Annotated in this window: 54 protein-coding genes and 1 riboswitch (2 of these 55 only partly in view); of the genes, 23 read left to right on the forward strand and 31 right to left on the reverse strand. The window is 72.0% G+C overall.

What is annotated here, in order from left to right:
* Window positions 1–447, reverse strand: the start of a protein-coding gene (locus CLT68_RS04090; protein WP_099856765.1) for an FUSC family protein. It extends 789 nt beyond the left edge of the window; the window shows 447 of its 1,236 coding nt (coding positions 1–447); its start codon is at window positions 445–447; its stop codon lies off the left edge, out of view.
* A gap of 106 nt (window positions 448–553) precedes the next feature.
* Between CLT68_RS04090 and CLT68_RS04095 the strand changes: the two genes are divergently transcribed.
* A complete protein-coding gene (locus tag CLT68_RS04095; protein ID WP_486482066.1) occupies window positions 554–1,210 on the forward strand; it encodes an HD domain-containing protein in 657 nt (218 codons plus the stop codon).
* Here CLT68_RS04095 and CLT68_RS04100 read toward each other — a convergent pair.
* Window positions 1,182–1,466 carry a DUF4031 domain-containing protein gene (locus CLT68_RS04100; protein WP_099848946.1) on the reverse strand — a complete coding sequence of 95 codons (285 nt, stop codon included), beginning with the start codon at window positions 1,464–1,466 and terminating at the stop codon, window positions 1,182–1,184. The genes CLT68_RS04095 and CLT68_RS04100 overlap by 29 nt on opposite strands.
* Window positions 1,467–1,534: 68 nt before the next feature.
* Here CLT68_RS04100 and CLT68_RS04105 point away from each other — a divergent pair, with 68 nt between their 5' ends.
* Window positions 1,535–2,935: an FAD-linked oxidase C-terminal domain-containing protein gene (locus CLT68_RS04105; protein WP_099848948.1), complete on the forward strand. Its 1,401-nt coding sequence runs from the start codon at window positions 1,535–1,537 to the stop codon at window positions 2,933–2,935.
* A gap of 12 nt (window positions 2,936–2,947) precedes the next feature.
* On the opposite strand, the gene CLT68_RS04110 is transcribed toward CLT68_RS04105, so the two are convergent.
* The gene (locus tag CLT68_RS04110) at window positions 2,948–3,484 is read right to left on the reverse strand and encodes a hypothetical protein (RefSeq protein WP_088950416.1); all 537 of its coding nucleotides are present in this window, start codon (window positions 3,482–3,484) and stop codon (window positions 2,948–2,950) included.
* An 88-nt stretch (window positions 3,485–3,572) separates the two neighbouring features.
* Entirely contained in the window at window positions 3,573–5,390 is a 1,818-nt protein-coding gene (locus CLT68_RS04115; protein WP_099856767.1) for a glycerol-3-phosphate dehydrogenase/oxidase, read from the reverse strand.
* 161 nt (window positions 5,391–5,551) lie between these two features.
* On the opposite strand from CLT68_RS04115, the gene CLT68_RS04120 reads away from it, so the two are divergent.
* From CLT68_RS04120 to CLT68_RS04130, 3 genes are all read left to right on the forward strand, one after another.
* Entirely contained in the window at window positions 5,552–8,134 is a 2,583-nt protein-coding gene (locus CLT68_RS04120; RefSeq protein WP_099848949.1) for a S8 family serine peptidase, read from the forward strand.
* A gap of 68 nt (window positions 8,135–8,202) precedes the next feature.
* Complete coding sequence (locus CLT68_RS04125) at window positions 8,203–9,138, forward strand: GNAT family N-acetyltransferase (protein WP_099848951.1); 936 nt, start codon at window positions 8,203–8,205, stop codon at window positions 9,136–9,138.
* Between the two features lie 78 nt (window positions 9,139–9,216).
* Entirely contained in the window at window positions 9,217–9,465 is a 249-nt protein-coding gene (locus tag CLT68_RS04130) for a hypothetical protein (protein ID WP_088950419.1), read from the forward strand.
* A gap of 56 nt (window positions 9,466–9,521) precedes the next feature.
* Here the strand turns inward: CLT68_RS04130 and groL are convergent, their stop codons facing one another.
* From groL to CLT68_RS04145, 3 genes are all read right to left on the reverse strand, one after another.
* On the reverse strand, window positions 9,522–11,144 hold the full coding sequence (gene groL, locus CLT68_RS04135) for a chaperonin GroEL (protein ID WP_030490078.1): 1,623 nt from the start codon (window positions 11,142–11,144) through the stop codon (window positions 9,522–9,524).
* Window positions 11,145–11,416: 272 nt separating this feature from the next.
* Entirely contained in the window at window positions 11,417–12,553 is a 1,137-nt protein-coding gene (locus tag CLT68_RS04140) for a hypothetical protein (protein WP_143743124.1), read from the reverse strand.
* A 97-nt stretch (window positions 12,554–12,650) separates the two neighbouring features.
* Window positions 12,651–12,854 (reverse strand): cold-shock protein, encoded by a 204-nt coding sequence (locus CLT68_RS04145; protein ID WP_088950422.1) that lies wholly within the window; start codon window positions 12,852–12,854, stop codon window positions 12,651–12,653.
* 338 nt (window positions 12,855–13,192) lie between these two features.
* Between CLT68_RS04145 and CLT68_RS04150 the strand changes: the two genes are divergently transcribed.
* On the forward strand, window positions 13,193–13,723 hold the full coding sequence (locus tag CLT68_RS04150; protein WP_099848955.1) for a GNAT family N-acetyltransferase: 531 nt from the start codon (window positions 13,193–13,195) through the stop codon (window positions 13,721–13,723).
* Window positions 13,724–13,888: 165 nt separating this feature from the next.
* On the opposite strand, the gene paaN is transcribed toward CLT68_RS04150, so the two are convergent.
* A complete protein-coding gene (gene paaN / locus CLT68_RS04155; RefSeq protein WP_199176983.1) occupies window positions 13,889–15,562 on the reverse strand; it encodes a phenylacetic acid degradation protein PaaN in 1,674 nt (557 codons plus the stop codon).
* A 179-nt stretch (window positions 15,563–15,741) separates the two neighbouring features.
* On the opposite strand from paaN, the gene CLT68_RS04160 reads away from it, so the two are divergent.
* Entirely contained in the window at window positions 15,742–16,737 is a 996-nt protein-coding gene (locus tag CLT68_RS04160; RefSeq protein ID WP_486482067.1) for a hypothetical protein, read from the forward strand.
* A gap of 41 nt (window positions 16,738–16,778) precedes the next feature.
* Window positions 16,779–17,207 carry a hypothetical protein gene (locus tag CLT68_RS33635; protein WP_486482068.1) on the forward strand — a complete coding sequence of 143 codons (429 nt, stop codon included), beginning with the start codon at window positions 16,779–16,781 and terminating at the stop codon, window positions 17,205–17,207.
* 9 nt (window positions 17,208–17,216) lie between these two features.
* On the opposite strand, the gene CLT68_RS04165 is transcribed toward CLT68_RS33635, so the two are convergent.
* The 3 genes from CLT68_RS04165 to CLT68_RS04175 all read right to left on the reverse strand — a co-directional run bounded on the left by CLT68_RS04165 (window position 17,217) and on the right by CLT68_RS04175 (window position 21,028).
* A complete protein-coding gene (locus CLT68_RS04165) occupies window positions 17,217–18,236 on the reverse strand; it encodes a GNAT family N-acetyltransferase (protein ID WP_099848959.1) in 1,020 nt (339 codons plus the stop codon).
* A 323-nt stretch (window positions 18,237–18,559) separates the two neighbouring features.
* Window positions 18,560–19,846, reverse strand: coding sequence for a threonine synthase (gene thrC, locus CLT68_RS04170; protein WP_088950426.1), 1,287 nt, complete (start codon window positions 19,844–19,846; stop codon window positions 18,560–18,562).
* A 10-nt stretch (window positions 19,847–19,856) separates the two neighbouring features.
* Window positions 19,857–19,992, reverse strand: a riboswitch (SAM riboswitch).
* Window positions 19,993–20,059: 67 nt separating this feature from the next.
* Window positions 20,060–21,028: a DMT family transporter gene (locus tag CLT68_RS04175; protein ID WP_143743125.1), complete on the reverse strand. Its 969-nt coding sequence runs from the start codon at window positions 21,026–21,028 to the stop codon at window positions 20,060–20,062.
* Between the two features lie 91 nt (window positions 21,029–21,119).
* Here CLT68_RS04175 and CLT68_RS04180 point away from each other — a divergent pair, with 91 nt between their 5' ends.
* Window positions 21,120–21,425, forward strand: coding sequence for an ArsR/SmtB family transcription factor (locus tag CLT68_RS04180; protein ID WP_099848963.1), 306 nt, complete (start codon window positions 21,120–21,122; stop codon window positions 21,423–21,425).
* Window positions 21,426–21,502: 77 nt separating this feature from the next.
* On the opposite strand, the gene CLT68_RS04185 is transcribed toward CLT68_RS04180, so the two are convergent.
* Window positions 21,503–21,964 carry a DoxX family protein gene (locus CLT68_RS04185; protein WP_099848965.1) on the reverse strand — a complete coding sequence of 154 codons (462 nt, stop codon included), beginning with the start codon at window positions 21,962–21,964 and terminating at the stop codon, window positions 21,503–21,505.
* A gap of 453 nt (window positions 21,965–22,417) precedes the next feature.
* On the opposite strand from CLT68_RS04185, the gene CLT68_RS04190 reads away from it, so the two are divergent.
* Complete coding sequence (locus tag CLT68_RS04190) at window positions 22,418–23,116, forward strand: DUF4232 domain-containing protein (RefSeq protein WP_199176984.1); 699 nt, start codon at window positions 22,418–22,420, stop codon at window positions 23,114–23,116.
* A gap of 10 nt (window positions 23,117–23,126) precedes the next feature.
* Here the strand turns inward: CLT68_RS04190 and CLT68_RS04195 are convergent, their stop codons facing one another.
* Complete coding sequence (locus CLT68_RS04195) at window positions 23,127–24,023, reverse strand: ABC transporter permease subunit (RefSeq protein ID WP_099848969.1); 897 nt, start codon at window positions 24,021–24,023, stop codon at window positions 23,127–23,129.
* Window positions 24,023–26,887 carry an alpha/beta fold hydrolase gene (locus CLT68_RS04200; RefSeq protein ID WP_099848971.1) on the reverse strand — a complete coding sequence of 955 codons (2,865 nt, stop codon included), beginning with the start codon at window positions 26,885–26,887 and terminating at the stop codon, window positions 24,023–24,025. Before CLT68_RS04200 ends, CLT68_RS04195 begins: the two co-directional genes overlap by 1 nt.
* 373 nt (window positions 26,888–27,260) lie before the next feature.
* On the opposite strand from CLT68_RS04200, the gene CLT68_RS04205 reads away from it, so the two are divergent.
* From CLT68_RS04205 to CLT68_RS32790, 8 genes are read left to right on the forward strand one after another with little or no spacing between them, the layout of a single operon-like run.
* Window positions 27,261–28,433 (forward strand): hypothetical protein, encoded by a 1,173-nt coding sequence (locus tag CLT68_RS04205; protein ID WP_099848973.1) that lies wholly within the window; start codon window positions 27,261–27,263, stop codon window positions 28,431–28,433.
* On the forward strand, window positions 28,420–30,987 hold the full coding sequence (locus CLT68_RS04210; RefSeq protein ID WP_099848975.1) for a nitrate- and nitrite sensing domain-containing protein: 2,568 nt from the start codon (window positions 28,420–28,422) through the stop codon (window positions 30,985–30,987). The genes CLT68_RS04205 and CLT68_RS04210 overlap by 14 nt, the downstream gene beginning before the upstream one ends.
* Window positions 30,984–31,457 (forward strand): roadblock/LC7 domain-containing protein, encoded by a 474-nt coding sequence (locus tag CLT68_RS04215; protein WP_088950435.1) that lies wholly within the window; start codon window positions 30,984–30,986, stop codon window positions 31,455–31,457. Before CLT68_RS04210 ends, CLT68_RS04215 begins: the two co-directional genes overlap by 4 nt.
* Window positions 31,454–31,939, forward strand: a complete 486-nt coding sequence (locus tag CLT68_RS04220) for a DUF742 domain-containing protein (RefSeq protein WP_088950436.1) — start codon at window positions 31,454–31,456, stop codon at window positions 31,937–31,939. The genes CLT68_RS04215 and CLT68_RS04220 overlap by 4 nt, the downstream gene beginning before the upstream one ends.
* Window positions 31,917–32,678 carry a GTP-binding protein gene (locus CLT68_RS04225; RefSeq protein WP_172862120.1) on the forward strand — a complete coding sequence of 254 codons (762 nt, stop codon included), beginning with the start codon at window positions 31,917–31,919 and terminating at the stop codon, window positions 32,676–32,678. The genes CLT68_RS04220 and CLT68_RS04225 overlap by 23 nt, the downstream gene beginning before the upstream one ends.
* 38 nt (window positions 32,679–32,716) lie before the next feature.
* Window positions 32,717–33,244 (forward strand): hypothetical protein, encoded by a 528-nt coding sequence (locus CLT68_RS04230; protein WP_099848977.1) that lies wholly within the window; start codon window positions 32,717–32,719, stop codon window positions 33,242–33,244.
* Between the two features lie 36 nt (window positions 33,245–33,280).
* Entirely contained in the window at window positions 33,281–35,494 is a 2,214-nt protein-coding gene (locus tag CLT68_RS04235) for an AAA family ATPase (RefSeq protein WP_099848979.1), read from the forward strand.
* An 18-nt stretch (window positions 35,495–35,512) separates the two neighbouring features.
* Window positions 35,513–35,683, forward strand: a complete 171-nt coding sequence (locus tag CLT68_RS32790; protein WP_158240857.1) for a hypothetical protein — start codon at window positions 35,513–35,515, stop codon at window positions 35,681–35,683.
* Between the two features lie 69 nt (window positions 35,684–35,752).
* Here the strand turns inward: CLT68_RS32790 and CLT68_RS04240 are convergent, their stop codons facing one another.
* The 9 genes from CLT68_RS04240 to CLT68_RS04280 all read right to left on the reverse strand — a co-directional run bounded on the left by CLT68_RS04240 (window position 35,753) and on the right by CLT68_RS04280 (window position 42,615).
* A complete protein-coding gene (locus CLT68_RS04240; protein ID WP_088950440.1) occupies window positions 35,753–36,262 on the reverse strand; it encodes a GNAT family N-acetyltransferase in 510 nt (169 codons plus the stop codon).
* A 149-nt stretch (window positions 36,263–36,411) separates the two neighbouring features.
* Entirely contained in the window at window positions 36,412–37,299 is an 888-nt protein-coding gene (locus tag CLT68_RS04245; protein WP_099848981.1) for a hypothetical protein, read from the reverse strand.
* Window positions 37,268–37,921 (reverse strand): DUF3618 domain-containing protein, encoded by a 654-nt coding sequence (locus tag CLT68_RS04250; protein ID WP_099848983.1) that lies wholly within the window; start codon window positions 37,919–37,921, stop codon window positions 37,268–37,270. Before CLT68_RS04250 ends, CLT68_RS04245 begins: the two co-directional genes overlap by 32 nt.
* A 22-nt stretch (window positions 37,922–37,943) precedes the next feature.
* Entirely contained in the window at window positions 37,944–38,339 is a 396-nt protein-coding gene (locus CLT68_RS04255; RefSeq protein ID WP_099848984.1) for a phage holin family protein, read from the reverse strand.
* Window positions 38,336–38,980: a hypothetical protein gene (locus CLT68_RS04260; RefSeq protein ID WP_099848986.1), complete on the reverse strand. Its 645-nt coding sequence runs from the start codon at window positions 38,978–38,980 to the stop codon at window positions 38,336–38,338. Before CLT68_RS04260 ends, CLT68_RS04255 begins: the two co-directional genes overlap by 4 nt.
* Window positions 38,981–39,160: 180 nt before the next feature.
* Complete coding sequence (locus CLT68_RS04265; protein WP_099848988.1) at window positions 39,161–39,574, reverse strand: DUF3263 domain-containing protein; 414 nt, start codon at window positions 39,572–39,574, stop codon at window positions 39,161–39,163.
* 110 nt (window positions 39,575–39,684) lie between these two features.
* Entirely contained in the window at window positions 39,685–40,701 is a 1,017-nt protein-coding gene (locus CLT68_RS04270) for an ABC transporter permease subunit (protein WP_099856769.1), read from the reverse strand.
* Window positions 40,698–41,708: an ABC transporter ATP-binding protein gene (locus CLT68_RS04275; protein ID WP_099848990.1), complete on the reverse strand. Its 1,011-nt coding sequence runs from the start codon at window positions 41,706–41,708 to the stop codon at window positions 40,698–40,700. Before CLT68_RS04275 ends, CLT68_RS04270 begins: the two co-directional genes overlap by 4 nt.
* 121 nt (window positions 41,709–41,829) lie before the next feature.
* Entirely contained in the window at window positions 41,830–42,615 is a 786-nt protein-coding gene (locus CLT68_RS04280; RefSeq protein WP_088950447.1) for a DeoR/GlpR family DNA-binding transcription regulator, read from the reverse strand.
* 200 nt (window positions 42,616–42,815) lie between these two features.
* Here CLT68_RS04280 and CLT68_RS04285 point away from each other — a divergent pair, with 200 nt between their 5' ends.
* Genes CLT68_RS04285 through nagA form a run of 3 tightly spaced genes read left to right on the forward strand, consistent with a single transcriptional unit; the run spans window position 42,816 to window position 45,798 of the window.
* Window positions 42,816–43,745, forward strand: coding sequence for a sugar isomerase (locus tag CLT68_RS04285; protein WP_099848992.1), 930 nt, complete (start codon window positions 42,816–42,818; stop codon window positions 43,743–43,745).
* A complete protein-coding gene (locus CLT68_RS04290) occupies window positions 43,742–44,692 on the forward strand; it encodes an ROK family protein (protein WP_099848994.1) in 951 nt (316 codons plus the stop codon). The genes CLT68_RS04285 and CLT68_RS04290 overlap by 4 nt, the downstream gene beginning before the upstream one ends.
* Window positions 44,689–45,798, forward strand: coding sequence for an N-acetylglucosamine-6-phosphate deacetylase (gene nagA / locus CLT68_RS04295; protein WP_099848996.1), 1,110 nt, complete (start codon window positions 44,689–44,691; stop codon window positions 45,796–45,798). Before CLT68_RS04290 ends, nagA begins: the two co-directional genes overlap by 4 nt.
* Window positions 45,799–46,240: 442 nt before the next feature.
* On the opposite strand, the gene CLT68_RS04300 is transcribed toward nagA, so the two are convergent.
* Window positions 46,241–47,452 (reverse strand): DUF4032 domain-containing protein, encoded by a 1,212-nt coding sequence (locus tag CLT68_RS04300; protein WP_370453056.1) that lies wholly within the window; start codon window positions 47,450–47,452, stop codon window positions 46,241–46,243.
* 102 nt (window positions 47,453–47,554) lie between these two features.
* Here CLT68_RS04300 and CLT68_RS04305 point away from each other — a divergent pair, with 102 nt between their 5' ends.
* Window positions 47,555–48,301, forward strand: coding sequence for a phosphatase PAP2 family protein (locus CLT68_RS04305; RefSeq protein ID WP_099848998.1), 747 nt, complete (start codon window positions 47,555–47,557; stop codon window positions 48,299–48,301).
* Window positions 48,302–48,312: 11 nt separating this feature from the next.
* Complete coding sequence (locus CLT68_RS04310; RefSeq protein WP_099849000.1) at window positions 48,313–49,551, forward strand: APC family permease; 1,239 nt, start codon at window positions 48,313–48,315, stop codon at window positions 49,549–49,551.
* A 27-nt stretch (window positions 49,552–49,578) separates the two neighbouring features.
* Here the strand turns inward: CLT68_RS04310 and CLT68_RS04315 are convergent, their stop codons facing one another.
* The 7 genes from CLT68_RS04315 to CLT68_RS04340 form a co-directional block, all read right to left on the reverse strand.
* On the reverse strand, window positions 49,579–50,364 hold the full coding sequence (locus CLT68_RS04315; RefSeq protein WP_088950453.1) for an ABC transporter permease: 786 nt from the start codon (window positions 50,362–50,364) through the stop codon (window positions 49,579–49,581).
* Complete coding sequence (locus CLT68_RS04320) at window positions 50,361–51,350, reverse strand: ATP-binding cassette domain-containing protein (RefSeq protein WP_099849002.1); 990 nt, start codon at window positions 51,348–51,350, stop codon at window positions 50,361–50,363. The genes CLT68_RS04315 and CLT68_RS04320 overlap by 4 nt, the downstream gene beginning before the upstream one ends.
* A gap of 30 nt (window positions 51,351–51,380) precedes the next feature.
* Window positions 51,381–54,251, reverse strand: coding sequence for a BTAD domain-containing putative transcriptional regulator (locus CLT68_RS04325; RefSeq protein ID WP_099849004.1), 2,871 nt, complete (start codon window positions 54,249–54,251; stop codon window positions 51,381–51,383).
* A gap of 467 nt (window positions 54,252–54,718) precedes the next feature.
* Window positions 54,719–55,867, reverse strand: coding sequence for a DUF416 family protein (locus CLT68_RS04330; protein ID WP_158240858.1), 1,149 nt, complete (start codon window positions 55,865–55,867; stop codon window positions 54,719–54,721).
* Window positions 55,851–56,393 (reverse strand): tetratricopeptide repeat protein, encoded by a 543-nt coding sequence (locus CLT68_RS04335; RefSeq protein WP_099849008.1) that lies wholly within the window; start codon window positions 56,391–56,393, stop codon window positions 55,851–55,853. Before CLT68_RS04335 ends, CLT68_RS04330 begins: the two co-directional genes overlap by 17 nt.
* Window positions 56,394–56,630: 237 nt before the next feature.
* Window positions 56,631–56,867, reverse strand: a complete 237-nt coding sequence (locus CLT68_RS32520) for a hypothetical protein (RefSeq protein ID WP_143743126.1) — start codon at window positions 56,865–56,867, stop codon at window positions 56,631–56,633.
* A gap of 61 nt (window positions 56,868–56,928) precedes the next feature.
* Window positions 56,929–57,142, reverse strand: partial view of a potassium channel family protein gene (locus tag CLT68_RS04340; protein ID WP_486482069.1) — the final stretch only. 1,757 nt of this gene lie beyond the right edge of the window; 214 of the gene's 1,971 nt are visible here — the last part of the coding sequence; its start codon lies beyond the right edge, outside the window; it ends in the stop codon at window positions 56,929–56,931.

A 57,142-nucleotide genomic window follows, 5' to 3' on the forward strand; every position in this document is an offset into this window, starting at 1 on the left:
CGCCGTGGCCGCCGCCTGGATGACGATGGCGACGCTCGCCCCGGCGAAGATCGTGAGCAGGATCGCCACCGTGACCACCAGGCCGAGCTGCCACGCCCCGGTGCCGAGAAAGTAGATCAACAGGTCACCGACGGCCACCCCGACGCCCACCCCGACGATCAACTCCACGGTCCGGCGGAACCGCTGGCCGACCGACGCGGCCAGGGTGCCGACAGCGGAGATCGGCGCGAAAACCGGTTGCGGGTTGCCGAGCAGCCGGTGCGAGACGAAGTACGCCAGCCCGGCAGCCAGCCCGGCCTGCACGGCGAGCCCGCCGGCCATCCGCACCCGGTGCAGCCGGTCGTGCAGGGTGGCCCGGCCGCGATGGCGCAGCTCCTCGGTGGCCTCGGCGATCCGGGCACCGTCGATGTCCACCAGCCCCTTGCGCAGCGCGGTACGTCGCACCATTGGAGGTCGCTTGTCCCGGGCCACGGCCATGGGCGCGACTACCCGTGGTGGGCCCGCTGAATCCTCCCTTCTCGCGCGTCGTGGGCGGATGCGGCAGACTCGGGCGGTGGTTGATCTGCTGGATCGCTGGCGAATCGCGGCCCGGGGCGCCGGTGCGGGTTCGGGCCTGACGTCGACCGGTGCCGGGGAGCAGTTGCTCGCCCGGTGGCGGGAGCCGCACCGGCACCATCACACGGTGGCCCACCTGACGGCGGTGCTCGACGTGGTGGACGAGCACGCCGACCTGGCCGGCCGGCCCGACGTGGTCCGGTTGGCGGCCTGGTTCCACGATGCCGTCTACGACCCCCGGGCCGTCGGCGACGCCAACGAACGCGACAGTGCCGCGCTGGCCGAGAGCGTGCTCGCCGGGCTCGGAGTGCCGGCGCCCACGGCGGCGGAGGTGCGCCGGCTGGTACTGCTCACCGCCGGGCACACCGTGGCACCGGGCGACCTGGACGGCGCCCTGCTGTGCGACGCGGACCTCGCCGTGCTGGCCGCCCCGCCGGCCGATTACGACAGGTACGCGGCAGCCATCCGGCGGGAGTACGCGCACGTGCCGGAGCCGGCCTTCCGGGCCGGGCGGGCTGCGGTGTTGACCGGCCTGCTGGCGCTGCCCGCGCTGTTCCGGCTGCCGCCGCTGGCGGCCCGATGGGAGGAGCCTGCCCGGGACAACGTGCGCCGCGAGCTGGCCGCGCTCAGCGAGGGGTCGACGGGCGCGGGCTGACCAGGTGTTTCGGGCGACGCAGTCCTGCGGAGCGGAGCAACCGGGCCAGCTCCCGGCTCGGCACCACCTGGGCACCGAGCCACACCGCCGCCGCGAACCGGTCGGCCGGAATGTCGTAGTGGTCCCGGTCGAAGCCGCGTCGGGGCGCGCCGAGTGTCTCGGCGAAGGCGTGCAGCTCGGCGTACGAGACGTCGCTGATCAGGTGCGACCAGAGCCGACCGCGCCACGGCCAGGCAGGCCGGTCCAGGTAGAGCATGGTGCCCAAGCTATCCCGCTCAGTTGATCATGTTGATGATCGCCCGATGGCGACCTAGCCTCGGCTGCATGGCCCCCACCAATCTCCTCGACGACCTGCGCGACGCGCTCGGTGGCGACGCCGTGCTCACCGACCCGGACCTGCTGCGGATGCACCAGCGGGACGAGGCCGACCTGTGCGCCGCCGGCACCCCGCTCGTGGTGACCCGTCCGCGCAGCACCGAACAGGTGGTCGCCGTGGTCCGGGCAGCGGCGCGGCACGGCGTACCCGTGGTGCCGCAGGGTGCGCGGACCGGGTTGGCCGGCGCGGCGAACGCGGTGGACGGCGCGGTGGTGTTGAGCACCGTGGCGATGGACGAGATCCGGGAGATCGACCCGGTGAGCCGGATCGCTGTGGTCCAACCCGGGGTGGTCAACGCGGCGCTGGCCGGGGCGGTGGCGAAGCAGGGCCTCTGGTATCCGCCGGATCCCGGCTCCTGGGAGTCGTCGACGATCGGCGGCAACGTGGCCACCAACGCCGGTGGCATGTGCTGTGTGAAGTACGGCGTGACCACCGAGTACGTCCTCGGCCTGGAGGTGGTGCTCGCCTCCGGTGAGGTGCTGCGCACCGGCCGGCGTACGGCCAAGGGGGTGGCCGGGTACGACCTGACCCGGCTCTTCGTCGGCTCGGAGGGCACCCTCGGGGTGATCACCGAGGTGACGGTGGCGTTGCGGCCCGCGCCGGCCGAGTCGCTGACCCTGGTGGCGGTCTTTCCGTCCACTGCGGCGGCCGGCGCTGCGGTGGCCGAGATCGCGGCCCGCGGGCTCACGCCCAGCCTGTTGGAACTGCTCGACCAGACCCACCTGCGGGCGATCGAGGCGTACCAGCCGATGGGGCTGCGGACCGACGCGCAGGCCCTGCTGCTGGCCTCCGTGGACACCGGCACCCGTGCCGCCGACGACCTGGCCGCCCTGGCCGCTGTGTGCGAGACGGCCGGCGCCGACGAGGTCTACGCGGCCACCGACGCGGTGGAGGCGGCGGCGCTGCTCCAGGCCCGCCGGCTGGCCCACCCCGCCATGGAGAAGTTCGCCGCCGACGCCTACCCGGGTGGCAACGGCGGCCTGGTGATCGACGACGTGGCGGTGCCGCGCGGTTCGCTCGCCGCGCTGCTGGACGGGGTGGCCCGCATCGCGGCGGAGTGCGAGGTGCCAATCGGTGTGGTGGGGCACGCCGGGGACGGCAACATGCACCCGAACATCGTGGTCGACCGGGCCGATCCGGCGAGTGTGGAGCGGGGCCGGCGGGCGTTCGACGAGATCATGCGGCTCGGCCTGGACCTCGGCGGCACGTGCACCGGCGAGCACGGGGTGGGGCTGCTCAAGCGGGACTGGCTGGCCCGGGAGATCGGGCCGGTCGGCGTCCGGGTGCACCAGGCGATCAAGTCGGCGCTCGACCCGGCTGGTCTGCTCAACCCGGGCAAGGTGCTCTGACCTGGCTGAAGGTCAGCCCTTGACCTCGGCCGGGGTCGCCTGGGTGAGCAGCAGCAGGATCTCCCCGGCGACCGGCGTGCGCTCCTCACCAGGGCAGTCCTGCGAGGTGATCAGCCCGGTCGAGGTGAGCAGGCTGGACGTCAACGCGTCGATGCAGGTGGTCCGGTACCTCCGGGCCTGATCGGTCTCGGCGGCCAACTTGGGGTTGGCGAGCAGCACCTGGAGCCGTTCGGTCAGCTCCGGCGCGAGGGTGCCCCGGGAGGTGACCCCGTCACCGGCGCAGTCGAGGCACTGCCACGCGCCGTTGCGCTCGACGCTCAGGGTGCGCATCGGCCCGTCTTCGCCGAGCCGTTGGAGCAGGCTGACCTGACCGGCGGCGACGGTGGTCGGGATCTCCAGCTGCGATCCGCCCCCCGCCACCGGGGCGGATGGCTGCGCCAGAGTCGTACCCGGCTTGTCCCGGTCGAACAGCGAGCACCCGGTCAGGGCACCGACGAGCGCGACGGCGAGGAGGGGTAGGAGCAGACGAGGGTGCGCGCGGGGTAGCACGCGCGGAAACCTACCCCACCGTAGGTAGCGACCGAAACCACCATCCGGGTCGGTATCGATGGTTACCCATTGGTAACGTCGCAATTCGTCATCGAGCGGACGGACGCAGCTCTACCTGATCGTCGTCGCCGCCACGGTCGGCGGCGTAACCCCGCACGTCCGGAGCGCCGAGCCGGGCGGCGTCCGCCGCGGCGTCGTCCGGCATCAACTGGGACTGCCGCTCCGCCTCCACTCGGGCGCGGTAGTGCTCCACCTCGCGGGCCCGGGTCGCCTCGTCCCAGCCGAGCACCGCGCCCATCAGCTCGGCGGTGTGCTCCGCGGACTCCAGCCCTCGGTGGCTGGTCTCGAACGAGATACGGGTCCGCCGGGTCAGCACGTCCTCCAGGTGCAGCGCACCCTCGGCCCGCGCCGCGTACGCGACCTCCGCCGCCAGATACTCCGGAGCACCCGCCAGCGGAGACGCGAGCAACGGGTCGGCGTCGACCAGGGCCAGCAGGTCCAGGGTGAGGGTGCCGTACCGCTCCAGCAGGTGCTCCACCACACCCACCGGCACGCCGTGCCGGCGGGCCAGGTCGGCCCGGTCCCTCCACATCGCCGGGTAGCCGTCGGCACCCAGCAGAGGCAGATCGGCGGTACGCGACGAGCGCGCGCCGCCGAGCCTGCGGGCCGCCCGGTCGACCACGTCGGAGGCCATCACCCGGTACGTCGTGTACTTGCCACCGGCGACCAGCAGCAGCCCGAGCATGGGCTCGAAGACCGCGTGTTCGCGGGAGAGCTTCGACGTCGAGTCGGCCTCGCCGGCCAGCAACGGCCGCAGCCCCGCGTACACCCCCTCGATGTCGGCGGTGGTCAACGGCCGGTCCAGCACGGTGTTGACCTGCTGCAACAGGTAGTCGATGTCGCGGGCCGAGGCGGCCGGGTGGGACCGGTCCAGCCGCCAGTCGGTGTCCGTCGTGCCGATGATCCAGTGCCCGCCCCACGGGATGACGAAGAGCACCGAACTCGCCGTGCGCAGGATGAGCCCCGCCTCGCCGGTGATCGCCGAGCGGGGCACCACCAGGTGCACCCCCTTCGAGGCGCGCACCCGGACGCCGGGCCGCAGGCCCACGTCGTTGAGCATCCGCGACATGTCGTCGCTCCAGACACCGGTGGCGGCGATGACGGTACGGGCGTGCACCTCGAACTCCGCGTCCGGCGAACCGGCCGGCGCCTCCAGGTCACGGACGCGGACACCGGTCACCTCACGCGCCTGCCGGATCAGCCCGACGGCGCGGGCGCTGCTCACGACCGTGGCACCGAGGCTGGCGGCGGTGCGGGCGAGGGTCACCACCAGGCGGGCGTCGTCGACCTGCCCGTCGTAGTAGCGGATCGCCCCGGCCAGCGTGTCGGGCCGCAGACTCGGGAAGACCCGCCGGGCCCCCTCGCGAGTCAGGTGCCGGTGCAGTGGCATGCCCCGGCCACCGCCGAAGATCCCGGCAAAGGCGTCGTAGGCGGCCACCCCCGCGCCGTAGTAGGAGCGGCGGAAGATGCGGGCCGGCAGGTCCCGCAGCCCTCGCCCGGCGGGCAGTGGCACCAGGATCGGCACCGGACGCACCAGGTGCGGCGCGAGCCGGGTGGCGAGCAGGCCGCGCTCGGTGAGCGCCTCGTGCACCAGGTGGAACTCCAACTGCTCCAGGTAGCGCAGGCCACCGTGGATGAGTTTGCTCGACCGGCTGGAGGTGCCCGCCGCGAGGTCACGCGCCTCGACGAGGGCCACCTTGAGGCCCCGGGACGCCGCGTCCAGAGCGGCACCGGCACCGGTCACCCCGCCCCCGATGACCAGGACGTCGAAGCGCTCGGCGCGCAGTCGACGCAGGTCGGACACACGGCGGACCGGCGAGAGCTGGCCGGCGACGGATCGGGAGATGTTGGGGTCACGCACAGGTCCACGGTAACCGCCATGCCACCGTGCCGGCATTCGCCGCCCGCCCGGCTGACGGAAACTGTCCAGCACCGGCACGGTTCTCCGGTCGAGCCGCAACACGACGGTCGGGTGGAAACCGCTCGCCGTGGTCGTAAGGTTCTCGGATGCAAGGTCACCCCGCGCAACCCGGATTCAGCGACCGCAGCTCCCCGTGGTCGGTGGTCGCAGCCGTGCTGGTCGGCTGCTGGACGGTCGCGGTCACCGCGGCCACCCAGACCGGCGGCTGGGTCACCGATCAGGTGCTGCTGGGCTTTGGGCTGGACCGCGTCGGCTGGCTCTGGCCGGTGCTCGGCCTGACCACAGTCGTGCTGGTGGGCACACCTGCCCTGCTGCTGGCCGTGCTGCCCCGGTCGGCTGCGGTCCGGGCCACCGGGAGGGCCTGGCTGATCGGGGGTCTCGCCCTCGGAGTGCTCACGCTGCTGCGGGTCGTGCCGCCGGTGCACCACGAGGCGTACCTCGCCGGGCTGGCCGGCGTCGCGTTGCTCAGCGCGCTCGCCGCGCTCTGGTCGGCGCGACGATCGTCCGGCCCGGATGTCGACACCGCGCCCGCCGCCGCACAGTGGGCCGGCGAGCGCACGGAGCAACGCGACGCCAGCGGTGGTGCGGCGCTGAACGACGATGCCGCCGCCCGAACCGAGGCCGTCGCAGGCCCGGGGTCGAGCGCCGACGCCGCCGAGAGTCAGAACCCGGTCGGACGTCAGCGTGGATGGCATCGGACCGGGCCGGTGCCGCTGCTCGCGATCGCCGCCGGGTTGGCGCTGCTGCTGCCGTGGGCCTGGCTGGGCGCGCTCGGCGGACTCCTGGAAACCGCGCTCGCGCTGTTGGCGGCAGCCGCGCTGGGGGTGCTGGCCGCGACACTGTTGGACGCCACCTTCTGGTCCCGGTTCGCTGTTGGCCGGCCGCCGCGGCCGGCCCGGCTCGTCCTGCTGGGAGGTCTGGTCGCCGGGGTGGCGCTGCTGCTGCTCGCGGCCGGCACCGGCCAGTCCGGCGCGCAGTTGCCGGCGCTGCTGACCCTTCCCCCGGTGGGTTTCGCACTGGCCGCGCTGTGGGCCGCGGCCTGGCGACCCAGCACCGGCCCGGCCGCCGCCGCACGCGCCGGCCGGACGGCGACCGGCTGGCTCGTGGGCCTGGCCGCACTCGGCCCGCTGGCCTTCACCGACCCGGAAGAGATCACCCTGCTGCTGGTCGGCACCCGGGACATCCCGTTCTGGGTGGCGGCCGCCGCCGGCGCCGGGCTCGCCGTCGCGGTCCTGGTCGCCATCGGGTACGCGGTGCTGCTCGCCCGGCCGACGGCACGTACCCCGAGTCGCCGGACGGCCGCGGTGGCAGCCGTGGTGCTGCTGGTGGCGTTCGGCGTGGTCGACCTGGGTCCGGGCCAACCGGGCCTGTACGGCGAGCGACTGTTCGTGGTGCTGCGGGCGCAGGCCGACCTGAGTGGACTGCCGGCCGGCGCTGCGGGTCGGGCCGGGAGGGACGCCCGTGCGACGGAGGTCTACCGACGGCTGGTGACGACCGCCGAGCAGAGCCAGGCCGACCTGCTCCGGGGGTTGCGTCGACTGCGACTCGACCCGGTGTCGTACTACCTGGTCAATGCGGTGGAGGTCGACGGCGGTCCGGCGGTGCGGGCGTGGCTCGCCCGCCGACCTGAGGTGGCCCGGGTGCTGGTCAGCCAACGTCTGCGGCCACTGCCGGCCCCGGCGGGGCAGAGCCGCGGCACCGCGCCCAGGCCCACCGGCCCGGAGTGGAACATCCGCCAGATCGGCGCGGACCGGGTGTGGTCCCAGCTCGGGGTGACGGGCACGGGCATCGTGGTGGGCAGCTCGGATTCGGGGGTGGACGGCGGCCATCCGGCGCTGCGCGCCGGGTTCCGGGGCGGAGACGATTCCTGGTACGACCCGTGGGACGACACCCGCAGCCCGACCGACCAGGGTGGGCACGGCACCCACACGGTGGGCAGTGCGGTGGGGCGCGACGGCATCGGGGTGGCGCCTGACGCGCAGTGGGTGGGCTGCGTCAACCTGGACCGCAACCTCGGCAGCCCTGCGCACTACCTGGACTGCCTCCAGTTCATGCTGGCGCCCTTCCCGACCGGCGGCGACCCGTTGACCGACGGCCGTCCGGAGCGCGCCCCGCAGGTGCTCACCAACTCCTGGGGTTGCCCGCCCATCGAGGGTTGCGATCCCGGCGTACTGCGGCCGGCCACCGCCGCGCTGGACGCCGCCGGGATCTTCGTGGTCGCCGCCGCCGGCAACACCGGGCCGTGGTGCGCGTCGATCGACGACCCACCGGCGCCGTACGTGGACGTGCTGACCGTGGGTGCGGTGGACGCGCAGCGCCGGGTCGCCGAGTTCTCCTCGCGCGGGCCGGTGCCGGGTGCGAGCAAGCCGGACGTGCTGGCACCGGGTGTGGGTGTGGTGTCGGCCATGCCGGGCGGCACGTACGCCGCGCTGGACGGCACGTCGATGGCGACCCCGCAGGTGGCCGGGGTGGTCGCGCTGATGTGGTCGGCGAACCCGGCGCTGGTCGGCGACGTGGCCCGGACCCGGCAGATCCTGCGGGACACCGCCACGGCGGCGACGCCCACCTACCGCTCCGACAACCCGTCCGACACCTGTGGTGCCCCGTCGAACGTCACGGGTGCCGGTGAGGTGGACGCGTACGCCGCCGTGCGCGCCGCCCAGCAATAGGCAGGTTTCCTTCCGGATCCGACGGGCGGGAGCGCGGGCCGCCACACGGTGTTCTAGGGTCGGCGACCATGGACGCCGAGATCACCGTCACCGAGCTGACCCGCGACCTGGCCGACACCGTGGTGCGGCTCTGCGAGCAGGCTCTCGACCTGCCCGAGGACGCCACCGAGGCCGCCGCCATCGTGGACGTGCTCTGGCCCCGGGCCGCCGCCGACCGGCCGGTGGCCGTGCTGGGGGCGTACCGGGGTGCGGACCTGGTCGGGGTGCTGTTCTGCTCGGTGTCGTCGGCCGAGCCGGGCATCGGGCACGTCGACCTGGTCGCGGTCCGTGCGGATCAGCGCCGCCAGGGCGTCGGCCGGGCGCTGCTGCGGCGGGCCGAGCAGGTGCTGGCCGAGCGCGGAGCGACCGAGGTGCTGCTGGCCGGGAACCCGCCGTACTACGCGTGGCCGGGCATCGACGTCCGCTACACGCCGGCGGTCTGCGCCGCCCTCGCGCTCGGCTACCAGCAGGACCGGACCGCCTGGAACATGACCGCCGACCTGTCGTACGACGGGTCACCGGCACTGCGGTCCACCGAGGCGGCGGAGCGGCGGCTGGCCGATCAGGGCGTCACGGTGCGCCGGGCGGAGCCGGCGGATCTCCCGGCGTTGACCGCGTTCGCCCGGTCCACCTTCGGCGGCACGTGGGACGGCGAGTTGGCCGGGTCGGTGGGTCGTGACGGCGCCGGCTGCCACCTGGCGGAGCGGGGCGGCGAGGTGCTCGGCTTCGCCGCGTACGGGTCATCCCGGCAGAGCTGGTTCGGGCCGATGGGCACCGCGCCGGCGGCCGAGGGGTCGGGCATCGGTGGTGTACTGCTGCGGCGCTGCCTGCGCGACCAGCAGGCGGCGGGGCTGACCCGGGCGGAGATCGGCTGGGTGGGGCCCGTGCCGTTCTACTCGGGCAGCGCGGGTGCCCGGATCGAGCGGGTCTTCTTCCTGTACCGGCGGACCCTGCCGGTGGCATAACCAGGGCAAAGGGGACATTGATCCATTCGCCCACGTCGGTCATCGACGCCCCCTACCGTTTCGGTAGAGGAGGCAGCCATGACCACGGATGACGACCAGACCGAGGACGGCCCGCCGATCACCTGGAAACCGGTCGGCGAACTCCCCGGCCAACTGCCGTTCGACCGGCTCGACTACGGCGACGCCGAGCAACTGGCCGAGATGACCACCGACGACGGGTCGGCGGTCGTCGAGGAGTCACGGGAGATGGTGGACGAGCCGATCAAACTGCTTCCGCCGTACGACCGGGCACAGAAGCGGCGCAACCAGCGCCCACTGCCGACCTGACGACGAACGGGGCGGACCGCATCAGCGGCCCGCCCCGTTCCGTGTCGGAACTGGACTCAGAAGTCCATGTCCCCGCCACCCGGGCCAGCCGGGGCAGCCGGGGTCTTCTCCGGCTTGTCCGCGACAACGGCCTCGGTGGTGAGGAACAGCGCCGCGATGGAAGCGGCGTTCTGCAGCGCCGAGCGCGTCACCTTGGCCGGGTCGATGATGCCCGCGGCCAGCAGGTCGACGTACTCGCCGTTGGCGGCGTTGAGGCCGTGACCCGCTTCGAGGTTACGGACCTTCTCCACCACGACGCCGCCCTCAAGGCCGGCGTTGACGGCGATCTGCCGCAGCGGGGCGTCCAGCGCGACCTTGACGATGTTCGCACCGGTCGCCTCGTCGCCGACCAGGTCGAGCTTGTCGAAGGCGGTCTTGCCGGCCTGGACCAGCGCGACGCCACCACCCGGGACGATGCCCTCCTCGACGGCGGCCTTCGCGTTGCGAACGGCGTCCTCGATGCGGTGCTTGCGCTCCTTGAGCTCGACCTCGGTGGCCGCGCCGACCTTGATGACCGCAACGCCGCCGGCCAGCTTGGCCAGCCGCTCCTGCAGCTTCTCGCGGTCGTAGTCCGAGTCGCTCTTGTCGATCTCGGCCCGGATCTGGTTGACCCGGCCCTGGATCTGCTCGGCGTCACCGGCACCGTCGACGATGGTGGTCTCGTCCTTGGTCACCACGACCTTGCGGGCGCGGCCCAGCATGTCGAGGCTGGCGGCGTCGAGCTTGAGGCCGACCTCCTCGCTGATGACCTGGCCACCGGCGAGGATGGCGATGTCGGTCAGCATGGCCTTGCGGCGGTCACCGAAGCCCGGCGCCTTGACGGCGACCGACTTGAAGGTGCCACGGACCTTGTTGACCACCAGGGTGGCGAGGGCCTCGCCCTCCAGGTCCTCGGCGATGATCAGCAGCGGCTTGCCCGACTGCATGACCTTCTCCAGGATCGGGAGCAGGTCCTTCACCGACGAGATCTTGCTGTTGGCGATCAGGATGTACGGGTCGTCGAAGACGGCCTCCATACGCTCCGGGTCGGTCATGAAGTAGGCCGAAATGTAGCCCTTGTCGAAGCGCATACCCTCGGTGAGCTCCAGCTCCAGCCCGAAGGTGTTGCTCTCCTCGACGGTGATGACGCCTTCCTTGCCGACCTTGTCCATCGCCTCGGCGATGATCTCGCCGACGGTGCTGTCGCCAGCGGAGATGGAGGCGGTGGAGGCGATCTGCTCCTTGGTCTCGACGTCCTTGGCGAGCTTGGACAGCTCCTCCGAGACGCTCGCGACCGCGGCCTCGATGCCCCGCTTCAGGGCCATCGGGTTGGCGCCAGCGGCCACGTTGCGCAGGCCCTCGCGAACCAGGGCCTGGGCCAGGACGGTCGCCGTCGTCGTGCCGTCACCGGCAACGTCGTCGGTCTTCTTGGCGACCTCCTTGACCAGCTCAGCGCCGATCTTCTCGTACGGGTCCTCGAGCTCGATCTCCTTGGCGATGCTCACACCATCGTTGGTGATGGTGGGGGCACCCCACTTCTTCTCGAGCACGACGTTGCGGCCCTTCGGGCCGAGGGTCACCTTTACGGCGTCGGCGAGCTGGTTCATGCCCCGCTCGAGGCCGCGGCGAGCCTCTTCGTCGAAAGCGATCATCTTGGCCATACGGCGTTGTCCTCCTGGACACTCACGGGCCACCCGAGATGTGTGCCCCGGATGGGCCGCCTGGTGTGCGCACCTAGGGACGTCGCCACCTGGCGACGACGACGTCCTTCGGCCGGGCCGGATAGCCCGCGACGACCGGCCATGTGCTGCCCCGGTGTCTCCACACCGGCACAACCTGGCCCCACCGTCCCGACCGTTGGCACTCACGGTATGCGAGTGCCAATGACTTGTTTAGCACTCTCCCCTGCCGAGTGCAAGCACGATGGGGCCGCTCAGCCGAGTTCCGCGGCCAGTCCGGGAGTGTTCACCGGCGCCTCATGAGCGCGCTGCTCGGCGTACGTGACCAGCAGACCGATCATCTGGGCGAGGTGGGCCGGCAGGGCCAGCACCGCGGTGATCCCGATCACCACCACCGCCCCGACCGCGCTGCCCGGGGATGCGAAGGGATCCGTACCGAACGCCGAGGTGCCGACGCCTTCCAGGGCGCCGGGGATCACGGTGCCGACGATCACCGCCAGGGCGACCAGGGCCACCCGACCGAGCAGCAGGCCGAGCCGGTCGTGGAACATCCGGAACGACCGGCCGATCGGGTTGTGGCGTTCGAAGAGGTAGACCGGGCCGGCCATGCTCAGCGCGAACGCCAGGTAGATGCCCGGCAGGACGCAGAAGCAGACACCGATGCCGACGAGCAGGCTGACCAGCAGGGTCCACCCCCACAGCCCGAGTGCCCGACGGATGCCGTAGCGCAGCGCGGAATCCAGGCTGCCCGGCTGCCCGGCCGCCTGCTGGGTGATCACCCAACTGCCGGCGGCCCACCCGACGGCCTGCAACAGCCCGACCAGCACGCTGCCGCCGATCAGCACGACCAGGAGGCCAACCAGCTCGGCGGCGAAGTTGTCCGGCAGTGCGGCGGTCGTGCTCGTCCCGGCCTCGGCGGCCCAGTTCGCCGACGGGTCCAGCCCGAGCGAGATCACCGAGAGCACCGCCGCGGGCAGCACCTGGGTGAGCAGCATGATGGGCACCAGTTGCCGCCAGCCTCGGCGCAGCGCTCCCCCGCACCGGCTGAACCAGCCGGCGAGGCCGGCACCAGGTGGAGTGACGAGGGGGTCGTTCGGGTCGTACCCGTAACCCGGCGGGTACCAGTTGACCGGCGGCCCCGGATGCCACGGCTGCGGACCGTAGGGCCCCGCTCCAGGCGGGTAGCCCCCGGTGGGCGGGAACACCCACCCCTGTGGCGGTTGACCGGCCGGGCCCCAGGCACCCTGCGCAGGATCCCAACCAGCCGGCGGGACACCCGGCACGGAGCCAGGCGGCTGACCGGCCGGGCCCCAGGCACCCTGCGTCGGGTCGGACGGGCCTGGCTCACCCGGCCCGTAGGGGGGCGTGGACGAGGGTGGCTGGTCGGTCATGAACGCTCCTCAGCATCGGCTGGAACGGTTCACGATCTTCCCGGCTGCGCGCCCGTGCCGCCAGCCCCCAAGGCGGTGGCCGACCGGTGCGGAACGGTCAGGCGATGACGCGTACGTGCTCCGCCTGGGGGCCCTTCTGGCCCTGGGCGATCTCGAACTCGACCCGCTGGCCGTCGTCCAACGCCTTGTAGCCGTCCATCTCGATCGCGGAGAAGTGAACGAACACGTCCTGACCGCCGTCGACGGCGATGAAGCCGTAGCCCTTTTCGGCGTTGAACCACTTGACGCTGCCCTGTGCCACGGTGCCACTTCCCTCACTCTGCGCGGTGCTGCCTGACCCGGCGCACGGAGCGGCCGGGCGCCCTCGGACCACCACCCCGGCAATCGATGACCGCCATTGAAGCAGGTGACCGAAATCGCACGCTACACGAGGACTGACAGCCGTGCACGACCACAAATCGGGCATGGTCCTGATCGCTTCCACACCAGCTCCGGCCGCACCGGTCGACCCGACGCGGCGATCCGACGGATTCATCGACGTGAGTGCCAGTGGGGAGGGAGACGAGGCTGCGCCGCGAGCCGGTGAAGATCGGGCCCGACCCGAAAAATGCCGTTCACGCCCTGTGATAGGCATGCGGCATGACCACCGATACGGGCTCGACCTCCGTTCGTCGGGCGGAGATCCGCCGGGGCCGGCCGGAGGACGCCGCCCGGATGCGGGCGCTGCGCCTGGAGATGCTCGCCGACGCACCGTTGGCCTTCCTGGAGACCCTGGCGGACGCGGCGGCCCGACCGCACAACGAGTACGCCGCACGGGTCGCGTACACCTCGGCCGGCCCGAACAACGCGCAGTTCGTCGCGGACCCGGGTGGCCGGCTGGTCGGGCATGCCGGTGGCACGGTCACCCCGGACGAGCCCGGGCTGACCGTGATCTACGCCGTGTACGTCACGCCGACCTGGCGGGGCAGCGGCCTTCTCGGCGACCTGATCGACGGGGTGGCCGACTGGTCCCGGGCGTGCGGCCGACCGGAGCTGCTGCTGGAGGTCGTGGTCGGCAACGACCGCGCCTACCGGGCGTACCAGCGGCTGGGCTTCAAGGACACCGGCGTGCGAGTCCCCCACCCCAAAATCCCAGCCCTGAACGAGCTACAGATGCGCCGACCCGCCTGAGAGAGAACTGATCCCAAGGCAGAGCCACTGAGATGCCCTAAAAAGCCGGCAGCGACGCCACCGCCGTGCCCACAAAGGGTTTCCGGGGCAGCCCGACCCGCGCAGGGATCAAGCCTGACCGCCCGGAGCGGGTCGGGCTGCCCCGGAAACCCCCACCGCAACCACCTACACGTGACGCCGAGACTGAACGATCCGGAACCGGTTGGCCACATAAGCCCCATCGGTCAACGCCGAGTTGGCCGCCGCGTTGGCCCCGCTGCCGTGGAAGTCGGAGAACGCCGCCGACTGGTTCACGAAGACCCCGCCGGTGAGGTTGCAGGACAGGTGCACCCCGACCTCGACCGCGACCGCCTCGGTGGCGTCCAGCACCGCCTCGTCGGTGGAGTAGACCCCGGCGGTGAGCGCGCCCTTCTCGCCGACCGTCCGGCGCAGCAGCTCCAGGCTCTGCGCGGTGGAGTCGGTGGCGATGGCGAACGAGATCGGCCCGAACCACTCCCGGCCGTACGTCTCCGCGTCGTCCGCCGCCAGCTTCACGATCGTCGGGGTACGCACCACCGCGTCGGCGTACGCCGGGTGCGCCACGGCCCGCGACTCCAGCACCGGCTCGCCGACCTTGGTCACCTCGGCCAGCCGTTCCAGCACTCCGTCGTTGACGATGGCGCCGGTCAGCTCCACGCCTCGCGCCGGATCGGCGGTGAGCTTGCCGACCGCTGCGGCGATCCCGCCGGCCACCTCGTCGAAGCTCTTGTGCCCCTGCTCGGTCTCGATGCCGCCGGCCGGGATGAGGATGTTCTGCGAGGTGGTGCACATCTGGCCGCTGTAGAGGGTCAGCGTGAAACCGAGGTTGCGGCACATGCCGGCGAAGTCGTCGGTGGAGTCGATGACGACCGTGTTCAGACCGGCCTTCTCGGTGTAGACCGAGGCCTGCCGGGCGTGCGTCTCCAGCCAGTCGCCGTACTCGGTGGAGCCGGTGAAGTCGACGATCTTCACGGAGCGGTGCAGGGCCAGGTCGCTGGCGAGCTTCTCACCGGGTGCCTCGGCCGCCAGCATGATCAGGTTCGGGTCGAACCCGGCCTCGGCGAGCACCTCCCGGGCGTACTTCACGGTGATGGCCAGCGGTAGCACCGCGCGCGGGTGCGGCTTGACGATCACCGGGTTGCCGGTGACCAGCGAGGCGAACAGCCCGGGGTACGAGTTCCAGGTCGGGAAGGTGTTGCAGCCGATCACCAGCGCCACCCCACGCGGCACCACGTGGAACGTCTTGGTCATCCGCAGCGGGTCACCCTTGCCGGCGGCCTTCTCCCAGCCTGCCGTGCCCGGGTGCCGGGTCATCTCGGCGTACGCGTAGGCCAGCGCCTCCAGGGCCCGGTCCAGTGCGTGCGCGCCGCCGGCCTGGAAGGCCATCACGAACGCCTGCCCGCTGGTGAACTGCACCGCGTTGGCCAGCTCGAAGATGTTCTTGTGCAGCCGGTCGAGGATCTCCAGGCAGACTCCCACCCGCGCCTGCGGGCCGGCGTCGCGCCAGGCCGGCAGCGCGGCGGAGGCGGCGCTCACCAGCTCGCCGGGGCCGGCGTGCGGGTAGCGCACGGCGAGCTCCACCCCGAACGGGCTCGTCTCGGTGGCGACCCGGTCGCCAGCGCCCGGCTGGTCGAGCGGGAAGTCACCACCGAGGTACGCCTCGAAGGCGGCCTTGCCGTCGGCGGCGGCGGTCTCGCCGTACACCCGAGGGCTGGGGGATTCGGGATAGGCGGACCAGTAGCCCCGCTCCGTGATCGCGGTCAGCGCACGGTTGAGGGTGTCGGCGTGCCTGTCGTACAGGGGCTGCGGGGTCTCCGTCATGCCCGCCATCATGCCTGAGCCCGGTCCGCGAGCAGTAGCGCGAATGCCCGACAGCGGCTCATGCCGCAGTCGGGTTCGGGAGCAGAAGCGCCAATGACCGACGGCACCGCGGTTGCCCGCGGAGACAGCGGGTAACCGCGGGCCTCCGGCCAGGAGAGCCGGCCACGGGAGGGCGGCGGGTGAGGATCACCGAGATCCGGGTGCACGGGGTCGCCGACAAGGGGCCCGAGACGATCCTCGACCGACCGATCGTCGCGCGGGTCGCGGGAGACGACAACGCCGGCTTCTACCGGCCGCGCCCCGGCTACGGTGCCCCCGCGGACCGCGACGGGGTGACGCTTGAGGCGTACCGCTGGAGCCGGCTGACCGGCGGCACCGCGATCCGGACGTTCTCCCTGGTCCTGCTCCTGCCGTTCATGCTGAGCAACATCGCGGTCTGGATGCTGCCGGTGACCGGTGGCGGCGGCCGTGCCGCGCGGGCGCTGTGCCGACTGCTGGCCGCGACGATGACCGCGATGTACGTGCTCTCCACCGTCGGGGTGTCCCTCGACCTGATCGCCTGGCAGTGCGCGGCCTACCCGAGGTGCCTGGAGGGGCGGCGGGAGATCTCCTGGCTGGGTGGCGTGCCGCCCGGGCAGCGGCTCGCGCTGCTGGCCGTACCGCCGATCATCGCGATCGTCCTGATCTGGCGGCTCGGTGCCCGGACCTGGCAGCTCCCCGAGGACAGCGACCACGCGCCCGGGGTGGGCGCGGACCGGCTCGACGCGCCCGCCTTCTGGGACACCCGCTCGCTGCTGCGCCGACTGCGCTCGGTGCACATCGCGGTGGCGCTGGGCACGCTCGACGTCACTCTGCTGCTGGCTCTGGCGCCGCACGACGCCACACTGCCCGGCTGGCTGCTGCTGGCCGCGAATGTGGTGCTGCTCGCCGGCGCGGTGGTGCTGCTTCGCCGGCCGGCGATCGAGCGACGCGGGAAGCAGGACCAGCGGAGTTCGCGGACGATCCGCTGGGCGGCCGTCGCGCTCACCGCGCTGACCCTGGGGTACGCCCTGGCGCCTCGGCCGCCGTGGGCGGCCGAGGGGATGTTGCCGGGGTACGGGATGCTGGTCGCCGGGTTGTTCGCCGGGCAGGTGGCGCTGCTCGCGATGCTCGGTCTGGTGGTTTCCCCGAGCTGACCCGCCGGATCGGGCAACTCACCGCCGACGGGAACGCTGTGGTGCTGTCCGGGCAGAGTCACGGCAGCGTGCTCGCGGCGGTGACGATCCTTCAACTCCCCGACCACTGCCAGCGGCGGGTGGCCCTGCTGACCTACGGCACCCCGCTCGGAAACCGGTACCGGCGGATCTTCCCGGCGTACGTCAACGACGAGATGTTGCGCGAGGTCGGCGGCCGGTTGGCCTGGCGGTGGATCAACCTGTGGCGGTACACCGACGCGGTCGGCGGACCGGTGTTCGTCCCGCTCCTGGACGGACCCGACGACCCGGCGGCCCGGGTCGACCGTCGGGTGCGGGACCCGAAGGGACTGCTCATCCCACCGACCGACACCGTGCCCCCACCGGTGCAGGGCCACCGGTTCACCCCGGACGACGACTTCCTCGACGCGATCCGCGAGCTGGTCGGGCGATTGGAGCGAACCGACGGGTGACCGCCCGGGTCAGAGGGTGAGCTGCCAGTTGTTCCAGGCGTCCACCGGGCGGAAGCCGAGCTGCTCGTTGATCGCCACCATGTAGCTGTTGCTGGCGGCGTTGAAGGTGTCGATGACGCGGACCGTCGGCTCGTGGGTCAGCAGGTGGTGCAGGTTCTCCGCCTTGGCGATGAGGCCGAGCCGGTGCCCACGGTGGGCCGGGTCGACGATGGTGATCTGCTGGTAGGAGTGCCAGTCGGTGGAGGCGCTCACATCCAGCAGGGTCCAGGCGACCAGCCGCCCGGACGCCTCGTGGCGCATCCCGAGGTGGTAGCGGCGCCGACCCCGGGCGTCCAGGGCGCGCTCGGTGCCACGGATGCGCTCGGCGTCCACCTGCTCCGGGTCCCACTGCACGTCGCCCATGGGCGCGTCCATGAGCAACCGGCCGTCCAGGTAGGCGATGTCCGCCACGTACTCCTGCGGGGTGGAGCCCTGCCAGCAGACCGATTGATAGCCCTCCGCCCGCGGCCGGGCCTCGGCCAGCGCCGCGCGCAGGGCGATCCGGTCGATCGCGTCGACGTCGAGGCGGCGACGCACCTCGGGCAGCGCCGACTGGGCGCCGGTGGTGGCGGCGAACGCGTCTCCCGCCGCTGATCGCGCCGGCCCGTCGGGCAGCGCGGAGACGGTCATCGCGACGACCCGCTTGCGGCCGCGCTCGCGGAGCAGGCGTACGCCGTACTCGTGCAGCGCGCGACCGACACCCCGGCGCCGCAGCTCGGGATGCACCGTCAGCTCGGCGGTGGCGTTGTCGGTGTTGTCGAGCTGCGGCAGGTCCAGCTGGAGGTAGCCGGCCGGCGCGCCGTCCAGCCGGGCCAGCGCCCAGAGCGATTCGGTGCCGGGCATCGGCGTGTGGAACAGCGCGTCGAAGCGGCGTCGGCAGAAGGGTGGGAGGTCCGGCAGGTCGACTTCGGTGGCCGCCGCGCCGATCCGGTACGCCTCGTCGACCGAGGTGTGGTCGGCGCCGTCGAACGACGCGATGGTGATGCTCATGCGGTGAGCGTGCACCGTACAAAAGCGATCGGGCCAGCGAATTACTCGCTGGCCCGATCGAACGTTGGTCGGGAGGGACACTCGCACAACGCCTCCGGCGTTGGGTCGCAAGAACTTCAAAAGTCTTCGGCGAAATGCCCTCCCGCACGGAGCATCTTGCGCCGTCCGGTTCCTGCCGTCAAGTCCGTAGCGGCGGGTTTTCCACACTCACAGCTAAAACCCAGTTACGGACTGATCAACTCGGTTTCACTGAAGTCGGGGTGTCCAGTCAGCCCGGACACCCCGATTTCCGTAAACCCGAGTGGATCAAGACCGGTAGCGGGTCAGCCCAGGAGGCCGGCGTCGCGGGCGGCGCGCAGCGACGGCTTGATGTGGTGGGTAGGCCCAACCTGACCGGCCACCGCGTCGATGGTCTTCAGACCCTCGCCGGTGTTGAATACCACGGTCTCCGCCGTCGGGTCGAGCCGGCCGGACTCGACCAGCTTGCGCAGCACCGCCACTGTCACCCCACCGGCGGTCTCCGCGAAGACGCCCGTGGTGCGGGCCAGGTCGCGGATGCCCGCGCGGATCTCGTCGTCGTCGGCGTACTCCATCCAGCCGCCGGTGCGGCGGACCGCCTCCAACGCGTAGAGGCCGGCGGCGGGGTCCCCGATGTTGAGCGACTTGGCGATGCCGGTGGGCTTGACCGGGGTGATCGTGTCGGTGTCGGCGTGCAGGGCCGTGGCGATCGGGTTGCAGCCGGCAGACTGCGCGCCGAAGACCTTCCAACCGCCGACCGGCGCCTCGACCAGACCGATCTCCACCAGCTCGGAGAACGCCTTGTCAATCTTGGTGAGCAGCTCGCCGCTGGCCATCGGGATCACCACCTGCGCCGGGATCCGCCAACCGAGCTGCTCGGCCACCTCGTAGCCGAGCGTCTTGGAGCCCTCCGCGTAGTACGGGCGGACGTTCACGTTGACGAACGCGGTGTCCTCGAACTCGTCGGTCTCCACCAGCTCGCCACAGAGCCGGTTGACGTCGTCGTACGAGCCGTCGATGGCGACCAGCTCGCCCCCGTAGACGGCAGTGGTGATGACCTTGCCCTGCTCCAGGTCGCTGGGAATGAAGACCACCGAGGGCACCCCGGCGCGGGCGGCGTGCGCGGCCACCGAGTTGGCCAGGTTGCCGGTCGACGCGCAGGCGAACCGGGTGAAGCCGAGCGCCTTCGCGGCGGTGAGCGCCACCGAGACGACCCGGTCCTTGAACGAGTGGGTGGGGTTGGCGCTGTCGTCCTTGACCCAGAGCTGCGCGGTGATGCCCAGCTCGGCGGCGAGGTGCGGGGCCGCCACCAGCGGGGTCAGCCCCGGGTCGAGGGTGACCCGGCTGGCCGGGTCCTGACCGGCGGGGAGCAGTGCGGCGTACCGCCAGATGTTCTTCGGCCCGGCCTCGATCTGCTCCCGGGTGACCGTCGCCAGGGCGGCCGTGTCGTAGTCGACCTCCAGCGGGCCGAAACACTCGTAGCAGGCGTGCTGGGCGGCGAGCGGGTAGCGCGCCGAACAGGCGCGACAGACCAGGGCGCGGGCGGGGCTGGCGGAGGTGTCGATGCCGGAGGCGGCGAGCGTCGACGTCATGTCGAGAGTCCTCTCATCTTTCCCCGCATCGCACGGTGCGGCGGGGACGGAATTGGCACCTGCCCCGCGGGTCGCTCAGCGGTGAGCGCGCGGGGTGGTTGCCGGGGCGTCGTCGGGCCGTATCCCTCAGCCCCTCTGGATGAGGTATGCAGTTGTGCCGTCGAGTCTAGGCAAAGCCGGGCGCGGCCTCCAGGGCAGATCCCAGGTAGTGGGTCAGCGGACGCTCACCGCTGCGGGGTCGGTCACCGCGATCGGGTCGGTGACCGCTGCGGTCCGGGGCAGCGCCGAGGCTCGGGGCCGGGGCCGGGTGGCGAGGTTCGCGGCGACCAGGGCGGCGATCGTGATGGCGGCCCCGACCAGCTCGACGGGCTCCGGGCGGTAGCCGCGGGCGATCTGCACCGCGAACGTGGTCACCGGGACCAGGTTCATGAACAACGCGGCGTTGGCGGCACCGAGTCGCTGCACGCCGGTGTTCCAGGCCAGGACCGCGACCACGGCGCCCAGGATCACCGCGTACGCCAGTTGCGGGGTGACCGCCACGAGGTCGGCGGCGGCCGGCGCGCGCTGCCAGCCGACGGCGTCGGCGCCGATGCTCGCGGCCAGCATCGCGGCCGTGCCGGCGAGTGCGGTCAGCGTGGTGAAGCGCAGCGGCGACCACTCGCCGAAGCGGCTGGCACCGTGCGTGTAGATGCCCCAGCCGAGCACCGCGCCGATCATCATCAGCCCACCGAGACCGAACTGGCCGAGCCCGGTCAGGCTCCCGCGGGTGATCACCAGGCCGACACCGAGGAGCGCCACCAGGGAGAGACCCAGCAGGAGCGGCTTCGGGCGTACGCCGTCACGGGCCCAACGGACCAGTTGGGTGATCACGGGGGTGGTGGCCACGAAGAGCGCGACCTGCTGCGGGGCGGCGTGTTCGAGGGCCAGGCTGGTGAGCAGGTTGAAGCCGGCGAAGCCGACCACTCCGAGCACCACCACCTCGGCCGTCCGGCCGCCCGACCGCAGCGCGCCGGCACCCTCACGGAGCAGGAGGACGGCGACCAGGATGACGGCGGCGAGAAGATAGCGGGCGGTGGTCAGGTTGAGCGGGTCGACCCGGGTCAGCGCGCTGGCCAGGACCGGGAACATCACTCCCCAGGCGAGCACGGCGAGCAGCGGGTAGGCGGCGGCGCGGGATCGCATCGTCAGCTCCAATGTTCGAGTATCGTCGAACCAACGGAACCGACAGTAGGAGCTTGTTCGATAATTGTCGAACAAGGGTTACACTGGTCACATGGAGCCGCACGAACCCGAACTGACCGCCGTACCGGTCACCGCCGTGCTGGCCGCACTCGCCGACGACGTGCGGCTGCAGATCGTCCGGGCGCTCGCCGAGGGCGGCGAGGCGGCCTGCGGCAGCTTCGACTTCGGCGTCTCCAAGGCGACCCGCAGCCACCACCTCAGAGTGCTGCGCGAGGCCGGCCTGACCCGCACCCGCGCCGCCGGCACCAGTCGCCTGGTCCGACTCCGACGCGACGAGCTGAACGAGCTCTATCCCGGCCTCCTGGACGCGGTCCTCAGCCCTCGCCCGCCGGCCTGACCCCCGCCACCACCGTCGCCGAGCGCGTCGCCGGAGCCCTCTCGTCGAGGCCCCGGCGACGCGCGGCACGCGTGCGGTCAGACAGCCACCGAGCTGGGCTCGGCCACCGAGGCGGGCGCTGGTGCCGACGGGGAGTCGGCGCGACGCCGGGCGAGCAACGTGTCGAGCGCCCAGGCGCCCGGGCCGAGGGCCGCTATCAGCAGGAACGACCAGCAGAAGAGGGCGGACAGCTCGCCCCCGTTCTGCATGGGCAGCAGGTGATCCGGCTGGTGCACCACGAAGTAGGCGTACGCCATCGAGCCGGATGCCAGCAGAGCGGCGGGTCGGGTGAAGAGCCCGGCCAGCACCAGCGCGCCGCAGACCAACTGGATCAGGGCGGCCCACCAGCCCGGCCAGGTGCCGAGCGGTACCGCCTTGCCGGTCATCGGGTTGCCGCCGAACAACCCGAAGACCGAGGTCAGGCCGTGCAACGTGAACAGCAGGCCGATCACGATGCGGAACAGGGACAGGGTCGGCCCGCCGAGCCGAGAGACGTTCATGGGACCTCCATTGAGATGAATGGATGCATCCCGTCCATCGTGACGCATGGTTACATCGAAGTTAATAAATTCCTTGCTGGTGGGAAGATCCCCGGTTGAAATATGTCGGCGCCACGCCCGCCGGTGACGAGCAGGCGGACGGCGAATGCGTCGCGCCGAGGCGCTGAGCTGCGGCTGCGCAGGAAAATCGACCTCAGCAGGGCGTTGGCCGCTCCATGGGAGCGCTCCCGAATGACGGTACAGCCCACCAGGCGGTGCGCGCAGCCCGCCGACCCGCCGCAGACGCGGACGGCTGGCCGACCCTGATGATCCACTCGGCTTCTTTGAAAGCGCGGTATCCCGAGGCCAGGATGCCCCGGGTTCAGGGAAAACCGAGTCGATCAAAAGCGGCTCGGAGGCCGGGACGGGCAGGGTGGGCAGCGACGGGACGCCTCCGTGCGCGAGGATCGGTGGATGATCTCCCGGGAGATGGCAGCACGACGGGCCGGCTGGTCGCTCGCGGTGTTCGCGTCAGCGCTGGCGCTCGGCGCCTGCGCACCCGGCGATCATCGCGGCCAGTCCGGGGATCCCCCGAGCCCGCCGCCGAGCGCACCCGGTGTGTCGACGAGCCCGTCCGCGAGCACCGACCCGCTGGCCGAGTGCCCGGCGTCCGGCGTCCGGATCCGGTCGACCGGATCGGACGCCGCGATGGGCCTTCGCGCCCTCGGCCTGGAGCTGGTCAACTGCGGCGACCGTCCCTACCAGCTCAACGGTTACCCGGTGCTGCACGTCTACGACGAGCAGCGTGAGCCGATCATGCTGCGCGTGGTCAACGGTGCCAAGGAGATCACCTCGGGCTTCGACCAGCCGCCCCGGAAGGTCACTCTCGCCCCGGACGAGCGGGCCACCGCCGTGGTGCTCTGGCGCAACCTGGTCACCGACTCGACAGTGGTGGCCAGCAACGGGGAGTTCCTGACGGTGGCACCCGCGGCCGGCCAACCGCCCCACGAGGTCGACCCGGACGGACCGGTCGACCTGGGCAACACCGGTCGGATCGGCGTCAGCGCCTGGAAGAAGGCCGACCCGTCCACGCCGGCACCGACGCGCCCGGCCCCGCTGCCGATACCGAGCGTGGTGCCGTCCTCGGTGAGCCCGCCCGACAGTCGGCTGTGAGCCCGGCCCGTCAGCTGGTGATGTCCTTGCGGGTGAAGCGCCAGAACGCCAACCCCCAGAACAGCGTCGCGTAGCTGATCGCCGAGATGCAGCCGCGTACCACGTCGTCGGTCTGCACGGGAGTCGAGAGCAACCCCAGCCAGGCGGTGCTGAAGTGGGTGGGCAGGAAGTCGCGTACCGCGCCCAGGGCGGTGATCTGGTCCAGGATGCTGGACAGGATCCACAGCAGAACCGCACCACCCACCGCGCCCAACGCGGCGTCCGTGGTCACCGACAGCAGGAACGCCAGCCCGGCCACCACCAGGAGTACGACCGCCAGATAGCCGAGCACCGCCAGCAACCGGAGCAGCCCCTCGGTGGGTTCCAGCTCGGCGGCGACAGTGCTGCGCAGCGGCGACCAGCCGTAGCGCAGGGTCCCCGCCAGCAGCGCTGTGCCGGCCAGCAGGATCAGGGCCAGCGCCGAGTACGCGAGCGCGACCACCAGCTTCACCGTCAGCAACCTGGCCCGGGGCACCGGGATCGCCAGCAGGTAGCGCAGGCTGCCCCAGCTCGCCTCACTGGCGACCGTGTCACCGCAGAACAGGGCGACCACCACCACCAGCAGGAACGACGCCGAGACGAAGATCGAGAACAGGGTGAAGTTGAGGCCACCCGAGGTGGCCAGCTCGACCAGGCTGGAGAACTCGTTGCGACCGTTGTCGTCGTCGCCACCCGAGTCGAACTGGAACGCGATCAGGATGATCAGCGGCAGCAGCACCATGAACCCGAGCGCCAGCTGGGTGCGCCGCCGGGACGCCTGCCGCCGGAACTCCGCCGCGAAGGGCATGGTGGCCGACGGCCGGTAACCGCGGGCCGCACCGGCCGGGTCGGTCACGCCCAGCGGCGTCTCGACGGAAGAGCCTGCCATCACCGGTCACCGCTTCCCCGAGAGTTCTCGCCCACCAGGGCGAGGAACGCGTCCTCCAGGCGCCGCCGCGGCACCACCCGGTCCACTCCGATGCCGGCACGCACCAGCTCGGCCACCACCTCGCTGCGGGCCGTGCCGTTGGTGTCGACCACCAACTGGCCGTCGCTCTCCGGCAGGACCCGGACCCCGTGCAGCCGGTCCAGCACCGCGCGCGCCGCCACCGGGTCGGTGACGTCGAACAGCACGCTCGGCGACTCGCCCACGATCTCCTCCACCGGCCCGGACGCCACGATCCGGCCCTTGTTGACCACCACCGCGTGCGTGCAGGTCTGCTCGACCTCGGCCAGCAGGTGGCTGGAGACCAGCACCGCGCGCCCGTCCGTGGCGTAGCGCTGGAGCACCCGGCGCATCTCGGCGATCTGCGGCGGGTCGAGCCCGTCGGTCGGCTCGTCCAACACCAGCAGCTCGGGAAGACCGAGCATGGCCTGGGCGATGGCGAGGCGCTGACGCATCCCGTGGCTGTAGTTCTTGATCTTCCGGTGCACCGAGTCGCCCAGCCCGGCGATCTCCAGCGCCGCGTCGAACTGCGCGTCCTCCCACGGCCGTCCGGTGGCCCGCCAGTACGCCTTGAGGTTGTCCAGACCCGACAGGTGCGGCAGGAAGCCGGGGCCCTCCACCAGCGCGCCGATCCGGGACAGCACCGGCGAGCCGGGCACCAACCGGCGACCGAAGACGTAGATCTCCCCGGCGGTCGGCTGGGTCAGCCCCATCAGCACCCGCAGAGTGGTGGTCTTGCCGGCGCCGTTCGGCCCGAGCAGACCCACCACCTGACCCGGGTGCACCTCGAAGTCCACGTTCGACACCGCGACGAAGCCGTCCGCGTACTCCTTGCGCAGTGCGCGCACGGCCAGCGGGGTGTCCGCGTACTCCGGGTGCACCGAGCGGTCCTGGCGGCGGTGCCGGCGGCGGACCACGGCGACGACCACGACGAGCCCGACCGCGATGGCGGCGAGCAGGCCGGCGAGCACCCAGCGCCAGAGCGTCGCGGCGGTGGGGATCGGCTCGCCGCTGACCGTGGGCAGGGTGACCGCGCCGTCCACCGCCACCGTGTAGACGGTGGGCTGGGCGGGCGTGGTGTACGCCTGGTCGGAGGTGGCCACGACGAGGCGCAGCCGGTGGCCGGCCTCCACCCGTCGGACGATCCCGGGCAGCGTCACGGTGACCGGGCGGGCGTCCTGCACCTGCTGCGGCAGGCCGGTGAGCCGGATCGGGGCGACCAGCCCGTTCGGCAGGGTGGCCGCGCCGTCCGGGTCGACGTCGTAGAGCTTGACGAACAGCACCGCCTCGCCGGTGGGCGACGCGGCCCGCACGGTGACGGTCGGCGCACCGGCAACGTCCACCGCCTCGGTCAGCGGCGTCGACTCGAACCGGGCGTGCTGGCCGGGCACGTCACCGGCCACGCCGTCCAGCAGCGAGGCGAGCCCGCCGGCGAACGGGATCGAGGAGATGGCGGCCGGATTGCCGTTGGGCGGGTTGGCGATCGGCTGGGCCGGGCCGGCGACCGCGATCTCCCGGCGGGCGTTGCCGGTCAGGCCCGGGTAGTCGGCGCGGCGGAAGCCGGTGGCGACGAGACCCCTGTCGAGCGCGTCGAAGCCGGCGATCCGCGACCAGGTGAAGTCGTCGCCGGGCGCGTCGCCCTCGCCCTTGACGTAGTGGTCGAGCCACTGGACGGTCAGGAACTTCACCCGGTCTTCGTCCGAGCGGGGTCCACTGCCACCGTCGTGCCCGCCGGTGAACCAGGCGACCCGCACCGGGGTGCCGGCGGCGGCGATGCCGCGCGCGTTGGCGTCCGCCTCAGCGAGCGGGAAGAGGGTGTCCGCCTCACCCTGCACCAGCAGGGTGGGCGCCTTGATCCGGTCCAGGACACCCGCCGGGCTGGATCGGCGCAGCAGGTCCACGGCGGCCTGGTCGGCCTGACCGGTGGTGGCGATCCGCAGGTACGCGGCGCACACGTCGGCGGCGAACCGGCCGCAGGACGGGTCGGCGGCACCGGCCGGGGCGCCACCGGGACCGGTGCCCGGGCCAGCACCCGGCCCGGGGCTGGGCGGACCGGCCGACTCCGGGGCTCCCTGCGGCTGGGCGGCGGTCGCACCGGACAGCCCGGCCGGCCCGGAACCCACGTTGCCGCCGCCACCGAAGAACAGACCGGCCCAGCCCTTCTTGAACACGCCCTCGGTCGGCGCTCCGCCGGTGCTCTCCGGCAGGAAGGCGCGCGACAGGTCGTTCCAGGTGATCATGGGGACGATCGCGTCGACCCGACTGTCCTGGGCGGCCAGCAGCAGTGCCAACCCGCCGCCGTACGAGCCGCCGACCACACCGACCTGCGGGTCACCGGTGGCGTTGGTGCGCACCTCCGGCCGAGCGGCCAACCAGTCCAGCAGGCGCTGAGCGTCGCGCACCTCGTGGTCCGGGCTGTCCAGGTGGATCTCACCGCCGCTGCGGCCGAAGCCCCGGGCCGTCCAGGTGAGCACCGCGTAGCCGCGCCCGGCGAACTCCTCCGCGTCGGAGCGCACCGACTCCTTCGTGCCGCCGAACCCGTGTGCCAACAGCACCGCCGGCACCTTCCGCCCGGACGACGCGTCGTCGGGCAGGTAGAAGGTCGTGTCCAGGTCCACCGGCTGGTCGCCGGACGGTCCGGAGCGGACGGTGAGCATCGCGCTTTCGGTGCGTACGCCCGGCCCCTGCGGCCACACCGCCCAGGTCACGGCGGCGGCCAGCAGCACGACGACCGCCCCTGCGGCGATCGCGCGACGGCGGGTGGGCAGGGCACGCCGGAACCACGCGGCCGGCGACGGCGATGTCATGCGGCACACGGTACGGCCCGCAGCCTGAGCGTTGGCTGAGATCCGCCGTACGTCCGTCCGGTTGCCCCGATCGGTGTCGAGATGGGTGCGAGCGCGCAACGTCGGACGCGGCACAGTGAGTTGACTTCGGATTCCGTGAATTCCGATCTATGCCGGATATCCACCTCGATCCCTCCATGTCACACCCATCGACGAAACAAAGTGGGCCGAAGGCGCGGACAAATGCTGACATTGCTCGAACTGACGCGAACCTGACTCGCCGACTGAGGTCTGACCGGTAGGCGGTTCGATTAGTTTTCCGGTCCGGTGCACGGGACTTTTCGGCTGACCCGAGACCGCGCCAATTCGCGCTTCCCCGCCGGAGGAGACACACATGACAGTCCCCGCGCCGCGGGCCCGTCGACGGCCGTCCACGCTGGGCCGACTGCTGCCGCTGCTGCTCGTCGGGGCACTACTGGCGCCCGTGGGTCTGCTCGTCACGTCTGCCTGGCGGCAGACCAGCGACGATCGGACCCTGGCCGCCCGCGAACGACTCGGCGTGCAGTACCTCGGTGCCCTGGCCGGGGTCACCGACGCCCTGGTCGAGGCCCAGTCGGCCGCGGTCAACGGTCGCCCCGTCGCCCGGGAGGCGTTGGACCAGGCGGTCGAGAAGGCCGCCGCGGTGGACGCCCGCATCGGCGTCGAGCTGCTCAGCCAGGAGCGCTGGGCAGGGGTACGCGCCAAGCTGGAAGCACTGCGCGGCCGCAGCCCCGCCGACCCGGAGTCCGCCTACACCGCGTACGGCGAGGCTGCCGACCTGCTGCTGGCCCTGCACCGCAAGGTCCGGGAAAGCTCCGGGCTCGTACGCGACCCCGCAGTGGACTCCTTCTTCCTGCAGGACAGCGCCGGCGAGGAGCTGCCCGAGGCGGTGGTGGCCGCCGGCCGGCTCGCCGACCTGGGCACTCTGATCTCCCGCCGCCCCGCCGCCGAGCAACCCCGTGGCCTGATGGAGCTGACCGGCCTGCGGGTCACCGCCCTGGCGCCGGCCAACGACGTCGTGGACAACCTGCGCTCCGCCGTGGACGGCTCGGAGAGCACCGATCTCGGCGCCAACGTGCTGACCCCGCTCGACACCTACCAGCGCTCGGTGGAGGCGCTGGCCGCGTTCTCCACCCCCGGCGCCGGAGGCGTGGACCAGGGTCAGTTGGCTGCCGCCGGGCTCAACACGCACCGCGCGGCGCGCCAACTTCAGCCGGTCATCCTCGCCGAACTGGACGCCCTGCTGGTCGAGCGCATCGACGGGCTGGACCGGGACCGCTGGCTGACCATCGCCGCGGGGGTCGTCGCCGTGCTGTTGCTGGGCTGGCTCGCCGCACTGCTGATCGGTGCGGGTCGCCGGGCCCGACGCCGGGCCGCCCTGGCCACGACCCACACGGAAGCCCCCGACACCCCGTCCCGGGCAGACCCCTGGCAACCGGCCGCCTCCGAACCGCGAGAGCTGCAACCGACCGGCGCGCTCCGGGCCCCGGAGACCGCGCAGTGGGGGGCGTTCGATGCTGCTCGGTAGGCTCCGCATCCGCGGCAAGCTCGCGCTGCTCGTGGTGATCCCACTGCTCAGCATGGTCGGCCTGGCCGTGCCCGTGATGCTCGACCGGGTGGCCGCGGCACAGCGGGCCGGCGACACCGCCGACCGGGTACGACTCGCCAGTCGCGTCGGCAGCCTGGTCCAGGACCTCCAGCAGGAACGCATCCTCTCCGTCGGTTTCCTGCTCGGCCGGGTCGACCGGAGTGAGCTGATCCGCAAGTCCGCCGACGTGGACGACCGGGTGGCCGACCTGCGGGCCGACGGGAGTGACGCGCTGACCGACCGCGTCGACCGCGCCCTGGACGGTGTGTCCAGCCTCAGCGACCTGCGCACGGCAGTGCTGGCCCGGGCCGCGAACCCCGGGCAGGTGATGGACGCGTTCGGCCCGGTCAACGTGGGCATGATCGACTCGCTGCGGCTGGCGTTCGGTGTGGACACCGAGACGCAGGCGGGCCGTCAGGTGCTCGCCCTCGACGGGCTGCTCCGCGCCGACGAGGGCCTGGGCGCCTGCGCCACCCTGAGCGTGCTCGTCAAGGTCATCGGCAGCCCGGACACCAGCGCCGCCTACGTGGCGTGCATCGCCGCGCTCCAGGTCGACAGTCGGCGCTTCCGCGCCCTGATCACGCCCGAGCAGCTCGCGGTGGCCCAGCTCAACGACGCGGCGGTGGCCGCGCGTACCAGCCCCGACTTCCTGGTCACCAGCGCCCGGGATCCGGCCGGCGCAGTCCGCGACGTGCCGATCGAGGCGCTCTTCCCAGCCGTCCGCACGATGATCCGACTCGGCCAGTTCGTCGAGAAGAAGCTGGTCGCCGACGTGCTCACCGAGGTGACCGCCGAGCAGCGCCGGGCGCTGACCGCCGCGTACCTGGTCGGTGCCGCGACAGTGCTGATCCTGATGCTGGTGGTGATGCTCAGTGCGGCGGTCGCACGCACGGTGGCCCGACCGCTGACCCGCCTCACCCGCTCGGCCGACCGCGTCGCCCGGGTCGCCGAGGCCGAGCTCGTCCGGGTCACCGACGACGAGACGGAGAGCCCACAAGCGGTCCGGCTGGAGCCGGTGGACGTCCGGGCCAACGACGAGATCGGCGACCTGGCGCGGGCCTTCGACCGGGTGCAGACCACCGCCGCGCGGCTGGTCGAGCGGCAGGTCGCCGGCCGACGCAACGTGGCGCAGATGTTCGGTCACGTCGGGCGGCGCACCCAGAATTTGGTGGGCCGGCAGATCGCCCTCATCGACCGGCTGGAGCAGCAGGAGGCCGACCCGGGCCGGCTGGAGCACCTGTACCGCCTCGACCACATCTCCAGCCGGCTGCGGCGCAACGCCGGCAGCCTGGTGGTGCTCTCCGGCGCGGCCGGGGCCGACGCGCACACCGCGCCGGTGCCACTGGCCGACGTCGTCCGGTTGGCGCTGGGCGAGATCGAGGACTACACCCGGGTGGAGGTGCGGGTGCCCGCGGGCATCTCGGCCGCGCCGGCGGTGGTCGGTGACCTCATCCTGGCGCTGGCCGAGCTGATGGAGAACGCCACAGTCTTCTCCCCGCCGCACACCCGGGTGCTGGTTGCCGCCGAGGCGTCCGGCCTCGGCGCCCGGATCACCGTGGTGGACCACGGCATCGGCATGGGCGAGCAACGGCTGGCCGAGGAGAACGCCCGGCTCACCCGCCGGGAACGGCTCGACCTGGCACCGACCGAGGTGCTGGGCCTGTTCGTGGTGGGCCGGCTTGCCCGTCGCCACGGCTGGGAGGTGGGCCTGACCGCCACCGGCGGCGGTGGGGTGACCGCACACCTGGAGATCCCGTCGGCGTCACTGGTGCTGCGCCGCGCCGACCGGGCCGGGGCCGCCGTGGCCCGGGCCGCCGTGCCGGCACGGGACCGACGTAGCGCCACCCCGACGGTCGACGACAACGACACGCGGTCCCTCGCGGCGGCAGTCGCCGCGCCGGCCCGCTTCGACTCGGACCTGCTCAGCCGAGCCACCCGCAGCCTGGAGGCCGGCCCGTCCTGGAACGCGTTCGGCCCCGGCCAGACGGAGCAGGTCGCTCCCACACCCCAGGCACCGGAGCCGTCGGGCACGCCGGCCGGGCCGCGGGTCCGGCAGCGGGTGCCCGGGGCCAGCCTGCACGCCACCGCCGCGCCGACCCGGCCCGTGGACGCCACCGGCGCGGACCCCGCCGCCGCCCGCGCCCTGGTCGAGGCGTTCCAGGCCGGGGTACGCCGGGCCGAGGCAGCATCCGGTGTCCGGTCGACCATGGCGGACCCGAGTGTGACCGTCGACCTGCCGAGCACACCGGGCGGCGCCGGCCCGACGGTGACGGACAACGCGGGACCGTCGGATGGCACACCGGGTCGGGGCCGGCTGAGCCGGCGGGTGCCGGGGGCGAACCTGACCGCCATCCCGGCCTGCCAGCCGCCCAGTACGCACCTCGGTGACCCGGCCGAGGTCCGAGATCAGATCAGCGAGTTCGAGGAGGGCGTCGCCCGCGCCCTCCGCGAAGTCAGCCCAGACCACCGGAACGAAGAGGGATCATCACGGTGACCAGCCCCTTCCTGCACGACAACGTCGACCAGAGCCCGACCGGCGCCATCGGGGACCTCAGCCCGGAGGCTCGCACGTTCAACTGGCTGCTGGACTCTTTCACCTCCAGCACCGCCGGGGTCCTGGAGGCGATCGCGGTCTCCTCGGACGGCCTGCTGATGGCCATGTCGGCGATCAAGGATCGGTCCAACGCCGAGCGGTTGGCCGCCGTGGTCTCCGGAATGACCAGCCTCGCCGGTGGGGCGGCCAGTTGGTACGCGCTCGGCGGCTTGAACCGGGTGATCGTCGACATGGCCGACGGCTATCTGCTGATCAGCGCGATCAGCAGCGGTTCCGTGCTCGGGGTCGTCGCGGACCGGTCGGCCAACCTGGGCACCGTCGCATACGAGATGACGCTCTTCGCCGGGCGGGCCGGTGGCGCCCTGACCCCGCGGTTGATCGTCGAGTTGAAGAACGCCGTCCAACAATGACCCCCGAGGTCGCCGGCGAGGATCCGGACCCGGACCCCCGGGTCCGGATCCGCCCGTACCTGCGCGCGTTCTCCCCGACCGGGGAGAGTGTGGCGGCACCGGCGCTGCCCGAGCCGGAGGAGGGTGGCGGTGGGCCGGCCGGTCCCCGTCCGTTCGTGCTCACCTCAGGGCGGGTGGCGGGTGCCGATCCGGCGATCGGGCTGGAGACGCAGGTGACGGTCCGCCCGGACAGCGGCTGGTGGAGCAGCCCTCCCGGGGTCCTGATGGCACCGGAGATCCAGGCGATCATCGCGCTCTGCGCCGAGCCGATCTCGGTGGCCGAGATCTCGGCCCGCACCCGGCTGCACTTCGGGGTGACGCGGGTCCTGGTCGGTGACCTCCGGGCGGCCGGGCACCTGGACGTGCACGTCACCGACACCGACGACGCTCTCGACCCCAACCTCATCCTGCGAGTGATTGATGGACTCCGTGCGATCTCCTGAATGGCCGGTCGCCCCGCTCGGCGGGGTCGCCGCGAACAGCGCCGCCGCCCGGTACGGCATGTCATCGGGCACCGGGCCGATCGTCGGGCGGGCCGGGCCGCCGTCGAGCGCTCCGCCGCCGCCGTACCAGCCTCCGTCCGCTACGCGGGCGTCATCGCCGCCGGTCGGAAGACCCGCCGCGCCGCCGGTCCCGGTCAAGATCCTGGTTGCCGGCGGCTTCGGGGTGGGCAAGACGACCACAGTGGGCGCGATCTCGGAGATCGCGCCCCTGACCACCGAGGCCGAGATGACCACCGCCGGGATCGGCGTGGACGACCCGGGCGCCCGATCATCCAAGACCACCACCACGGTGGCCATGGACTTCGGCTGCGTGACCATCGACCGCAGCCTCAAGCTCTACCTGTTCGGCACCCCGGGGCAGTCCCGGTTCGGCTTCATGTGGGACGACCTCGCCCGGGGTGCGCTCGGCGCCCTGGTGGTGGTGGACAGCGCCCGGCTGGACGACTGCTTCCCTGCGATCGACTTCTTCGAGCGGGCCGGGTTGCCGTTCGTCGTCGGGGTCAACGCCTTCGACGGGCGGCTGGCCCTGGAACTCGGCGAGATCCGCTGGGCGCTGGCCATCGGCGACCACGTTCCCCTGGTGCAGTTCGACGCCCGGGACCGGCTCTCGGTGCGGGACGCCCTGCTGGTCGTCCTGGACCGTGCGCTGGACCGGGCTACGCGGGACCGGAGGGCCTGAGCTGACCGGCTCCGGCCGTGGCGGGAAGGAGGTCTGTGGTGAGGGGTGACCTGGACGAGACGCTGGCCCGACTGGCCCGGCGCGAGGAGGCGCTACGCCGGCGGGTCAACGACCGTGCCGACACCACACCGCCCTCGGGCCAGCCCGAGCTCGCGCGCGGCGACGAGCGCGACGCGGTGCCGGGCGGCCACGGTCCCCGCCACGCTGGGGCGGACCCCTCGGCCGACGTGGCCGGTTGGGGGCCGGTCGAGGAGGTGGCCGAGGCGGTGCGTCAGATCGTCGGCGCCCACCCGGGGCTGGCGGTGACCGTGCACGTGGAGCACGCCGGGCGGACGTACCCGTTGCGGGTTTCCTGGGACGGGCCGGACGTCACGGTCGGGCCGGTGCCCCCGGCGGCACCGCCGGTGGCGCCGGTGACACCTCCACCGACCTGGCCGCTGTCCGGCCGGACCGTTCCCGCCTGGGCGCCCGGCCCGAACGGGTTGACCCCGGACCCGGCGGCCCGGCTGGCCGAGCTGATCCGACGGGACCCGTCGCTGTTGGACGAGCTGGATCCGCGGCGCTGACCGGCAAGGCTGGCTGTCGGCGGCTACGGTCGGGCAGTGGCGCAACCCGACCTGACCTTGACGGCGAGCCTTCGGCCGGCCGCGCTGGACGCCCGACGGGGCATCGTCCGGCTGCACCCGGAGGCGCTGACCGCGCTGGGGCTGCGCCCCGGCGACCCGGTCCGGCTTGTCGGCCGCCGGGAGACAGCCGGGATCGTGGCGGCGGCTGCGCCGGGCGCGAGCAGCGCCCTGCTGTACGCCGACGACCTGATCCTGGGCAACCTGGGCCTGCGCGACGGCGGTCAGGTGCTCCTCACCCCGGTGCCGCTGACCCCGGCGGGCCGGGTCGTCCTGGCCGGCCCGGTGGAGGTGGTCGCGGCGGTCAGCCCGGAGATGCTCCGGCTCGCCCTGCTGGGCAAGGTGCTCACCGCGGGCGACGACGTGTCGCTGCTGCCGCAGGACGTGCTGCCGGACGCGTCGGTGCGCAGCCTGGTCGAGGCGGCTCGACGCAGCCTGGCCAACACGGTGGGCTTCGCCTGGACCAGCACCCTGCTCACCGTGGTCGCGATCGAACCGTCGGCCGGCGCTCTGGTCACCATGAACACGGTGATCGCCTGGGAGCATGGCGCGACCACCCACGGCGGGCCCACCCCGGTCGACACCGCGCCGGGCCGGCCACGCGGGGCGACCGACGCGACGCCGCCGGACGACGCGCCGGACGTGGACGAGCTGCCCGGGCTGCGGGCCCAGGCCGAGGAGCTGACCGAACTGCTCGACCTCGGCTTCCACCACCGGGAGGTGCTGGGCCGGCTGGGCACCACCATCTCGTTGGGCGTGCTGCTCGTCGGCCCGGCGGGCTCGGGAAAGTCGGCGCTGGTCCGGGCCGTTGCCGCCCGGGTCGGTGCCCGCGTCCAACCGCTCTGGGCGCCCGAGGTGGCCGCGTTGACCAACCAGGCCGCAGCCGACCGGCTGCGCGGCGCGGCGGCGAAGGCCCGGGACGGCGGGCCGGCGGTGCTGCTGGTCAGCGACGTCGAGGCGCTCGCACCGGCGGAAAGTCCCGGCCCGGTGGCGACGGTGTTCCGCCAGGTACTCACCGAGTGCATTCGAGCCGGCGTCGCCGTGGTCTGCACCACCAGCCGACCGGAGGCGGCCGATCCCGCACTGCGCGCGCCTGACCTGCTGTCGCTGCGGATCAGCATCCCGCTCCCCGATCAGGCGCTGCGCCGCGAACAACTCACAGTGCTCACCCGGCAGGTGCCGTTGGCCGACGACGTCCGGCTGGACGAGGTGGCCGCGCGTACCCCCGGGTTCGTCGCGGCGGACCTGGCCGCGCTGGTCCGGGAGACCGGGGTACGCGCGGCGCTGCGGCAGAAGTCCGCCGAGACGCCCACGGTGTCGATGGCCGACTTCAGCGCTGCACTGGAGGTGGTCCGGCCGACCACGATGGCTGCGTCCACACTGGATCTGGCCTCGGTGACCCTCGACGACGTGGGTGGCCTGGACGAGGTCAAGCAGACCTTGACCGAGTCGGTGCTGTGGCCGTTGACCTACCCGGACACGTTCGCCCGGCTCGGGGTGCAGCCGCCACGCGGCGTGCTGCTCTACGGGCCGCCGGGCTGCGGCAAGACCTATCTGGTGACCGCGCTGGCCGGGTCGGGGCGGGCCAACGTGCTGTCGGTGAAGGGCGCGGAACTGCTCTCCAAGTGGGTCGGCGAGAGCGAGCGCGCGGTCCGGGAGCTGTTCCGCCGTGCTCGCGAGGCGGCTCCCACCCTGATCTTCCTGGACGAGGTGGACGCGCTGGCCCCGGTACGCGGCCAGGCCACCGACGGTGGCACCACGGACCGGGTGGTCGCCGCGCTGCTCACCGAACTGGACGGGGTGGAGACGCTGCGCAACGTGGTGGTGGTCGGCGCGACGAACCGGCCGGACCTGGTCGACCCGGCGCTGCTGCGACCAGGCCGGTTGGGACGGCTGGTCTACGTGCCACCGCCGGACGGGCCGGCCCGCTCGGAGATCCTGCGGGCCGCGTCCCGACCGGTGCCACTGGCCCCGGACGTCGACCTGGCCGCCCTCGGCGACGAGCTGACCGGCTTCTCCGCGGCGGACTGCGCGGCGCTGGTCCGGGAGGCGGCGCTGGCCGCGATGCGTGAGTCGCTCGCCGCCGCCACGGTGACCGCCGAACACGTCGCGGCCGCGCGAGCGCGGGTACGCCCGTCACTCGACCCGGCCCAGGTCGCCTGGTTGGCCGCGTACGCCGCCAACCGAGAGTGATCGGAGAAGGACAACCGGATGAACGCCGGCTACACCGCCGGGGTGGTCCAGCGGGAGATCACCGGCCCGCAACTGCGGTCGCCGGCCACCGGCGACCTGCTCGGCTCGGCGTTGTACGTGGTCAACGGCCGGTTCGACGTGGAGTCGACGCCGAGCACCGACTACAACATCGTCCGCGTGCCAGCCTGATCCAGGTGGTCGGCGGTGGCCCACCGCGGTCGCCGCCGACCAACCGGGGTCACCGTCGACCGGCCTCGCTCAGAGCGCGGGCGGCGTCGAGTCGAGGCAGATTTCGGCGTGCACCTTTCCGCCGTCCTCGCGCAGTTTCGCGCCGCATTTTTCGAGTACGGAGACCGCGCCGAAATTGTCCCGGGTCGTCTCCGCCACGACGGCCCGCATGCCGGCCCGCGCGGCCTCGTTCAGCAGCTCGCGCAGGGCGACGACGCCGATCCCCTGGCCCCGGGCCGAGCGCCCGAGCCACATGCCGGCCTCCACCGTGCCGGGCTCGTCACAGCGAGTCATCCGGACCATGCCCATGACCTCGCCGCCGACGAGGATCGCGTACATCTGGGAACCGGTCGGGCCGTCCAGGCCACCGAAACTGGCCCGGTGAAAGTCCCGGAACGCCTCCCGGCGGGCGAGCGACCAACCTGCGGGCGCCTCAACCGGAGGCATCACGTCATCCGGCTCGGCCTCGGCAGCCGCTACGGAGAGCAACGGCTCCAGGTTCTGCTCGTCCACCGGCTCCAGCCGGACCGCACCCGCCACGTGCCGCAGTCTGCCGGCCTCAATGGTCGAAGTCCACCCCATTGGACATCCAGTGGCGGTCCGGTCAGTCGTACCGGCCGGTCGGGCGGCGTGGGTGTTCCTCCTCACGCTCCGTTGTCACCCGTCGGGGTAGAAAATCGCTGATCCGCCTACTCGAACTCGCAGAACACCACCGAGGCGTCGTCGGTCGGCTTGTGCCGGCGGAGCCGATCGGGGTGGTCGCGCTCGGCGGCCCGGACCCGGTCGATCAACCTGCCCGGCCCGTCGGTGCTCAGCAGGTCCAGCAGACCGGCCCAGTCGGTCAACCCGAACTGCTCCACCGCGCTGGACGCGCCGTCACTGAGCAGCGCCGCCCGGCGTAGCGCCGCCGGGCCGTGCCGTGGCAGGGTCCCGGTCACCGCGTGGAAGGCCGCGTCGGGGTCGGCGGCCGCGACCCAGTAGCCGTGGGTGCGGTTCATCCGCTCCCGCTGGACGCTCACGGCGTGCCGGAACCGGGTGACCGGGTCCGCCGCACCACCCGGCACGGCCGCGACCGTCTCCCGCAACTCCGCCATGGCCGTGTCCAGCCGGTTGTCGGTCACCACGCTTATCTGGCCGCCGGTGTCCAGGACCAGTGGGCTGTCGCAGAGCACCAGGTAGTCCACCTGGTCGCCACAGTCACGCAGCAGGCAGACCGTGCTGGACGGGGTGCCCGGATGGTCGAGGTCGCACTGCCCGCCGTGGTCGGCGCGTACGGCGAGGATGGCCGCGGCCAGGTTGCTGGTCAGCCGGGCCGCCGGGCGGACCGCCTCCGCGACACCGATCCGGGCAGCCAGGTGCCGGACGTACCACTCCGGCCCGTGCATGCAGCCGGTGTCGAAGCCGTCCGGCACTGTCGCGCCGTCCAGGACGCCCACCAGCGGACCGAACCGGAAGACCAGGTCCTCGTTGACCGGCCGGGCCGGGGCCGGCGCGGACGCGGAGCGAACCCGCATCGCCCGCCCCGGCCCCGACGCGCCGATCGGGTCAGCGCTGCCGAAGGTCGTCGGCTGCCGCATGCGTCTCCCCCTGCACCTGCCCGGCGGCCGAACGGCCCTGGTCGCGTACGGCGGACACCCCCTGCTGGGCGGTGGACCGCACTGACTGGGCCGCCTGCTGCGCGGGCTCCCGCAGGTTGTCCTGCATCTGGTGGCCGACCTGGCTCGCCTGCTCGCGCAACTCATCCGAGTGCTCACTCACCATGGTCCGCGCCCGCCCGGCGAGTTGCCGCTCTCGGCCGCTCGGCGGGATCAGCGAGGCGGCCAGCAGACCGACGCCGAAGGCGACCAGGCCAGCGGCCACCGGATTGCCCTGAGCCTGCTCCCGAGACTGGTGCCCGAGCGAGCGCGCCTCGTCCCGCACCGAGCCCATGGCCTCCCGGGACTGGTGCCCGAGCGACCGGGTCTCGTCGCGTACCGAGCCGGCCATGTGCGACATCCGCTGGCTGGCCTCTTGCCCCATGTGACTCGAGCTGCCCATCACCTTCTCCTTCGCTCGGGTGAACGCGCCTCGGGCCTGCCCGACACGGTCACCGGCGATCCGACGCGGGTTGACCTTGTCGGTCAGCGCGTCGACGTCATAGCTCAACTCGGTGCGGGTGGTCTCGATCTCCCGCCGGATCCGATCCGGATCACTGGACACGATCTGTCTCCTCCCGACTCGTTCACCGACCCCGCAGGGCGTCCGGCAACTCCTGGGCAGTCTGCTTCGTCCGGGGCAGAACCGCACGTGCCCGCTTCAGCTGGGTCCGGGCGTTGATGAAGAGACCACCGGCCACGGCGGCCCACAGCACCGCGACGATCAACGCCGCCCACCCCTGATCCATCGTGTTGGACAGCCCCCACCAGAGGGCGTACGACACGAAGAGCACGGCCAGGAATCCGGCCAGCCCGGCACCGCCGAACATGCCACCGGCCTTGCCGGCCTGGCTGACCTCCTCGCGCAACTCGGCCTTGGCCAGCTCGACCTCCTTGCGCATCAGAGTGGAGACGTCGCGGGTCACTTCGCCCAGCAGTTCGCCGACCGAGGCCTGGGTCCGTTCCTTCTCCGGGGCGCTCACGTGGCCACCCCGCCCGGCAGATCGGACGACGGGCGGCCGGCGGGCGAGACGTTCTGCGCCCGTGCCGTCCCGACGTACGGCTGACCAGTCTCCGCTGGCGCGCGCTGCGGTTGCGACGGCCCGCCGGCTGCGCTGCCTGTTCCACCGTTGCCGGAGGCCGGCGCGGTCAGGCCACGGGTGAGCCGCCCAACCAGCAGCCCGGCCACCGCCGCGCCCGCGAGGAAGGTCCCCGGGTGGCGCCGCGCGTACGTGCGTACCTCGTCGAGCACCTCGCCGGGCTCGCGCTCATCGAGCCACCCGGCAGCCTGCTGGGCGGCGTCGGCCGCCTTGCGTACCACCTGACCGGCCAGCCCGGAATCGCCGTCCCGCTCGGCCATCGAACTGAGGTTCTGACCCAGGTCCCGGAGGCCCTCGGCGGCCCGCCGCTGCTGCGACTGCGCCTGATCGCGAAGCTGCCCAGTGGCCTGGCCGGTCAACTGCTGGGCCTGTCGCCGCGCCTCCGCAGCCACCTGCCCGCCCTGCTCAGCGGCGGTGTGGGCGACCTGACCCCCGGCCTGCGCGGCCTGCTGGCCGACCCGGGAGGCCTCCTGGCGGGCCTGCTGACCTCTACCGCTGGATCCGCTCTGGTTCGTTGCCGTCATACCCCGCTCCCTCCTTGAGACCGAGGTCGCGTAGCAACCTCGGAACGCCTCCCGCCTACCCGCCTGGCCAGCCGACATGCGGCCCTGCCGACCGGCGTGGGGCGGAAAGACCGACAGCAGGGGCGTGAGGGGACGGAATCGGAGGAACCAGCCGCCAAGGTGCAGGAGAGAGCAGCGCGGTCAGCGGCGCCGGTTGCGGGCGCGCGACGAGCGCAGGCGACGCAGCCGGCCGATCAGCAGCGGCTCGGCGGCGAGCGCGGCCGGGTTGTCCAGCAACCCGTTGAGCAGCTGGTAGTACCTGGTCGAGGAGATCCCGAAGGTGTCCCGGACGGCCTGCTCCTTGGCGCCGGCGTGCCGCCACCACTGCTGCTCGAAGGCGAGGATGGCCCGCTCCCGCTCGGTCAGCCCGGGCGGCGGATCAGCGGGCGGCGCGGGCTCGTCGATGGTCTCGGCGGACAGCGCCGACTCGTCCGTGGTCTCGATGGACGGCGCCGGCCGAGGAGTCGGGACGATCGGCCCGGCACCACCCGCCGCGTCACCCGGACGAGCGTCGGTGGACGGCTCGGGGGTGGCGGGGGTGGCGTCGGCGGACATGTCGCTCAGCCTAGTCAGCGGCGACCAGGGACGCAGCAAGCGGCGCGGCCGCTCCGCACCGTCGGGAACCCCGACGGCCGGGCCGGCCGCGCCGCGTCACTTCGGTCAGGTCAGGAGATGTCGCGGCGACGCATCGCCCAGAGCGCCGCCCCGAGGATCACCACCACCCCGACCGAGAGCAGTACGGACGACTGCTGCCAGGTGATGTCCAGAGTGTCCGGCTCGCACGACCCGTTGAATGTCGCGTTGCAGGAGTTCCAGTCCTGGAGGGTGACTGTCTTCGTCATCCAGGCCAGCGCGTACGTGGGCAGCAGGAATGCCTCGGCCCAGCGCACGTTCGCCATCGCCAGCAGGATGCCCAGGCCGAACTGGCCGACCACCATCACCGCCACGACACCGCCGAGTGCCATCGCGGTGTGCCGGCCCAGCGACGCCAGGGCGAAGCCGATGGTGGTGAGGACCAGCACCAGCACCACACCGCGCAGCCCGGTCAGCATGAACGACTGCCAGACACCCGAGGTCATCTTCTCGGTGCTGCCCCGGAAGGACGCGACCGCCCAGAACCCGGCGAACCAGAGCACCGCGGCGGGCAGCGTCACCGCCAGGATGCCGGTCAGCAGCGCGGCCAGCTTGGTGAGCAGCACGGTGAGCCGCTTGGGCCGCCAGAGCAGCAGGTTCATCATGCCGCCGGTGCTCCACTCGGCACCCACGAAGGAAGCGCCGATCACGAACCCGACCAGGGCGAGGATCGCCGCGAACGGGATCAGCGTCTCGTCGAACGTCTCCCGGAAGTCGAACGTCGAGGGCAGGAACCACTGCGCCTCGATCTGGTCCCGTGAGGGCGGCGTGATCATCGAGCAGTCGTCCGGGTAGCGGCCGTCGTTCGGCGTGCCGGCCGTCTTGGCCTGCTCGCACGCGACGCGCTCCTGCTCGATGTAGCGCACCTGCTCCTGGTACTGCTGGTCGGCCTGACGCTCAGCCCGGGCGAGCTGCTCGGCGCCGAGCTTCTGGTTGCTGAAGAAGACCCCGATCACCACCACGGCCAGCACCAGCAGACCGAGCAGTGTCATGTACCGGGTGAAACGCCGCTTGGTGAGCCGGCGCAACTCCGTCCGAAAGAGGCTCACGCGCCCCACCCTCCTCCGGCGGGGCCGGGCTGACCCGCCCCGCCGACCTTCATGGACTCGTCGACCTGCCGGTGCTGACCGGGGACCGGCGCGGTGGCGGTCAGTTCGAGGAAGACGCTCTCCAGATCGACGGCGATCGGCGCCAACTCGCTGACATAGAGGTTCTGCTCGGCGAGCAGCCGTGTCACCGAGGCCGGCTTGTCGACGCCGGCGAGCATCAGGTGGTCGGGGTGCCCGGTGACCTGGATCCCCGCCCGGGTGAGCGCCTCGGTGGCCGCCGGCAGGTCGCTGACCGCTTCCAGCCGGATCCGGACCGCACTGGACGAGTGCTGCGCGAGCACCTCGTCGACCGGGCCGAAGGCGACCCGCCGACCCAGCGAGATGATGGTGACCGAGTCGCAGATCAGCTGGATCTCGCCGAGGATGTGGCTGGACAGCACCACTGTCATGCCGGATTCGGCGAGGGTACGCATCAGCGTGCGCATCTCCCGGATGCCGCCCGGGTCGAGGCCGTTGGCCGGCTCGTCGAGGATGAGCAGCTTCGGGTTCTTCAGCAGGGCCGAGGCCACGGCGAGCCGCTGCTTCATGCCCAACGAGTACGTCTTGACCCGCTCACCGGACCGGTCGCGCAGCCCGACGAGTTCCAGCACCTCGTCGACCCGGGTGGCCGGCACCTCGCCGGCACCGGCCAGCAGGGACAGGGTGTCCCGTGCCGAGAAGTGCGGGAAGAACTGCGGGCTCTCCACGATCGCGCCGACCTGGCCGGCGACGGCGGGCAGCGCGTCGGGCACCTCGTGCCCGAGCAGTGACATCCGCCCTCCGTCGGGCCGGATCAGGCCGAGCAGAGTACGCAGAGTGGTCGTCTTGCCGGATCCGTTGGGGCCGAGGAAGCCGTGCACCTGCCCCGCGTCGACCCGCATGTCGAAGCCGTCGAGCGCGTTGCGGGTGCCGCGTCGACGACTCTTGTACGTCTTACGTAGACCTTCGATCTCCAGGACAGCTGGCAAGCTGCACCTCCCCCGATGGGTGGGCGTGACAGCCGACACCATACGCGGTATGCAGATGGTCGCAATACGCGGTATGCATCGACGCGCCGATCGGGCTACTTCATCGACGGAATGTGACGGCTCAGGCGCAGATGACCTGTACGCCGGCGGCGCGGAAGCCCTCCACCACCGTCGGGTCGGCACCGGAGTCGGTCACCAGCGTCTCCACCCGTTCGACCGGGCAGATCCGGGCGAAGGCGTGCCCGCCCAGTTTGGACGAGTCCGCGATGATGACCACGCGCTTGGCCCGGGCCACCATCAGGTTGTTCATCGCCGCCTCGCCCTCGTGGTGGGCTGCGGCGCCGAGCTGCGGGTCGATCGCGTCCACGCCGAGCAACGCGACGTCCAGGGTGACCTCGCGCAGCAGCGCCCCGCCCAGCGGGCCGACGAGTTCGAACGACTTCGGGCGCACCACCCCGCCGGCCACCACGACCTTCATCCGGGACCGGACCAGCAGCTCGTTGGCGATGTTGAGCGCGTTGGTCACCACGGTGAGCTGGGCGCCTTCGGCACTGGTGTTGAGGTCCGGCCGGACGGCGAGGGCCCTCGCGACCTCGGTGCTGGTGGTGCCGCCGTTCAGGCCGACCACCGTGCCCGGCGTGACGAGCGCGGCGGCGGCAGCCCCGATGCGCTGTTTCTCCGCCGAGTGCTTGGCCGTCTTGTACCGCAGGGGCAGGTCGTACGAGACGCCGTTGGCGACCGCGCCGCCCCGGGTCCTCGTGATCATCTGCTGCTGGGCGAGCTGGTCGAAGTCACGCCGGATGGTGGCCTGGGAGACGTCGAGCCGCTCGGCTGCCGCCTCCACGCTGACCCGGCCGTTGTCGGTCAGCATCTCGAGAAGGGCGTTCCATCTGGCGTACCGGTCCACCGCGGAGGCCCTCCCAGTAACTGCACGGACGGTGATTGATTGCGTGCACACTAGTGCGCGAAACTAGGCTGGCGCAAAAGACTGACCTGCGCGATCGGGTGGTCGGTTGCCACGGCCACCCGCGTTCGCGCAGAATAACGCGCGAAATGCGGGTCTAACGAGCCGTATTGCGCACCGGTCGCCCCTGCGAGGAGTTTCCCATGGCGTACGTGGACGCGGAGATCGCGAGCCAACCCGACTGTTGGCGGGAGGCCGCCGAGCTGGCCGACGTCGTACGCGGTGACCTGCCGCGTCCCGGTGAGCGGGTCGCCGTCGTCGGTTGCGGCACGTCGTGGTTCATGGCGATGGCGTACGCGGCCCGCCGCGAGCAGGCCGGCCAGGGCGAGACCGACGCGTTCCAGGCATCCGAGTTCCCCGCCGGCCGCCAGTACGACCGGCTGATCGTGATCACCCGCTCCGGCTGCACGACGGAGGTGCTGGACCTGCTCGCCGCGCTGCGCGGGCGTACACCCACCACCGTCATCGTCGGCGACCCGACGTCCCCGGCGGTCGACCTGGCCACCGCCACTGTCGCCATGCCCTTCGCTGACGAGCGGTCGGTGGTGCAGACCCGCTTCCCGACCACGGCCCTGGCCCTGCTCCGGGCCCACCTGGGCGACCCGGTGACCGCGCTCGCCGCCGACGCCGAGGTGGCCGTGCGCTCCCCGCTGCCGATCGACCCGGCCACCATCGGGCAGGTCACCTTCCTCGGTCGGGGGTGGACGGTCGGGTTGGCCCAGGAGGCAGCGCTGAAGTGTCGCGAGACGGCCACCTTCTGGGCCGAGGCGTACCCGGCGATGGACTACCGGCACGGCCCCATCTCGGTCGCCGCGCCAGGCCGGCTGGTCTGGGCGTTCGGCGAGCTGCCCGAGGGTCTCCCCGAGGACGTGGCCGCCACCGGCGCCGCCTTCGTGCACAGCCGCACCCACGGTTGGCGCACGGTGCTGGGCAGTTGGTCCGCCGGTCGCACCCCGGTCGACCCGATGGCCGACCTGATCCTGGCGCAACGCTTCGCTGTCGCGCTCGCCACCAGCCGAGGTCTCGACCCGGACGCGCCCCGGCACCTGTCCCGGTCCGTGGTGCTGGCGTGACCGACCAGGTGGTCGTCGCGCTGGACGTCGGCGGCACCGGCATGAAGTGCGCCCTGGTCCGGCCGGACGGCGTCACGGTACGCACCGAGCGGCACCCCACCAACGCCAGCCGCGGCCCGACGGCAGTTGTCGGCACGATCCTGGACGTGGCCGAAGGGCTTGCCGAGAAGGCCCGCGCCGACGGCCTCACCCCGATCGCTGTCGGCATCGCCGTGCCCGGGGTGGTGGACGAGGCACGCGGAGTCGCGGTCTGGTCGGCGAACGTGGGCTTCCGGGACGTACCCCTGCGGGACCTGGCGGTCAGGCGGCTCGGCCTGCCGACGACGCTCGGTCACGACGTGCGCGTCGGTGGTCTCGCCGAGGCCCGGCTCGGCGCCGGGCGCGGCACCGGGCACGTGCTGTTCGTGGCGATCGGCACCGGCATCGCCGCCGCGCACGTCGTCGACGGCAAAGCCGCCGTGGGTGCCCACGACGCCGCCGGGGAGATCGGCCACATCCTGGTCCGACCCGACGGCCCGCGCTGCGGCTGCGGTCGACCCGGCTGCCTGGAGGCGATCGCTTCGGCCTCCGCGATCGGACGCCGCTACGCCGAACTCGCCGGTGCGACAGCCGACGCCCCGGTGACAGCCGCCGAGGTGGCCGAGCGGGCCGCGGCCGGCGAGGCGCTCGCCGGCGAGGTCTGGCAGGAGGCCGTCGAGGCGCTCGCCGACGGCCTTGCCACCGGGCAGGCGCTGTACGACGTGGCGACGATCGTGCTCGGCGGCGGCCTGGCCCAGGCCGGCGACCGGCTGCTGGCCCCCCTGCGGGCAGCGCTGCACGAGCGAATGACCTTCCACCGGGAGCCGCGGCTGGTCGCGGCTGCCCTCGGCGACGAGGCCGGCTGCCTCGGTGCCGCCCTGCTCGCCCTGGACGCCGTGGGCGTCCGTGACCACCAGGAGAAACGATGACCGTACGGGTGAACGGCCGCGTGGTGACCCCGACCGGTGTCATCCGACAGGGCTGCGTCGAGTGGGACGGGGATCGGATCACCGCGGTGGCCGAATATCCCTCGGTCCGCGACGGGCACTGGATCCTGCCGGGCTTCGTCGACATGCACACCCACGGCGGTGGCGGGCACACCTTCACCACGGGGGATGCCGCCGAGGCTCGGGCGGCGGCCGACTTCCACCTCGCGCACGGCACGACCACCCTGCTGGCGAGCCTGGTCAGCTCACCATTTCCGCTGATGCGCGCGGCTACCGAGGCGTTCGCTCCCCTGGTCGACGAGGGTGTGCTGGCGGGCGTCCACTTCGAAGGGCCCTACCTCTCCTCAGCACGGTGTGGCGCGCAGAACCCGGAGTACCTGCGCGATCCGTCGACCGACGAGCTGGCCGAGCTGATCGAGCTGGGCCGGGGTGCGGTGCGAATGGTCACCCTCGCCCCGGAACGCGACGGCGCACTGGAGGCGATCAAGCTCCTCACCGCGCAGCGGGTGGTGGCGGCGGTCGGCCACACCGACGCCACGTACGAGCAGACTCGCGCGGCGGTCGCCGCCGGTGCCAGCGTCGGCACCCACCTGTTCAACGGCATGCGACCCGTGCACCACCGCGAACCGGGCCCGGTGGTGGCCCTGCTCGATGAGCCCACCGTTATCTGCGAACTTGTCGCCGACGGGGTGCACCTGCACGACGGCATGCTGACCTTCGCGACCGCGACCGCAGGCCCGGACCGGGCCGCGCTGATCACCGACGCGATGGCCGCCGCGGGGATGGCAGACGGCGAGTACGAGCTGGGCGGCCAGGCCGTCACCGTGACCGACGGGGTGGCGCGACTCGCCCGTGACGGGTCCATCGCCGGCAGCACCCTGACCATGGACGCCGCCCTGCGGCACGCCGTGGACGCCGGGATCCCGATCTCCGACGCCGCTCGGATGGTGGCCACCACCCCGGCACGGGCCATCGGCCTGGGCGACCAGGTGGGTGCCCTCCAGGTGGGCCTCCGCGCCGACCTGGTGGTGCTGGACGCCGACCTGAAGGTGGTCCGGGTGCTGCGCCGAGGCTCCTGGGTGGAGTAACGGCGGCCGTCGCCCTGGCCGGGACCGGTCTGGCGTGCTCCGGCGTGGCGCGGCGTGCTCCCGGCGGGCCCGGCGCTGCTCGGCCTGGCGCGGCGTGGCCTGGCCCGGCGCGGCGTGGCGTGGCGCGGCGTGGCGTGGCGTGGCGTGGCGTGGCGTGGCGTGGCGTGGCCTGGCGTGGCGTGGCGTGGCCTGGCCTGGCCCGGCGCGGCGCGGCTTGGCACCCCGCGGCCCCTTTGGAGCTGATGTCGTAAACGAATCAGCCGGCCCCAACGATCCTGGGCCAGGGCAACGGCCAAGGGAGCAGAGCGGGGCCAGGGCCAGGGGCCAAGGCCATGGGCCAGCGGGCCGGGACACGGGCCAGCGAGTGATTCGTTTACGACATCAGCTCCAAAGGCAGCTACCACATACTCCCGATGCGACGCGGAGCAGGCAAAACCCAAGCTCAGCCGATGGCGGGGACTTCCACGCCGAGGATGGCCTGCTCGTCGGGACGGTGCACCAGCACGTCGGCCAGGTACGACTGGACCGCGTGGCGCATCCCGACGTCCCGGCCGGCCTGCTCGGAGAGCAGCCACTTGTGCTCGATGATCTGCGCGAATAGCTCCTGCGGCTCCAGCTTGCGGCGCAGGTGCGCGGGAACGGCCCGGACCACCGGCTCGAAGACCTCGGTGAGCCAGCGGTGTGCGGCCTGCTGCTCGTCGGTCAGGTCGCTCTCCGCCCGATAGGCGTCCAGGTCGTTGAGCAGCTTGCGAGCCTGGTTCTCCTCGGCGTCCAGACCGGTCAGCCGCAGCAGCCGTCGGGTGTGGTAGCCGGCGTCGACCACCTTCGGCCGGACCAGGTAACGCCCGTCGTCGATGGACGACATGGCCACCTCGGCCACGTCGAAGCCCAGCTCGTTGAGGCGGCGGATCCGGCCCTCGATGTCGTGCCGGGCCTCCCGCTCGACGGCCTGCTCGTAGGTGATCTCGTGCCACAGTCGCTCGTAGCGCTGCACGACCTCCTCGCAGACCACCTCGGGGTCGATGGACTCGTGCAGCAGGCCGGCGGCCTGGAGGTCCAGCGCCTCACCGAAGATGTTCACCCGGGCGATCTCCAGGTCCTCACCGCGCTGACCGTTGGAGAGTGAGTTGTGCAACGCGCCCGTCTCCGCATCCACCAGGTAGGCGGCGAACGCGCCCGCATCGCGGCGGAACAGCGTGTTCGACAGCGAGCAGTCACCCCAGAAGAAACCGGTGAGGTGCATCCGCACGATCAGGGCGGCGAGCGCGTCGAGCAGCCGGCTCATCGTCTCCGGCCGCAGGGTGTGCGAGAACAGCGCCCGGTACGGCAGGGAGAACTGGAGGTGCCGGGTGATCAGCACCGATTCGAGGGGTTCACCGTCCTCGGTCTGCCGGTCGGCGACGACCGCCACCGCCTCGACCGAGGGAAAGTCGATCCGCTCCAGGGCTCTGAGCAGGTCGTACTCCCGCTCAGCGATCCGCTCGCGGGTCTCCTTGAATGCGTACACGTAGTCACCGAGCCGGACGAACCGGACGATGTGTCGGGAGATGCCCTGCGGCAGGGCCACCAGGTGTTGGGCAGGCCACTCCTCCAGCGGTGTCGACCAGGGCAGGTCGAGCAGCGCCGGGTCCACGAGGGCAGACGTGATCCGCACGGGCACAAGCATGACGCCTCGCCCCCCGCATCCGCCTCACATCGTGGTTGGGCCCACAGCGCCGAACACCCCGGCCTGGCGCCGGGCCGGTAGCGTGGTCGCGTGCTCAAACCCACGGCGGTACGACGTGACCTGCGGCTACGGCCCGTCCGCCCGGCCGGCTGGTGGTTCGACGCGCTGCTGCTGGTCGGGTTCGGCGCGTTGACCCTCGCCCTCGCCGGAGGTGCGTTGCTCGGTCTGGACCTCGCGGTCCGGGAGTGGGCCTACGCCCATCACCCCGCGCCGATCTACTGGACGGCCCGGGCGTTCAACTTCCTCGGGCAGGGTGGATGGCTGCTGATGCCGCTCTCCGGGGCGCTCGCCGTCGCGGTGGCCTGGCGGAGCCGCACCGTCCGGCCACTGCTGCTGCTGGCGGGGGCGTTCGTCCTCCTGTATCTGACGGTCGGGCCACTCAAGGTCCTGACCGACCGGGCCGCGCCCAGCTCCGACCTGCCGCCGACCCAGTCGGTTCGGATCTTCAACGACCTGCCGCCCACCGAGTACGACCTGTCCTACCCGTCCGGGCACGTTGCCAACGCGATCGTCTGGTACGGGGTGATGGCCGTCCTGCTGACCGCGCTCACGGCGGGGCGACTGCACCCGAGCGTGCACCGACTGATCCGATTCGCTCCCCCGGCGATCCTGCTGGTCACGACGACCTACCTGAACTTCCACTGGCTCACCGACGGCGTGGCGGCCCTGCTGCTCGGGGTCTTCCTGGACCGGCTGCTGCACCGGGTGCCCTGGGACGACATCCCACTCCCCCGCCGGCTACGCGATTGGGACCGACCGTTCACCTCGTACCCCTAGGGTTTCGGTCCGTGGACCAACTGTCGCGGCGGCTTGGCGTACCGGATGCGGTTGTCATCGGGTTGGGCTCGATGCTCGGCGCGGGCGTCTTCGTGGTCTTCGGCCCGGCCGCGGCGGCGGCCGGCGGCTCCGGGTTGCTGCCCGCGCTGGTGCTGGCCGGCTTCATCGCCTTCTGCAACGCGACCAGCTCGGCGCGGCTGGCGGCCCGCTACCCGGAGTCCGGTGGCACGTACGTCTACGGCCGGGAACGCCTCGGGTCGTTCGCCGGATTCCTGGCCGGCTGGGGCTTCGTGGTGGGCAAGACGGCGAGCTGCGCGGCGATGGCGTTGACCATCGGGGCGTACCTCTGGCCGGGCCAGGCCCGGTTGGTCGCGGTCGGCGCGGTGCTCGCGGTGACCGGGGTGAACCTGCGCGGCATCGGCAAGACGGCTACCGTCACGAAACTGCTGGTGGCGCTGGTGCTCGCGGTGCTGGCCCTGGTCGCGGTCGTCGGAGTGGTGGGCGGGCCGGTGCACCTGGATCGGCTCGGTGAGCCCGGCGGCTCCGCCCGAGGTGTGCTCACCGCGGCCGGGCTGCTCTTCTTCGCCTTCGCCGGGTACGCCCGGATCGCCACGCTCGGCGAGGAGGTCCGCGATCCGCAGCTGACCATTCCCCGCGCGGTGCCGTTGGCGCTCGGGGCGGTGCTCGCGATCTACGTGGTGTTGGCCGTGGTCACGCTCGGCGTACTCGGCGCCGACCGGCTGGCCGGGTCCGCCGCGCCCCTGGTCGACGTGGTGACCGCCGCCGGGCTGCCCGGCCTGGCCTGGGTGGTCCGCGCCGGGGCCACGATCGCGGTCGTCGGGGTGCTGCTGTCCCTGGTCGCCGGGGTCGGCCGGACCACCCTCGCGATGGCCCGCCGCCGCGACCTGCCCGGTGCGCTGGCCGCCGTGCACCCCGTGCGCCGGGTGCCGCACCGCGCGGAGCTGGCGGTCGCCGTCGTGGTGATCGTGGTCGTGCTCCTCGGCGACGTACGGGGGGCCATCGGCTTCTCCAGCTGCACGGTGCTGGTCTACTACGCGATCACCAATGCGGCGGCGCTCACACTGGGGCGGGAACCCGGTCGGCGGCTGCCGGTGCAGGTGCTCGCCGGCCTGGGGCTGGTCGGGTGTTTGCTGCTCGCGGTCAACCTGCCCGTGACCAGCGTCCTCGCGGGCTTCGGTGTGCTCGCCGCTGGCGCCGCCTGGTGCGCGCTGCGCCTCGCGCGCCGGTGACCTGAGCGGGCCACCGGCGCGCGGGTGTCAACGGCTCAGGCGTCGGTAGCGGCGCACCGCCAGCGGAGCGAACGTCGCGATCAGCAGCACCGGCCACAGCACCGCCAACAGCATGGCGTGCTCCGCCGGCCAGGAGTCGCCACCCAGACCCGGGTTGCCGAACAGCTCGCGGATCGCCGCGACTGTGGCCGACAAAGGGTTCCACTCCGAGATCGTCCCGATGACCGGGGGCATCAGCTCCGGCGACACGAAGACATTGGAGATCGCGGTGAGCGGAAACGCCGCCGGGAAGACGATGACGCCGACGGTGTCCGGGCTGCGGACCAGCAGCGCCAGGTAGATCCCCATCCAGGTGATCGCGACCCGCAGCAGCAGGAGCAGCCCGACGGCCAGCAACGCCTTGCCCACACCCTCTCGCCACTGCCAACCGACGAGCAGGCCGCAGACCAGCAGGGTGGACATCTCCAGCAGGGCGCGCAGCAGATCGGCGGCGCTGCGGCCGGTCATCAGGGCGGACCGTGCCATCGGCATCGACCGGAACCGGTCGACGACACCCCGGCTGAGGTCCAGCGCCACGCCGGTCGCGGTAGCGCCGAGGCCGTACAGCATCGTCATCACGAAGACCCCGGGCAGCAGGAACTCGCGATAGTTGCCACCGCCCGGCACCTGCATGCCGCTGCCGAACACGTACCCGAAGACCAGCACGAACATGATCGGCAGTGAGAAGTAGAGGATCACCTCCTCCGGCTGACGTACGACATGGATCATGTTGCGCCTGGTCATCGTCCAGCCGTCGGCTACCGCAGTGGTCATGCCACGTCCGCCTTTCGTCCGGCGCCAACGGGTTCGCGGGCCTCGTCGGGCCGATGCCCGGTCAGGTGCAGGAACGCCTCGTCCAAGGTGGCGCGCCGCAGGCCGATGTCCTCGACCGCGATCCCCGCGTCATCCAACGCCCGCACGACGTCGACCAGCCCGGCGACCCGGTCGGCCACCGGCACGCTGAGTTGCCGGATCTCCGGGTCACGCTCGGGCTCCGCGCCGCAGATCGGCGCGACGATGCGGGCGGCCAGGTCCAGGTCGGCCGCATCGCGCACCACCACCTCGATCCGGTCGCCGCCGGTCATCGACTTCAGTTCGTCCGGTGACCCCTCGGCCACCACCCGGCCAGCGTCGATCACCGAGATCCGGTTGGCGAGCTGGTCGGCCTCCTCCAGGTACTGGGTGGTGAGCAGCACCGTGGTGCCCTCGGTGACCAGGGCGCGGACCAGGTCCCACACCTGGTTGCGGCTGCGCGGGTCCAGGCCGGTCGTCGGCTCGTCGAGGAAGAGCACCCGCGGCGTACGGATCAGACTGGCGGCGAGGTCCAGCCGACGACGCATCCCACCCGAGTACTCACCGGCGGAGCGGCTCGCCGCCTCGGCAAGCCCGAACCGTTCCAGCAGTTCGGTGGCGCGTTGCCGGGCCTCCCGCCGGCCCAGCCGGAACAGGCGGCCGAACAGTTCCAGGTTCTGCCGACCACTGAGGGTTTCGTCGACCGCGGCGTACTGCCCGGTCAACCCGATCCGGGCCCGCACCTCGTCCGGCTGTCGCAGCACGTCGAACCCGGCCACGGTGGCCCTGCCCGCGTCGAAGCGCAGCAGAGTGGTGAGGATCCGTACGGCCGTCGTCTTTCCCGCGCCGTTGGGCCCCAGCAGCCCGTACACAGTGCCGGTCGGTACGGCCAGGTCGAACCTGTCGAGCGCGCGGGTGGGGCCGTACCGTTTGCCCAGACCCTCGGCGACCACCTCGTATGTCGTCATGACCCCACGGTGCGGTCAGCCGCTGACGGGTCACGCACCGTCCGCTGACGGCAGCGCACCAGGCCTGCTCGCGGCTTCGGCCTTCTCCTGCTCGGTGATCTCGTCGAGCACGAGGATGATCTCCGACCGGGTGGCCTCGCCGACGTACCAGCCGGTGAGCCCGCCGACCAACGCCTCCTCGCAGAGCCGTCTCGCCTCGACCAGATCGCCGCGCAGCCGGGCCACCTGGGCGAGGCCGAGGCGGGCGCTGGCCACGAACTCGGGCGCGCCGCTGCGCTGCGCAAGGAGCAGCGCACCGGCGAAGTCGTCCCGTGCCGCGGCGAGGTCACCGGCACGCAGCCGGATCTCGCCCCTGGTCCGCAGCATGTCGGCCTGGTCGACGGCCGACCCGAGCGCCTCGACCAGTCCCATGGCCTCGTCCATGTGGGCGCCCGCCGTCTCCGGATCACCCTGCCAGGCAGCCAGTTCGCCGAGCGCACCGAGTGTGATCATGCAGCCCCATCGGTCCCCCGTGCTCCGGAAGCCGTCGAGCGCGGTGGTCAACGCGCTCCTGGCCCGGTCCCACTCGCCACTCCACATCAGCGCCGAGCCGCTTCCCATCGCGCCGAGCGCGTTGATCCACACGTCCGGACCGACCAGTCGCCGCAGCTCCCGCATCAACTCCTCGACGTGCTCGGCGCCGCCGGACGGCGGCCCGGTCGAGATCCCCGACAGATACAGCAGGAACGGTTGTCGAGGCGGCCCGTCGAGGCTGCGGATCACGGACCGCTGATTTCCGAGCGAGGGCAGGTGGCCGGCACCGGCGAGCGACGTGTTGTAGACGCAGAGAGCGAACTCCTCGCTCAGCCCCGGCGGCGCTTCGGCCCCCAGCAGGTCGAGGACGTTGGCGGCCAACCGGGCCGCTTCGCCGCGCATGCCGCGCAGCCACCAGTAGAACGACAGGGCCGCGACCAACCCGGCCGCGTCGGGCGCGTCACCGGCCGCGGTGGCACGGCGCAGGGCTGCGTGCAGGTTGTCCCGCTCGGCGTCGAGCCGCCGCAACCAGTGCAACTGTTCGGCTCGCCGAAGGTGGTCGCTGGCGGTCCAGGCGAACTCCAGGAAGTACGCGGTGTGCGCACGACGTAGCTGGTCGGCCTCGCCGGCTTCGGCGAGACGCTCGGCGCAGAAGGCACGCACCGTCTCCAGCATCCGGTAACGGCCGCCGGTCAGCTCCACGAAGGACTTGTCGGCCAGCCCGCTGAGCGCGTCGACGAACTCGGCCGCGGGAAGGCCGGAGACCCGCCCGGCGGCCTCCAGCGCGGCGCCGCCAGCGAAGACGGTCAGCCGGCGGGCCAGCGTGCGTTCGGCATCGTCGAGAAGGTCCCAGCTCCACTCGACCACAGCCCGGAGCGTGCGGTGTCGGGGCGACGCGGCCCGGCTGCCCATGGACAGCAGCCGGAACCGGTCGTCCAGACGGGCGGCCACCTCCGCGACGGGCAACGCCCGCAGCCGCGCGGCGGCCAGCTCGATCGCCAACGGCAGGCCGTCGAGGGTGCGGCAGATCCGCAGCACCACGTCGACGTTGGCCTGTGTGACGGTGAAGTCGGGTGCGACGTCGGCGGCCCGTTGGACGAAGAGGCTGACCGCGGCGTAGTCGTCGGCATTCTCCGTCGACGCGTCGGGTGGCGGCAGGGTGAGCCCGGACAACGGGCACAGCGCCTCGCCGGCCAGCCCGAGCGGCTCGCGACTCGTGGCCAGCACCCGCAGCGCCGGGCACGCGCCCAGCAGTCGTGCGGCGAGCCGGGCCACGTCGGCGATGACGTGCTCGCAGTTGTCGAGCACCAGCAGCAGCCGCCGCTCGGCCAACGCCTCGACCAGTCGGTCGGTGGACTGCCGGCCCGGCTCGGCCGGGGCCCGCAGACCCGCGTCACGCAGACCGAGCGCGCTCAGCACCGCCTGTGGCACGTCCGACCCGTCGGCCAGCCCGGCCAGCTCGACGAAACGGACGTCGCCGTCGACGCGTCCCGCCGCCTCGATGGCCAACCGGGTCTTGCCCGCTCCCCCAGGGCCGGTGAGGGTGACCAGCCTGCGCTCGCCGAGCAACGCTCGAACGCGCTTGTGCTCCTCCTCACGCCCGACGAACGTGGTGAGCTGGCTCGGCAGCGCCGGCTCGGCCGCCGCGCGTTCCTCACCACGCAGCACCGCCAGGTGAACGGCAGCCAGCTCCGCCGATGGGTCGACACCGAGCTGATCGGCCAGCGTGTGCCGGGCGTCCTCGAACTCGGCCAGCGCCTCCGCCGGCCGACCCAGTGCCGCCAGGGCACGCATGAGCTGGCCTCGCGAGCGCTCCCGCAGGGGATGCGCCACGACCAACTCCCGCAGCTCCGCGATCAGCGCGCTCTGTGCGCCCAACGCCAGGTCCGCCTCGACCCGATCCTCGATGGCGGCCAACCGCAGCTCGTCCAGCCGGGCCGCCTGGGCGGGCGCGCCGGCTGCGCCGACGGCATCGGCCAGGGCGGGGCCACGCCACAGCTCCAGCGCCTCGCGCAACACCGCCGCCGCGCGGGGCCAGTCACCGCCGGCGAGCGCGCGCCGCCCCGCCTCGGCGAGCCGTTCAAAGCGGTACGCGTCGACATCGTCGGGATCCACGGCCAGGCGATAACCGGCCGGGTGAAACTCGACCGGGTCGTGCCCGGCGGGCAGGGCCTGGCGCAGCCGCGACACCTGGGACTGGAGCGCGTTGGCCGCACCACGAGGCGGATGCTCCCCGTACAGGCCGTCGATCAGCCGCTCCGCGGAGACCACCCGACCCGCGTCGAGCAGGAGGAGCGCCAGCAGGGCGCGCAGCCGCGGACCGCCCACGGGGACCTCTCGCCCGTCGGCCAGCACCACCTGGGTCGGTCCCAGGATGCGGAAACGCATGCCGCCATTGTCGCTCAGCTCCGGCCGGTTCCGGCTGACCGATCCGTCGAGCTTGCGGGTCGGAGGGTGAACCGCAATTTCGGTGCCCCCGCACAGGAAGGAGAAGTCCCTATTGGCGCTCGCTTTGGTGTCGGAATCTAGCGTAGACAGGGGTGTACTCAGGTGCATTTTTCGGGAACATTCGGGTAGCGAATGCTGCCCTCACTCTCCTGCCAAGAGCTTATGCACTCGCTTGGATTCTTGTATTCAAATATGGCTACCAGGCCGAGTAGGGAAACTGGGTTGTCCGCCCTGAAGTCCCAGCCATCCCGCTGAGCACAAAAGGTATCGGTTTCCCCTGTCGTACCAAATCGAGAATCGTTTATCTTCGAGGACTGTGATTGCCGTTGTGTAGACATTTATGTGTTCGCTCAGCGCTGCCATCCCGACTCCTTTCCGCGTCGTACGGTTGTCTCATCGGCCCCCGCTCAATCAAGTCGTGCGCATACCACCCACAACTCGTACTCCTCTGCCGTTACCCCGCATAGGGCATCGCCGGCCAGTGACATCGCGACAAACTCCGGCTCGCCAGGATTCGGACCGAGCGCGTCGAGCGCCAGCGGCCCGTCCGGCAGTCGCACCGCCACCCAACGCCTTTCGTCACTGTGGCCTGTGAGGCTGATTAGCAGGGTGCCATCGCCGCTCGTCAACCCGCGCTCATGCACCAAGCGGCGCCACCGTCGCTCCACCTGTTCCACTGCATCGACCGCGGCGAGTGCGACCGACCATTCGGGTCTTGCCGGCGAACTGACGACCGGCTTCCAGGCTTCCTGTTCGGACGGCAGCCCTTCCGCCATGTCATACGCCTCGAGCACGTGGAAGCCGGCCACCCTCAATCGATCTTTAATCACTGACGAAGCGGCCGAGAAGCTGCCCAGGGCCTGACAGGGAGCGTCCGTGTCGCCATTAAGAACACCGTCGTCCCACGGCAGTTGCCGCACACCACCGACCGGAATTCGTCGAGCAGCGGCGCGAAGCTCTGCGACGGCTGACCGGTCACCGGCCGAGTCTCCGAGAATTGTGAGAGCCTCCGCCTGCCGCCGCAGCTCAACCTGGACTGACGGCGACCCAAGCAGAGCCTCACGGTCATCGGCGTCGAGCACCCCAAGGCCCTGCTCCCGAGCCGAGAGCTCGTCGGCCGCCGCATATGCCCGCTCGGCTGCGTAGACGGCGTAGGTGACGTCATCGCTGCCCACCAGCTCAAGCAGGTAGATGAGCGACGCGACCGCATCCTCCGCCTGAGGTGCCCAGTCATTCCAGTCATCCTCCGAGGGCAGCAACTCCTTCACTGCGTCCGGCGAGGGCAACTCGGGACAGTGCACAGCCGGCTGATGACCGGCCGAGGCCGACCAGACAGCATCGACGCTGGCTCGCACGAGGTCAGCGTCACCGATCTGGTCCGGCTCGCTGAACTTGACATAGGACGGCACCAGAACCTCGACACAACTGACCGCGAACGCAACACGCTGCCACGGTTCGAGTGCGGCAAGGACCGTGCGCAGCCGCTGACCGTTGAAGCTCCCGGTAGACGCTGCTCCAGCTTCAGGACGGCAAGAGGGCTCAGTTTCCTTGCTCAAGGAACACCTCCGCGTCGAATGGTCGGCCCGCCAGGCGAGCAGCCTCTCGAACCTCTTCGGAGGTCATCCGTGAGACCAGCTGATGGGCCTCGTGCACTCCGTCGCCGCTGCCCTCATTGAGCATCGTAATGAACCACCGCAGACCCTGCACCAGATCCATGCTCGTCCCAATGCCGTCCCGGTACCAACTGCCCACGACGAACATACAGTTGGACTGACCCGCCTCGGCGCCGAAGAGATACCACTCGAACGCTTCTTCATCAAGGTCAAGGGCAGCCAGATGGTTTCCCAGGAACGGGGACGCCTCAGTGACTTCCGCCTTCGCAGCTACCCTCAACCATCGCACGGCGTTAGGGATGTCGACCGCAAGGAATTCGCCATTGGCGTAATGCAGGCCAAGGTTGAAGGCAGCTATCCCGTCTCCACCCTCGGCTGCCGCACGATAGAGCCGCATCGCCCTTTCCTTGTCAAAGGCGACCCCCTGCCCTCGCTCCAGCAGGTACGCCAGAGTCCGCTGGGCGACCACGTCGCCCTCGGCGGGGACTGACCCAGGAAGTCGACAGTCTCCTCCGGAGCGTCGACATACAGCATGAAAATGACGCCCAACATCGTACGTGCACGAGTGTTTCCGAGGTCAGCCTGCGCCTTCAGCACAGGGCACAGGCGAAGCAGCTCAGCGACAGCCGAGTCATCGCCTGCGGCAGCAGACCTGAGGCACGAGTCCGCCACTTCAACCGGATCCTGGCGGTCCCCACTCCACCGGTCATAAATCGAATGCAGCATCATCCAAATCCACCTCCATGACCAACCCAGTGACGTCGACGTAGGTCACGTATTCCGGGTCGTCCGAGAGAATCCCTGCGGGGGAGAACGAATCAAGCAGTTCCAGACCGCCGGGCTGCCTGGGCCCCACTCGCACCGCTCGAGCCAGGCCATCAGCACGATAGAGACCGTTCTTGATCGGCAGGCAACCCGATGACCACGAGTCGGTGATTGACAACCACTTACGCTGCCCTTCTTCCCTGACCAGGTGGATAGCGCAGCGGCCGCGCCGGGTGATGTCAGCTCACCTCGCCGCTCTCGTCATGTCGGCGGGTCAGCGCGAAGTCGTCCGGTGGGCCGCCAGCGATTGTCGAGGAAGCGCCTGCGGCGGGGGCAACGGGGTGGGCCACGCCGGCCCCCGAGTCCGTCTGGCCCGGCACCGAGGGAGACGCCGCCGCTGGGGTGGGCACTCCGCCGTGGACCGCTCCGGCCGGCCGGGAGACCGGGCCCGGG

It is taken from the genome of Micromonospora sp. CNZ299, assembly GCF_002754415.1.

Excerpts from the sequence above, each read along its gene's own strand:
- CLT68_RS04175 (WP_143743125.1), bottom strand. The coding sequence starts at position 21,028 with ATGCGATCCCGCGCCGCCGCCTACCCGCTGCTCGCCGTGCTCGCCTGG.
- CLT68_RS04165 (WP_099848959.1), bottom strand. The coding sequence starts at position 18,236 with ATGAGCATCACCATCGCGTCGTTCGACGGCGCCGACCACACCTCGGTC.
- thrC (WP_088950426.1), bottom strand. The coding sequence starts at position 19,846 with ATGACGTCGACGCTCGCCGCCTCCGGCATCGACACCTCCGCCAGCCCC.
- CLT68_RS04195 (WP_099848969.1), bottom strand. The coding sequence starts at position 24,023 with ATGGCAGGCTCTTCCGTCGAGACGCCGCTGGGCGTGACCGACCCGGCC.
- CLT68_RS04225 (WP_172862120.1), top strand. The coding sequence starts at position 31,917 with ATGGACTCCGTGCGATCTCCTGAATGGCCGGTCGCCCCGCTCGGCGGG.
- CLT68_RS04210 (WP_099848975.1), top strand. The coding sequence starts at position 28,420 with ATGCTGCTCGGTAGGCTCCGCATCCGCGGCAAGCTCGCGCTGCTCGTG.
- CLT68_RS04105 (WP_099848948.1), top strand. The coding sequence starts at position 1,535 with ATGGCCCCCACCAATCTCCTCGACGACCTGCGCGACGCGCTCGGTGGC.
- CLT68_RS04285 (WP_099848992.1), top strand. The coding sequence starts at position 42,816 with ATGGCGTACGTGGACGCGGAGATCGCGAGCCAACCCGACTGTTGGCGG.
- CLT68_RS04200 (WP_099848971.1), bottom strand. The coding sequence starts at position 26,887 with ATGACATCGCCGTCGCCGGCCGCGTGGTTCCGGCGTGCCCTGCCCACC.
- CLT68_RS04320 (WP_099849002.1), bottom strand. The coding sequence starts at position 51,350 with ATGACGACATACGAGGTGGTCGCCGAGGGTCTGGGCAAACGGTACGGC.
- CLT68_RS04100 (WP_099848946.1), bottom strand. The coding sequence starts at position 1,466 with ATGCTCTACCTGGACCGGCCTGCCTGGCCGTGGCGCGGTCGGCTCTGG.
- CLT68_RS04220 (WP_088950436.1), top strand. The coding sequence starts at position 31,454 with ATGACCCCCGAGGTCGCCGGCGAGGATCCGGACCCGGACCCCCGGGTC.
- CLT68_RS04140 (WP_143743124.1), bottom strand. The coding sequence starts at position 12,553 with ATGACCGACCAGCCACCCTCGTCCACGCCCCCCTACGGGCCGGGTGAG.
- CLT68_RS04260 (WP_099848986.1), bottom strand. The coding sequence starts at position 38,980 with ATGACGGCAACGAACCAGAGCGGATCCAGCGGTAGAGGTCAGCAGGCC.
- CLT68_RS04205 (WP_099848973.1), top strand. The coding sequence starts at position 27,261 with ATGACAGTCCCCGCGCCGCGGGCCCGTCGACGGCCGTCCACGCTGGGC.
- CLT68_RS04245 (WP_099848981.1), bottom strand. The coding sequence starts at position 37,299 with ATGCGGCAGCCGACGACCTTCGGCAGCGCTGACCCGATCGGCGCGTCG.
- nagA (WP_099848996.1), top strand. The coding sequence starts at position 44,689 with ATGACCGTACGGGTGAACGGCCGCGTGGTGACCCCGACCGGTGTCATC.
- CLT68_RS04150 (WP_099848955.1), top strand. The coding sequence starts at position 13,193 with ATGACCACCGATACGGGCTCGACCTCCGTTCGTCGGGCGGAGATCCGC.
- CLT68_RS04315 (WP_088950453.1), bottom strand. The coding sequence starts at position 50,364 with ATGACCACTGCGGTAGCCGACGGCTGGACGATGACCAGGCGCAACATG.
- CLT68_RS04130 (WP_088950419.1), top strand. The coding sequence starts at position 9,217 with ATGACCACGGATGACGACCAGACCGAGGACGGCCCGCCGATCACCTGG.
- CLT68_RS32790 (WP_158240857.1), top strand. The coding sequence starts at position 35,513 with ATGAACGCCGGCTACACCGCCGGGGTGGTCCAGCGGGAGATCACCGGC.
- CLT68_RS04325 (WP_099849004.1), bottom strand. The coding sequence starts at position 54,251 with ATGCGTTTCCGCATCCTGGGACCGACCCAGGTGGTGCTGGCCGACGGG.
- groL (WP_030490078.1), bottom strand. The coding sequence starts at position 11,144 with ATGGCCAAGATGATCGCTTTCGACGAAGAGGCTCGCCGCGGCCTCGAG.
- CLT68_RS04120 (WP_099848949.1), top strand. The coding sequence starts at position 5,552 with ATGCAAGGTCACCCCGCGCAACCCGGATTCAGCGACCGCAGCTCCCCG.
- CLT68_RS04190 (WP_199176984.1), top strand. The coding sequence starts at position 22,418 with ATGATCTCCCGGGAGATGGCAGCACGACGGGCCGGCTGGTCGCTCGCG.
- paaN (WP_199176983.1), bottom strand. The coding sequence starts at position 15,562 with ATGACGGAGACCCCGCAGCCCCTGTACGACAGGCACGCCGACACCCTC.
- CLT68_RS04180 (WP_099848963.1), top strand. The coding sequence starts at position 21,120 with ATGGAGCCGCACGAACCCGAACTGACCGCCGTACCGGTCACCGCCGTG.
- CLT68_RS04265 (WP_099848988.1), bottom strand. The coding sequence starts at position 39,574 with ATGTCCGCCGACGCCACCCCCGCCACCCCCGAGCCGTCCACCGACGCT.
- CLT68_RS04125 (WP_099848951.1), top strand. The coding sequence starts at position 8,203 with ATGGACGCCGAGATCACCGTCACCGAGCTGACCCGCGACCTGGCCGAC.
- CLT68_RS04185 (WP_099848965.1), bottom strand. The coding sequence starts at position 21,964 with ATGAACGTCTCTCGGCTCGGCGGGCCGACCCTGTCCCTGTTCCGCATC.